Annotated in this window: 37 protein-coding genes, 1 pseudogene and 1 riboswitch; of the genes and pseudogenes, 11 read left to right on the forward strand and 27 right to left on the reverse strand. The window is 36.5% G+C overall.

Annotated features, from left to right (window positions below; genetic code table 11):
* Both ACFXN8_RS16005 and ACFXN8_RS16010 read left to right on the forward strand, forming a co-directional pair.
* The coding region (locus ACFXN8_RS16005) for an ABC transporter permease (protein ID WP_386846455.1) at nucleotides 1–224 on the forward strand (224 nt) is incomplete at its 5' end.
* A 75-nt stretch (nucleotides 225–299) separates the two neighbouring features.
* Complete coding sequence (locus ACFXN8_RS16010; protein ID WP_386846457.1) at nucleotides 300–1,274, forward strand: proline dehydrogenase family protein; 975 nt, start codon at nucleotides 300–302, stop codon at nucleotides 1,272–1,274.
* A gap of 236 nt (nucleotides 1,275–1,510) precedes the next feature.
* Here ACFXN8_RS16010 and ACFXN8_RS16015 read toward each other — a convergent pair whose 3' ends face one another.
* The 11 genes from ACFXN8_RS16015 to ACFXN8_RS16065 all read right to left on the reverse strand — a co-directional run bounded on the left by ACFXN8_RS16015 (nucleotide 1,511) and on the right by ACFXN8_RS16065 (nucleotide 17,769).
* Nucleotides 1,511–2,053, reverse strand: coding sequence for a methyltransferase (locus tag ACFXN8_RS16015; protein ID WP_386846459.1), 543 nt, complete (start codon nucleotides 2,051–2,053; stop codon nucleotides 1,511–1,513).
* Nucleotides 2,054–2,226: 173 nt separating this feature from the next.
* Nucleotides 2,227–2,838, reverse strand: a complete 612-nt coding sequence (locus tag ACFXN8_RS16020) for a response regulator transcription factor (RefSeq protein ID WP_323651140.1) — start codon at nucleotides 2,836–2,838, stop codon at nucleotides 2,227–2,229.
* Between the two features lie 16 nt (nucleotides 2,839–2,854).
* A complete protein-coding gene (locus tag ACFXN8_RS16025; protein WP_483869460.1) occupies nucleotides 2,855–4,003 on the reverse strand; it encodes a sensor histidine kinase in 1,149 nt (382 codons plus the stop codon).
* Nucleotides 4,004–4,142: 139 nt separating this feature from the next.
* Nucleotides 4,143–5,174, reverse strand: coding sequence for a Delta(5) desaturase DesA (gene desA, locus ACFXN8_RS16030; RefSeq protein WP_376075546.1), 1,032 nt, complete (start codon nucleotides 5,172–5,174; stop codon nucleotides 4,143–4,145).
* 470 nt (nucleotides 5,175–5,644) lie between these two features.
* Nucleotides 5,645–6,145 carry a GNAT family N-acetyltransferase gene (locus ACFXN8_RS16035; protein WP_386846523.1) on the reverse strand — a complete coding sequence of 167 codons (501 nt, stop codon included), beginning with the start codon at nucleotides 6,143–6,145 and terminating at the stop codon, nucleotides 5,645–5,647.
* 74 nt (nucleotides 6,146–6,219) lie between these two features.
* Nucleotides 6,220–9,651 (reverse strand): methionine synthase, encoded by a 3,432-nt coding sequence (gene metH, locus ACFXN8_RS16040; RefSeq protein ID WP_386846462.1) that lies wholly within the window; start codon nucleotides 9,649–9,651, stop codon nucleotides 6,220–6,222.
* Nucleotides 9,644–11,491, reverse strand: a complete 1,848-nt coding sequence (locus tag ACFXN8_RS16045) for a bifunctional homocysteine S-methyltransferase/methylenetetrahydrofolate reductase (RefSeq protein WP_386846464.1) — start codon at nucleotides 11,489–11,491, stop codon at nucleotides 9,644–9,646. The genes metH and ACFXN8_RS16045 overlap by 8 nt, the downstream gene beginning before the upstream one ends.
* A 93-nt stretch (nucleotides 11,492–11,584) precedes the next feature.
* A riboswitch (SAM riboswitch) is annotated at nucleotides 11,585–11,684 on the reverse strand.
* A gap of 125 nt (nucleotides 11,685–11,809) precedes the next feature.
* On the reverse strand, nucleotides 11,810–13,198 hold the full coding sequence (locus tag ACFXN8_RS16050) for a protoporphyrinogen oxidase (RefSeq protein ID WP_386846466.1): 1,389 nt from the start codon (nucleotides 13,196–13,198) through the stop codon (nucleotides 11,810–11,812).
* Between the two features lie 265 nt (nucleotides 13,199–13,463).
* Nucleotides 13,464–14,753 (reverse strand): protoglobin domain-containing protein, encoded by a 1,290-nt coding sequence (locus ACFXN8_RS16055; RefSeq protein WP_386846468.1) that lies wholly within the window; start codon nucleotides 14,751–14,753, stop codon nucleotides 13,464–13,466.
* A 620-nt stretch (nucleotides 14,754–15,373) separates the two neighbouring features.
* Nucleotides 15,374–16,660, reverse strand: coding sequence for an SEL1-like repeat protein (locus tag ACFXN8_RS16060; protein ID WP_386846470.1), 1,287 nt, complete (start codon nucleotides 16,658–16,660; stop codon nucleotides 15,374–15,376).
* Nucleotides 16,661–16,755: 95 nt separating this feature from the next.
* Entirely contained in the window at nucleotides 16,756–17,769 is a 1,014-nt protein-coding gene (locus ACFXN8_RS16065; protein WP_376075555.1) for a YdcF family protein, read from the reverse strand.
* Between the two features lie 300 nt (nucleotides 17,770–18,069).
* On the opposite strand from ACFXN8_RS16065, the gene ACFXN8_RS16070 reads away from it, so the two are divergent.
* The 3 genes from ACFXN8_RS16070 (at nucleotide 18,070) to ACFXN8_RS16080 (ending at nucleotide 19,157) form a co-directional block, all read left to right on the forward strand.
* Complete coding sequence (locus ACFXN8_RS16070; RefSeq protein ID WP_376075556.1) at nucleotides 18,070–18,528, forward strand: hypothetical protein; 459 nt, start codon at nucleotides 18,070–18,072, stop codon at nucleotides 18,526–18,528.
* Entirely contained in the window at nucleotides 18,516–18,803 is a 288-nt protein-coding gene (locus ACFXN8_RS16075; protein ID WP_370082988.1) for a DUF2653 family protein, read from the forward strand. The genes ACFXN8_RS16070 and ACFXN8_RS16075 overlap by 13 nt, the downstream gene beginning before the upstream one ends.
* Nucleotides 18,804–18,974: 171 nt before the next feature.
* Entirely contained in the window at nucleotides 18,975–19,157 is a 183-nt protein-coding gene (locus tag ACFXN8_RS16080; RefSeq protein WP_386846473.1) for a hypothetical protein, read from the forward strand.
* On the opposite strand, the pseudogene ACFXN8_RS16085 reads toward ACFXN8_RS16080, so the two are convergent.
* A pseudogene (locus ACFXN8_RS16085) lies at nucleotides 19,123–19,347 on the reverse strand (AAA family ATPase); the annotation flags it as partial. The gene ACFXN8_RS16080 and the pseudogene ACFXN8_RS16085 overlap by 35 nt on opposite strands.
* 601 nt (nucleotides 19,348–19,948) lie before the next feature.
* Nucleotides 19,949–20,317, reverse strand: a complete 369-nt coding sequence (locus ACFXN8_RS16090) for a matrixin family metalloprotease (RefSeq protein WP_386846525.1) — start codon at nucleotides 20,315–20,317, stop codon at nucleotides 19,949–19,951.
* A 74-nt stretch (nucleotides 20,318–20,391) separates the two neighbouring features.
* Between ACFXN8_RS16090 and ACFXN8_RS16095 the strand changes: the two genes are divergently transcribed.
* Together ACFXN8_RS16095 and ACFXN8_RS16100 are read left to right on the forward strand one after the other, a co-directional pair.
* Entirely contained in the window at nucleotides 20,392–20,736 is a 345-nt protein-coding gene (locus tag ACFXN8_RS16095; protein ID WP_386846475.1) for a hypothetical protein, read from the forward strand.
* 159 nt (nucleotides 20,737–20,895) lie between these two features.
* Nucleotides 20,896–21,585 carry a Pr6Pr family membrane protein gene (locus tag ACFXN8_RS16100; protein ID WP_386846477.1) on the forward strand — a complete coding sequence of 230 codons (690 nt, stop codon included), beginning with the start codon at nucleotides 20,896–20,898 and terminating at the stop codon, nucleotides 21,583–21,585.
* 212 nt (nucleotides 21,586–21,797) lie between these two features.
* Here the strand turns inward: ACFXN8_RS16100 and ACFXN8_RS16105 are convergent, their stop codons facing one another.
* The 5 genes from ACFXN8_RS16105 to ACFXN8_RS16125 form a co-directional block, all read right to left on the reverse strand.
* Nucleotides 21,798–21,944: a transposase gene (locus tag ACFXN8_RS16105; protein ID WP_386846479.1), complete on the reverse strand. Its 147-nt coding sequence runs from the start codon at nucleotides 21,942–21,944 to the stop codon at nucleotides 21,798–21,800.
* Between the two features lie 176 nt (nucleotides 21,945–22,120).
* Nucleotides 22,121–22,489 carry an ion channel gene (locus ACFXN8_RS16110; protein WP_386846481.1) on the reverse strand — a complete coding sequence of 123 codons (369 nt, stop codon included), beginning with the start codon at nucleotides 22,487–22,489 and terminating at the stop codon, nucleotides 22,121–22,123.
* Between the two features lie 336 nt (nucleotides 22,490–22,825).
* Nucleotides 22,826–24,448: an S-layer homology domain-containing protein gene (locus ACFXN8_RS16115; RefSeq protein ID WP_386846483.1), complete on the reverse strand. Its 1,623-nt coding sequence runs from the start codon at nucleotides 24,446–24,448 to the stop codon at nucleotides 22,826–22,828.
* 195 nt (nucleotides 24,449–24,643) lie between these two features.
* Nucleotides 24,644–25,810: an endonuclease Q family protein gene (locus ACFXN8_RS16120; RefSeq protein WP_386846527.1), complete on the reverse strand. Its 1,167-nt coding sequence runs from the start codon at nucleotides 25,808–25,810 to the stop codon at nucleotides 24,644–24,646.
* A gap of 63 nt (nucleotides 25,811–25,873) precedes the next feature.
* Nucleotides 25,874–26,041: a hypothetical protein gene (locus ACFXN8_RS16125; protein WP_386846485.1), complete on the reverse strand. Its 168-nt coding sequence runs from the start codon at nucleotides 26,039–26,041 to the stop codon at nucleotides 25,874–25,876.
* Between the two features lie 149 nt (nucleotides 26,042–26,190).
* Between ACFXN8_RS16125 and ACFXN8_RS16130 the strand changes: the two genes are divergently transcribed.
* From ACFXN8_RS16130 to ACFXN8_RS16145, 4 genes are all read left to right on the forward strand, one after another.
* Nucleotides 26,191–26,769: a TetR/AcrR family transcriptional regulator gene (locus tag ACFXN8_RS16130; RefSeq protein ID WP_376075568.1), complete on the forward strand. Its 579-nt coding sequence runs from the start codon at nucleotides 26,191–26,193 to the stop codon at nucleotides 26,767–26,769.
* 73 nt (nucleotides 26,770–26,842) lie between these two features.
* On the forward strand, nucleotides 26,843–27,196 hold the full coding sequence (locus ACFXN8_RS16135; protein ID WP_376075629.1) for a DMT family transporter: 354 nt from the start codon (nucleotides 26,843–26,845) through the stop codon (nucleotides 27,194–27,196).
* A complete protein-coding gene (locus tag ACFXN8_RS16140) occupies nucleotides 27,196–27,510 on the forward strand; it encodes a DMT family transporter (protein WP_376075569.1) in 315 nt (104 codons plus the stop codon). The genes ACFXN8_RS16135 and ACFXN8_RS16140 overlap by 1 nt, the downstream gene beginning before the upstream one ends.
* A gap of 386 nt (nucleotides 27,511–27,896) precedes the next feature.
* Nucleotides 27,897–28,493, forward strand: a complete 597-nt coding sequence (locus ACFXN8_RS16145) for a biotin transporter BioY (RefSeq protein ID WP_386846488.1) — start codon at nucleotides 27,897–27,899, stop codon at nucleotides 28,491–28,493.
* A 373-nt stretch (nucleotides 28,494–28,866) separates the two neighbouring features.
* On the opposite strand, the gene ACFXN8_RS16150 is transcribed toward ACFXN8_RS16145, so the two are convergent.
* The 9 genes from ACFXN8_RS16150 to ACFXN8_RS16190 all read right to left on the reverse strand — a co-directional run bounded on the left by ACFXN8_RS16150 (nucleotide 28,867) and on the right by ACFXN8_RS16190 (nucleotide 41,195).
* Complete coding sequence (locus ACFXN8_RS16150) at nucleotides 28,867–29,409, reverse strand: NADPH-dependent FMN reductase (RefSeq protein WP_376075572.1); 543 nt, start codon at nucleotides 29,407–29,409, stop codon at nucleotides 28,867–28,869.
* Nucleotides 29,410–29,472: 63 nt separating this feature from the next.
* Nucleotides 29,473–30,090, reverse strand: coding sequence for a nitroreductase family protein (locus ACFXN8_RS16155; RefSeq protein ID WP_376075573.1), 618 nt, complete (start codon nucleotides 30,088–30,090; stop codon nucleotides 29,473–29,475).
* 109 nt (nucleotides 30,091–30,199) lie between these two features.
* Nucleotides 30,200–31,177: a ring-cleaving dioxygenase gene (locus tag ACFXN8_RS16160; protein WP_386846491.1), complete on the reverse strand. Its 978-nt coding sequence runs from the start codon at nucleotides 31,175–31,177 to the stop codon at nucleotides 30,200–30,202.
* Between the two features lie 50 nt (nucleotides 31,178–31,227).
* On the reverse strand, nucleotides 31,228–31,662 hold the full coding sequence (locus ACFXN8_RS16165) for a MarR family winged helix-turn-helix transcriptional regulator (protein ID WP_386846493.1): 435 nt from the start codon (nucleotides 31,660–31,662) through the stop codon (nucleotides 31,228–31,230).
* Between the two features lie 226 nt (nucleotides 31,663–31,888).
* Nucleotides 31,889–34,120 carry a YcdB/YcdC domain-containing protein gene (locus tag ACFXN8_RS16170; RefSeq protein WP_386846495.1) on the reverse strand — a complete coding sequence of 744 codons (2,232 nt, stop codon included), beginning with the start codon at nucleotides 34,118–34,120 and terminating at the stop codon, nucleotides 31,889–31,891.
* Nucleotides 34,121–34,306: 186 nt separating this feature from the next.
* Nucleotides 34,307–36,541 carry a YcdB/YcdC domain-containing protein gene (locus ACFXN8_RS16175; protein ID WP_386846497.1) on the reverse strand — a complete coding sequence of 745 codons (2,235 nt, stop codon included), beginning with the start codon at nucleotides 36,539–36,541 and terminating at the stop codon, nucleotides 34,307–34,309.
* Nucleotides 36,542–36,677: 136 nt separating this feature from the next.
* A complete protein-coding gene (locus ACFXN8_RS16180) occupies nucleotides 36,678–37,967 on the reverse strand; it encodes a LysM peptidoglycan-binding domain-containing protein (protein ID WP_386846529.1) in 1,290 nt (429 codons plus the stop codon).
* A 1,166-nt stretch (nucleotides 37,968–39,133) separates the two neighbouring features.
* The gene (locus ACFXN8_RS16185; RefSeq protein ID WP_386846499.1) at nucleotides 39,134–39,865 is read right to left on the reverse strand and encodes a hypothetical protein; all 732 of its coding nucleotides are present in this window, start codon (nucleotides 39,863–39,865) and stop codon (nucleotides 39,134–39,136) included.
* The gene (locus ACFXN8_RS16190) at nucleotides 39,858–41,195 is read right to left on the reverse strand and encodes an AAA family ATPase (protein ID WP_386846501.1); all 1,338 of its coding nucleotides are present in this window, start codon (nucleotides 41,193–41,195) and stop codon (nucleotides 39,858–39,860) included. Before ACFXN8_RS16190 ends, ACFXN8_RS16185 begins: the two co-directional genes overlap by 8 nt.
* Nucleotides 41,196–41,585: the final 390 nt, after the last annotated feature.

The raw sequence follows: 41,585 nt of genomic DNA on the forward strand, positions 1-41,585 counted from the left end.
TGATTCCTACAATCGAAAGCCAAAAAACAATTGGTCTTGTTCAATTACCAGGTATGATGAGTGGTCAAATAATTGGCGGAGCAGATCCTATTCAAGCGGTGCAATTCCAACTATTAATCATTTTCGCCCTGCTAACAGCAGCGACATTATCAAGCATAATGATTGGTTTTTTAAGTTATCCTGCACTTTTTAATGAACGCATGCAAATTCTTGAAACGAAATAATCGTTATATTAAAAACAATATATATTTTCTAAATTATGTTATAATAAAAAGAAAATGCAGTGAGGAGAATGACCCATGTTATTACGCGATTTTTTCATCCATTTATCTGAAAACCAACTATTAAATAGTACTGCAAAAAAATACGGCCTAAAATTAGGAGCACAAAGTGTAGTAGCTGGTACAAATATTGAAGAAACGATTGCTAGTATCAAAGAGCTAAACGCGCATAAAATCTCTTGTACAGTAGATAATTTAGGGGAATTTGTTTCAACTGAAGAAGAAGCAACAAAAGCTAAAGAACAAATCCTTGCTGCTATTGAGGCTATTCACGAAAATAGCGTTGATGCGCATATTTCGTTAAAGCCATCTCAATTAGGTTTAGATATTGATGTTGATTTTTGCTACGATAATTTATATGAGATTGTAGAAAAAGCAGCAGCATATAATATATTCGTAAACTTTGACATGGAAGACTACGATCGTTTACAAACATCCTTTGATATGGTTGAAGAGCTATCTAAAACGTTTAATAATGTGGGCACTGTTATCCAATCTTACTTTTACCGTGCTAAGGACGATATCGAAAAATACCAAGACTATCGCCTTCGTATCGTAAAAGGTGCTTATAAGGAGCCTGTAGAAGTTGCTTTCCAAGATAAATTAGATATTGATTTAAATTTCATCGAGTTAATTGAATATCATTTACTACATGGTAAATTTACGTCCATCGCAACACATGACCATAATGTTATTGCACACGTAAAACGCTTTGTAGCGGACAATAATATTCCACTTGATAAATTCGAATTCCAAATGCTTTACGGCTTCCGTACAGATCTGCAAAAAGAGCTTGCAAAAGAAGGCTATAACTTCTGTGTATATGTACCATTCGGCGAAGATTGGTACGGCTACTTTATGCGCCGTTTAGCGGAGCGTCCTCAAAATCTTAATCTTGTTACAAAACAAGTATTTACGAAAAAAACGAACACAGTCCTAGCTGTAGCAGCAGGTGCATTCGTTCTTGGACGTTTAACAAAACGTAAAAAATAAGGTCTAACATAAAGAAGCCAGAAGCTTAATTGAATAAGCTTCTGGCTTTAGTCTTTCAAGAACGTACCTTCCACAGGCAAACACTAAACTGCTTCCCTCACTCTATGCTTTATTTCAGATTCTCAGTTTAACTGTTATTCCCGCAAGAGCAATTCCATTTATTAGAAGTCCATTAAAAGCGTGTAATAAAATAATCAGTGAGGGTAATAAAAAGCCCCACTGATTAAAGATTTATATTATTCAACATGTAAAGCAATGGTTGAAACAATGGATTCTGCTGCATACTCCCATTTACCATCAATAAGACTACCTAATTTTTGCCCAAGCTCTTGGATCATTTCTAGCGTAATCGGGATATCATTTTTTTGCGCTAATGTAGCAATAAATGGAGCAGATAAACTTGTCCATCCTCCTCGATCAATTTTGATCTCCACTTGTTTTACTTCTCCATTTTCTTTTTCAATGCGGTAGTATAATTGATCATCTGGACGCCAGCTTAAGTGATGGGAGATTTGCCCATTTACAACTGTTAGATGATCCTTTTTTGTAATAGAAACAGGTTTTATATTAAATTCATGACCTAGTACATTTAGTTTTTTGATTTCAGGTCCAACTAATGCTGCCTGAACAGCTTTATCCATACTACTTTCTAATGGGATAGATGACTCTGTCTCAACTATCTCGTTGCTTGCAGCCAAAACTGCTGAAGGATTTGCGCTTGTCACGACAAATGTTGTAGCTAAAAAAGCTATTGAAGTAATTTTCGTTATTTTATTCATAATTATTTCCATCCTTCCCATTAAAACGTTTTGCATTTACTAAATATTATCATTAGTAGTCAAAATATACAATACCAATTATTCTTTTATAATGACAAAAGGCACTGAATTTAAATTATTCAATGCCTTTTGTCTATTTTTTTCTTATTTTTTTCTTAGGTATAAGTGTATTATTACTTATTCCACCCTTTTTCCTTAAAACGTGCAATGGCTTCAATACGATTCCCAACATTTAATTTTTCTAAAATAGTGGAGATATAGTTGCGGACAGTCCCTGCCGATAAAAATAATTCTGCAGCAATTTCTTTTGTCGTCTTCCCCTCTGCAACAAGCGTCAGTACCTGGCTCTCACGGTCAGTTAAAGGATTTTCACTATCATCCTCATAGACAAAATCAACGAGCTCAGGCGCATATATTCTTTTGCCGTCCATAATTGTGCGAATGGCACTGGCCAATTCTTCTATCGGACTATCCTTTAGTAAATAGCCACGAACGCTAGCCTTTCTTGCACGCTCAAAATAACCTGGCCTTGCAAATGTCGTTAATATAATTACTTTACAATTAGAACCTGTGCCATGCAGTTCCTCGGCAGCATCCAATCCAGTTTTTACTGGCATTTCAATATCCATAATACAAATATCAGGCTGATGCTCTTCAACAAGCGCCAATGCTTCCTCACCATTTTTTGCTAAGCCGACGACCTCCATATCATCCTCCATACTAAGTAATGAACGGAGTGCGCCTAATAGCATACCCTGATCTTCAGCAATTACAATTCGTATCATGTCACAGTCCTCATTTCTATATGTTCTTCAGATTTTCTTTGACCTTCTGATGCGTAATCGCAACTGGAATCGACACTGTTAATGTAGTGCCCTCTTCACTTTCGATTTTAAAAGAACCGTTTATAAACTCTAACCGTTCTCGCATTCCCTTTAATCCGTTTCCGGTTTTCAAAGCTTGCTTTTTGGTGATTCCTTGCCCATTATCACGAACGATTAAATATACTTCCTTAAAATTTTGATGGAAGGCGATTTCGCATTTTGTAGCACCACTATGCTTAACGACATTATTGACTGCCTCTTTTAAGCACATGGATAATACATTTTCTACAAGCGGCGGAACTTGTAATGTATCTTTATCACCATCAAATACAAACTCCATTTCAGCGGCCTTTAGTATTTGAGCAATACGCATAAGTTCGTCCTCAAATCTAGCCGTTCTCATACCCGATACTAATTCTCGCACCTCTTTTAATGCGATACTCGCCGTTTGACGAATATCCTTAATTTCTGTTAGAGCCTGCTGTGGATCACGTTCAATTAATCTTGAAGCTAAGTCACTTTTTAAGCCGATCATCGACAACTTTTGACCGAGAGTATCATGTAAATCCCGAGCAATACGTTGGCGTTCTTCAAAAACAATTAACTCCGCTATTCGTTCATTAGCCGTCTCAAGCTGACCTTCTAAATTTTCACGTTTATTTTTTGAATAAATCGTTAGCGGGAGAAGTACAACCGCTAAAATCGTTAAAACAACAAATGGTAATTGTGATAAAAATAAGTTTAGCTCAACGAAGAAGCCAACACCTGTAGAAATAACCGTAAAACCAATATGTAGACCATATATAATATAGAAGCCAACCGGTTTACGAATATTCCCAATGAAGAAAGCTGTGAAAATTGATAAATACACATAGCCATATAATATGGTCATAACGATATTAATGACCATTTCAAAGCTAATCCACATATAAACAAGACCGTTTTTCGAATTCATGGAAAACCGATAGAAAATAAAATATAGCATTAAAAATGTAATACCCATTGATATTTCTATATAAGATGATTTTCTAAAAATGAAGAAAAACGGTAGGAAACAGAAAATAATCCACAAATATACACTGAGCATTGGACTATTTGGAATAATACTTTGCCATTTCCTCAACATAATCTCACGCTCTTTCCTACTTTTCCCTCATTATAACAAGAAAATTTATTTTATGCCTGCACATGGTTTTTACTGCGCTTGTTGTACAATGTTTACGTAAAACAGCCATCCCATAGAAGAGATGGCTGAAAAAATTCTACTAAGCAGCTAAACTGCCTCTTGCTTTTCGTTTGATGATTTCATTAACTTCTTTAAAGGTTATAAACTTGCCTTGATCTTCATCATATAACTTGTAGCGTAATGATTCTAGGCTTGTACGTAACGTAATAGTCGTTGCAGTGTGTAATGGCGGTATGTCATTATGCGCCTTTTCAAGATTATAGTTCGGTACACGTGGGGCTAAATGATGTACATGGTGGAAACCAATATTGCCTGTAACCCATTGTAATAGCTTTGGTAATTTATAATACGAGCTACCTTCAACAGCAGCCTTTACAAAATCCCACTCTGAGTCATGCTCAAAATAAGAATCTTCATACGTATGTTGGATAAAAAATAACCAAATGCCTAGAGAAGCAGCAACAAACAATGTTACTACATGCACTAATAAAAATGCTTGCCACCCCATAAAGTAAATTAGGGCAACACAGATTCCCGCGATGACTACATTTGTTAAATAAGTGTTAAAACGTTCTTTCTGTTTAGCGTCATTTCGATTACGACGGTTTAAAATCAACACCATAAACAGTGGTCCTAAGCCAAACATTACGAATGGATTACGGTAAAAACGATACCATAAACGTTGTCCTTTAGATGCTTGTATAAATTCTTCCACTGTCATCATATCAATATCACCGATACCACGCTTATCTAAGTTCGAGCTAGTTGCGTGGTGAATTGTATGTTCACGTTTCCATTTTTCATATGGGAATGATGTTAACACCCCAGTTACAAAACCAACCCAGTCGTTTGCTTTTTTACTTTTGAAAAATGAACCGTGTGTACAATCATGGAAAATAATAAAAGTTCGTACGACAAATCCAGCAGAAATTACACTTAACCCAGCTGTTAACCATGGTGAAACATCCACTAACATATAGCCAGCTACCCATAGAGCTATTAAAGGTATAATCGTATTCACCATTTGAAAAATACTTTTAGCTGTGTCAGACTTTGCAAATGGTGCTACGTCTTGGCGCAGTTTTTTTGTTTTTTCTTTATCTGTTGCCATTATTTTTACTCCCTCGTTTCATTTTTTCTTATGACCTCATCATAAAACAAGAGTACAATCATGCAACAGAAGCAAACATCATAAAAAGGGCATGACATTTGTCATACCCTTTTATCTTTTCGTCAAAAGTATCAATAAACAAAGGTTGATTTTCACTCCGAGTTGGCGCTTTCCGCGGGCTTGGCTTCAATCTCCTCGTCACTTGTTCCTGCGGGGCTTTCAGCGCAAGCTAATCCCGCAGGAGTCGCCACTCTCCGTGAAAAATCAATAACTCCTCATCATTAACATAAGTAGACAAGCTAATCCATATAACTATTTATTAAAATATCATAAAAATCCACTATAGAGGAAAATAATACTTTCGATACTCCTCTCAAAATGCTGCATGTCGGGGTCAATTATTATTCAGCTTTATGCAAATAAACTAGAGTTTGCCCTCAGTATGAAAGAATATGACATGTCATACCCTTCTATGCTTTTGGTCCGGTTAACTGTAGCTGATAAAATACAAGATCTAGCCACTGTCCAAATTTATATCCTGCATTCTTTATTGTACCCACGTATTCAAAGCCTAGTTTTTCATGTACTTTAATGCTTCCGATGTTTTCATCATCAATGCCCGCTACGAGTGTTTTCACATCTCGCTCTTTAGCAATTTGAATAAGCTCATGCATTAATTGTATAGCGATGCCCTTTTGATAATGATCCTTATGCACATATACAGAATGCTCCATTGTGTGCTTATAGCCTGGATATGGACGGAACTGACTATATGTTGCAAAGCCGGCTACTGTGTCATTTACATCAAAGACTAGCAGTGGATTTCCGATTGTTTGCTGCTCCGTGAACCATTGTCTTTTTTCTTCTAACGATTGTGTTTCATATCGATAAACGGCTTTGCTCGTTAAAATAATGTCATTGTAAATATCTAAAACACCAGGTAAATCTTTCTCTTCCATCAATCGAATCATCATGCTCACGTCCTACTTCAATTATGCCGAGGCTTTAACCTCATTACATAAAGTTATACCACTTTTTTCTAGCATTACACATTAAAATATCGAGCATCTGGATGTGCAAAGACAATTGCTGAAACAGAAGCTTCCGGCTCCATCATAAAGCCTTCCGTTAAGTGAACACCAATGTCCTCTGGTTTTAATAAGCCAAACAATTTCTCTTGATCCTCCAAGTTCGGACATGCAGGATAGCCAAATGAGAAGCGCTGTCCTTGATATTTTGCTGCGAAACGATCACGCATTGTAAAATCTGTTGCATCTGGGAAGCCCCATTGATCACGAATTTCTTGGTGCATACGCTCTGCAAAGCCTTCTGCAAGCTCAAGGGCTGTAGATTGTAATGCATGACTTTCAAGGAATTTCCCTTCCTCTTTTAGCTGACGAGCCTTCGTCATAACCCCTTGGCCAGCTGTTACCACCATTAAGGCAATATAGTCCATTTCACCGCTTTCAACTGTTTTCAGGAAATCTGCAAGACATAAAAACGGTTCAACTTGTTGACGCGGGAAGGTAAATCGTTCAATTTCTGTTTTGCTATCTGCTGGATCATAAACGACTACATCATCCCCATCGGCTTGTGCAGGGAAAAACTGATACATACCTGATGGTTTCAATAGGTCCCTTTGTAAATAATCGTCGACTAAATCCTTTAACTCCGTTGCTCTTGCATCGCCAGCATCAAGTAATTGCTGTACTTGACCTTTTAAGCCTAGGTGATGTCCTAGTAATGTCCGCATATTAACATATGGATATAAATGCGAAACAGCATATTCTCTCTTTACATGGCGTCGCACATCTGCTGGTAGAAAGACAGACGCTTCCTTTATTGTACGTACAGGCTTTATTGTTACCTCTTTAATAGGGCGAGCCGCTCTTTTTTCGTCTGCCTCTAAGCGTTTTTCACGTGATTCCTTAATTTCAGCTAAGAAATCTGCACGTGTATCTGTCCCCATTAATCGATTTGCCTGCTCTAATCCTTGCATCGCATCCTTTGAATAAATGACAGGTCCATTATATTCGCCGGCGATTTTTGTTTCCGTAAAGCGACGGGATAATGCCGCTCCCCCTACTAAAATAGGTACGTCAATACCTGCTTCCTTGAAATCTTGAGCTGTAATAACCATTTGTTGTGCTGACTTTACAAGTAAGCCTGAAAGCCCGATGAAATCTGGCTTTTCCTTGCGAATCGCTTCTATTAATTGGGAAGGTGTTACTTTGATGCCAAGATCAATCACCCTATAGCCATTATTACTTAAAATAATATCAACAAGGTTTTTCCCAATATCATGCACATCGCCTTTTACAGTTGCAAGAACCATCTTCCCCTTGCCAGCACTCTCTTCATCTTTCTCCATAAATTGCTCTAAATGTGCTACTGCTGCTTTCATAACCCCTGCTGATTGTAATACCTCTGCTACGATGAGCTGATTATCGTTAAATAAGCGGCCAACCTCTGCCATTCCATCCATTAAAGGTCCATTAATAATAGCAAGCGGTGTTTCGAAAATTTCACGAGCAGCCTCTAAATCCTCAATAAGCCCTTCCTTTGTACCTTCTAAAATATAGTAAGCTAAGCGACCTTCTACTGTTTTCGGAATATCTTCCTCTGTTTTTTCCTTCTTTTTATCGCGATAGAAATCCGTGAAGACGGCTAATGTCTCATCATTTGTATGAAAGAGTAAATCATTTGCTAGCTTAATCTCTGCCTCAGGAATAGATGCATAACGTTCTAGCTTCTCCGTATTCACAATTGCATAATCTAAACCAGCCTGTGTACAGTGATATAAATACACGGCATTCAATACTTCACGACCTACTGGTGGTAATCCGAATGAAATATTACTTACACCAAGCACCGTTAATGTACGTGGCATTTTCTCCTTAATAAGGCGAATACCTTCTACTGTTTCAAGTGCTGAGCCAATATATTGCTCATCTCCTGTACCTACTGGGAACATTAATGGGTCAAAGATAATATCTTCGGGAGCAATACCCCATTTTTCTGTTAACAATTTATAAGAACGCTCAGCAATCTCTAGCTTACGATGTCGATCAACCGCCATGCCTTGCTCATCAATTGTCCCCACTACTAAAGAGGCCCCATATTTTTTCACTAGCGGTAAAACTGCGTCAAAACGCTCCTCGCCATCCTCTAAGTTAATAGAATTAATGATGGCTTTCCCTTGAGAAAACTTAAGTGCTTCCTCAATTACTTTTTCATCTGTCGAGTCAATCACAAGAGGTACTTTTACTTTTTTTACAACTTCCTGCATAAAGCCACGAATATCCGCTAGTTCATCGCGATCAGGATTTGCTAAACAAATATCAATAACATGTGCTCCATTTTTCACCTGGGCACGTGCGATTTCTGCTGCTTCCTCAAACTTCCCATCAATAATTAAATTTTTAAACTTACGAGAGCCGATGACATTTGTCCGTTCTCCAATAAATAATGGACGCATAGAATCGTCATACACTAATGGCTCTATGCCTGATACTACATGACCATGTGTTGCATCTGGTAATTGGCGAGGCTTTTCGTACTTTAGCACCTCTCGAATAGCAGCAATATGTGCTGGCGTTGTACCACAGCATCCTCCAACTATATTCAGCCAACCCTTTTCTGCAAAGCCTTTTAGCTTCTGTGACAGCGATTCAGGTGACTCATGATAGCAGCCTTCCTCGTCAGGTAAGCCTGCATTCGGATAACAGCTAATATAGCCTGTTGAAAGCTCTGCTAGTGAACGGATATGATCAGTCATAAACTCTGGTCCAGTCGCACAGTTTAAGCCCACTGACAATGGTTTAATATGCTCGATAGAAATGTAAAAAGCATCAATTGTTTGACCAGCCAGTGTCGTTCCCATCGGTTCAATTGTTCCTGATATCATCACAGGTAGCTCTTTTCCCGTTGCTTCAAAGGCACGAGATACCCCCAATGTTCCTGCCTTAACATTTAGCATATCCTGACTGGTTTCTAGCAACAGAATGTCCGCCCCGGCTTCGATTAATGCCTTTGCCTGAACATAGAAGTTTTCCTCTAACTCATCAAATGTAATACCACCTGTAACCGACAAGGTTTTTGTAGTTGGTCCCATAGCCCCCGCTACAAAACGTGGCCAATCGGATGTTGAAAACTCATCCACTACTTTGCGTGCAATTTCTACAGCGCGTTTATTAATCTCTTCTGCTTTCGCACCAAGATCATATTCATTTAATACAAGTGGAGTACTTCCAAATGTATTTGTACAAATAATATCTGCTCCAGCCTCTAAATATTTCCCATGAATTTTTTCCAGCACATCTGGTCTAGTTAGCACGAGATTTTCATTACAGCCATCATATTCCTCGCCGCCAAAATCCTCTGCCGATAAATTTTCATTTTGTAGCATTGTTCCCATTGCGCCATCAAGAATTAAAATTCGTTTCTCTAGTTGTTCTTCAATCAAGTGCTTAGCCATTTATACTTACCCCTTTTTTCTGTTCATCCAATTGCTCAATAAATTTCATTAATTCTAGTGTCATATCGTAGCGTAAAAATGGTGTGATGAGGTAAATACCATTGAAATATTCCGTTGCTACTTCTACTAATTCCTTGGCAATTGCAATTCCTTCTAGTGTTGCGCGTTCCTTATCTTCGCCACAAGCCTTCATACGTGCTAACGCATCATCAGATAGTTTGATGCCTGGCACTTCATGGTGTAAGAACTCCGCACTTTTATAGCTCGTTACTGGCATAATGCCTATATAAATTGGTGTTTCTAAATGCTTTGTCGCCTCGTAAATTTCCACGATTTTTTCCTTTGAATAAACAGGCTGTGAAATAAAATAATCTGCCCCATATTCAATTTTCTTTTCTAATCGAGAGACAGCGCGATCGAGCACACGTACGTTAGGATTAAAGGCAGCCGCCACAGAGAAATTCGCCTTTTTACGAAGTGGTTTCCCTGAAAACGATACACCTTCATTTAACTGTTTTATTAATTGGATGAGCTCCATTGAAGAGACGTCATAAACGCTAGTAGCCCCTGGGAAATCACCTACCTTTGTCGGATCTCCAGTCACTGCTAAAATATCATGAATTCCTAGTGCATTTAATCCCATTAAATGTGATTGAAGACCAATTAAATTACGATCTCGGCATGTTATATGGGTTAACGGGCGTACCCCATGCGTTTCTTTCAGTAAGGCACCCATTGCGACATTACTAATCCTTGGTGAAGCAAGTGAATTATCTGCCATCATGACTACATCCGCGCCAGCCTCATATAATTTTTTTGCCCCTTCAATAAAGCCTTCGATTTCTAAATGTCTTGGTGTATCTAACTCCACAATAATCGAGCGTTCCCGTTTTACTTTTACATGTAATGGCTCATAATTTGCTGGCTCTGCCTCACGGACAACCTCTACTTTTTCTGGCTTTGCATACTTTTTCTCGACCGGGGATAGCTCCTCTAAGTACTTCTTCGCTGCAGCAATATGCTTTGGTGTCGTACCACAGCAGCCACCAATTAAACGTACCCCCTGATCACGAAGCTCTACAGCTGCTCGACCAAAATAATCTGCCTCCGACTCATATACGACACGGCCATCCTCCAAATCAAGGAGAGAGGCGTTCGGATATGCTGACATAAATGCCTTTTTAGGAAGCTCTACTCCTTCGAATGCTTGTATAGTATGGTGAGGACCTAAGCGACAGTTAACACCAACGATATCAGCACCTAGCGCTTCAAGTTTATGTAAGGCGTTATTTAAGCTCATTCCATTTTGCAAAATTCCGGGTTCGTGCATAGAAACTTGAGCAATAATCGGTAATTTCGTTTTAGCTCGTAGCATTGTTAAAGTCGCTGTTAGCTCTTCAAAATCATAATACGTTTCAAGTAAAAGACCATCTGGATTTCCTGCAAGTAAAACAGTTGCCTGCTCATCAACTGTTGCTAAAATTTCCTCTAACGTTGCGTCACTTTTACGAATACCACGGATTCCTCCAATAGTACCTAAGACAAATTGTCCACCATCTGCCGCTGCTCGTTTTGCAATCGTTATAGCAGCTTCATTAAACTGCTGCACACGAGATTCTAATCCATAACGGGCTAATTTTATGGCATTAGCTCCGTAAGTGTTCGTTTGAATAATATCGGCACCAGCTGCTATATATTCTCTATGAATCTTTTCAATTAATTCAGGTCTCTGTACATTCATTTCCTCATGGCAGTACTCCAAGCCATAGCCGTATAAAACCGTACCAATTGCGCCATCTGCTGTAAGAACATGCGTTTTTAACCTTTCAAGCAATCCCATAAAACTAGCCTCTCTTCCCTTATCTTTAAAATAAAAAAAAGCCTTCTTTCATAAAAAAAGAAGGCTTTTACGTCGTTTCGTAATTGTTTTTCCTTCTCATCTTCGACTCAACGGTCTTCTGGATTTAGCACCTGACAATAAGTTGGTTGCTGAAGCTTCATAGGGCCAGTCCCTCAGCTTCTCTTGATAAGAATGTAGTATGAATTTTTTAAATAATTAAAAGAATCATATCGTTTACGAACGATTGAGTCAAGACTATTTCACAGAACAGAGGATAATTTTTACGAAAAACATTATATTTTGATTTAATTCAGACAATTACGATAGTTTTCCAGCAAGTTCCTCACCAATTTTTTTACCATTTTGAATACATGCACCTATGCCTACTCCAAAATAAGAGCATCCCGCTATTGATAAATTTGGATAGTTTTCCTCAAGCTCTTGCAAGAGACCTTGCAACGCTTCACGATGTGCCAAGTCGTACTTCGGCATTTGATCAATCCATTTTGTCACGTCAACAATAGTTGGCGTTTCCTCAATCCCCAAGCTTTTTCTTACATCCTCTAGGGCAACAGTTGCTAACTCTTCATCTGTCATCACACGTAATCTCTCATACTCAGGGTTAATGCTCTTATAAAAAAGTCGTACAAGTAATTTTCCTTCTGCTGAGGTGTGTTTCCACTTGCGACTTGTCCACGTTGCTGCATTACAAATAACATCCGAATTATGTGACACAATATAGCCTGTTCCATCTGCTGGTAATCTATTATCGGGTACATCAAATCCTAAGTACATCGTAATGGCGGATGCAGTATTGAATCGTTCAAAATAGCAGTTCAAAGATTCATCCTGCAATAAACTTTGTACCGCTTCATTTGGCAGTGCCATTACAACATGATTTGCTTCAATCATTTTTCCGTTTGCTAATGTAACAGCGTATTGATTCTCCTGCTTTTTAACATTTGTAGTGGCAATCCCTTTTATAATTTCTACATCCGTTAATGTTTCTTCAAGTCGATCTATTAGTGAAGATAACCCATTTCTAAATGAAATAAATTTCTTATTGGCGGCTTTCACAAATTGTTCCCTGTTTGCATCGAAACCTTTAATAATACTACCGTAATCGTTTTTGTAATCGATTAAATACGGTAAAGTGGAAGCAATGGAAAGCTGATTTAAATCTCCTGAATATACACCTGCAAGTACGGGCGCTATTTGGTTTTGAACAAGCTCCTCACCTAAATAGTATGTTAAAAATTCCCCGATAGAGCTTTCTTTTGTAAACACTTCATTTGGCATGGTTAAATCTTTTAACGCTTCTTTTTTACCTTTCTCTGATACAAGCGTGCTTTCCTCAAGAGATTGTAAGCTCATAGGAATACCGAACGTTGAGTCTGCAGGGATGGCATGTAACTCATTATTCGTGTATATATACGAAATACCCGTTTCGTTATACGCAAGATTTTGTTCAAAATTAAGTTCTTCTACTAACTCCATGACACCTTTATGACGCGCTACAATAGAATCTGCTCCTGTTTCCATAATGAAGCCTTGTTCATATGCAGAGTGAAGCTTGCCACCAAGGTATGTATTCTTTTCAACGAGTACAAGCTTTACATTTAAGTTTTTCTCCTGAACTTGGCGTTGTAAATAATGCATTGTACACAATCCCGTAATTCCGCCACCTAATACAACAACTGTTTTCATATTAACCGCCCCTATTTTTAGTTCTTTATTTCAGTATAAACTTTTTTTATCAAAAATTACGTTAAACCCTTTACAAATTTAGCAAAAATGGAGCTATCCAGGCATTGGATAGCTCCATTTTTTTCTATGTTCAGTTAGCATATATTAAATTTAACAGCACATATTCGATACCTAGCTGATATTATATATTAAGAGTTGATATAGTGTTATTTATACACTACAATGTGAAGCACCTTCTTGTCTTTGTCTCTTGCTTCTCACTTCACTAATTTAAATTTTGTGCAAAGCTAGCTAGTTCTTCCGCAGAATTTTTTACTTCATTAAAGGCAATACCTAATTCACTTAGTACTTCTACTATTGCTTGTACTTCTTTTTCCATCTGACCATTTTGTTCTTTGGCTTCGGTCATAGCTTCCAATATGTTAGTAAATTGTCCTTCCGTTTGAACCATATTTTCCTCACCGGAAGCTACCTCTTCTTGAATATTACTAAGCGAATAAACAAGATTAACTGTCCGCTCATTCGTTTTATGTAGTAACGTGGCAACCGATGTGACAGATTCCTTTGTTTGAATCGATAGTTTTCTCACTTCATCTGCAACAACACTAAAGCCTTTACCTGCTTCTCCAGCACGAGCCGCTTCTATTGCCGCATTTAAAGCCAACAAGTTCGTTTGATTAGCAATATTTGTCACAACATTCATAATCGATTCCATTTCTTTTGACATATCTGCCAACTGTGTAATATTTTCCGCTATATCGTCAAGTGAGTAAATAATATTACTCATATTTTGCGATTGGTTCTTTAATTGTTCACGACCTTCTAATGCCTGACTCTCAGCCATAGTCGACACTTGAAGTGATTTTTTTGCTAGTTGTTTAATTTCATCTGATTGTTCACTTAAGCGATGAAACGAGTTGTTCGTTTCTTGTGATATTGTGGCAAGACATTCCGAAGACTCTACAATCTTTTTCTCTATTACTTCTTTTCTACGTTCTATTTTTTCATGAAGTTGATCAATGGTATGTTCAAACGCCTCTAAAACTAACTGTTGCTCAAAATTAGATATTTTTGAGATAGCCCTAATTGTATTGAGTTGATCCATTGGATGATGAACATGTTCTTCAACTAAGTCAATAAATGATGCTGTTAAATCTTGAAAAGCACAAATATACCATTGTGTTTTAAGCCCGATATGGACATGTACTTTAGCAATTTTAACGCGCCTTTGATAAAAATCATCATCAATCGTACCATTAAACATTTCAATAATATGACGTCGTAAAGTAATTTTCAGCCTCTCTACAGAACTATGTTTATTAATAATATCTACTAGAGTACGTTCAGTTACAATCATTTCATAAAATCGAATAACTATGTTATCAATATTGCCTTCTACAAAAGGTTGAAAGGCTTTTAAATATTGTAAATCCCGTTTTGTCAATTTAAGCAAATCAATTTGCTTTTTTATTGAATGGCGATTCGTTATATCCATTTTTACAATGTATTGCTCTAAATCTAACGCCGTTGTCTTTCTCTGTTTTTGAAAAATCACACATTTACCCTCTTTCATGCCGTGTACTTTTAAAAGCTGAGAAAAATTTAATTCCATTCACCAATAATATAAAAAAAGCATCACCATAACGTAGAGTTGATTTCCATTCCCTCTGGACGCATCCTGAAGAATTGTCATCCCTAACTTTTAGTGAGAACCCCCTCAGGATATTAAATCCATATACATTACTTATGACTCTTTCTTCTGTTACGGGTTATAATCAACTAAAAATGGTAACCTTATAATTAGCTATTGCTACTAACTGCCTTTCAAAATCCCTCATATACATTATACATTTTATAAATAGCTGTCAATTTTCACATATGCATTTTTTACCATAAATTGAACGAAAAGTACCTATTACCTTTCTTATTAATCAAAGCAGAAAAAAAGCTACCACAATACTTTTGGGTAGCCAATTGTCATCATCTCTGTTTTTTTTTTGCTTATTTTTTCCTTGTTTTAGTTTGAGGTAATACCACTTTATTATATTGATATTTTTACAACTAGTTACACCTGATAAAATATACCTAATAGATACTCCCAACCAAAACTTAATGCCTATATACAAAAAGGTGATAATTGAATCTAAAAACCTATTATTTTTTAATAAAAAATGCTTAGATTCCTTTCAATTGTTCCAGTAAAAGTGCAGCCTCTTCCACTCCAGCATCTGCTGCAAGTCCATACCATTTTATAGCCTCTTTAATATTTCTAGTTATTCCTTCCCCTTTATTGTATATGTGCCCTAGTTGTAATTTTGCTTCCGAATCACCTTGAAGGGCGGCCTGTTTAAACCAATGAATTCCTTTTTCAATATTCCGTATACCCGTTAACCCTTGACTCCAAATAAAGCCCAAATCATAAAAGGCATCGACATGATATTGCTTTGCTGCTCTTTCATACCAATATAATCCACGGTTCACATCTTTAGGTTGCCCTAACCGACCCTCTAGATAGATCCCTCCAAGCCTATACTGTGCCTCAACATAGCCTACTTCAGCAGATTTTTTATAATAGCTACATGCTTGCTCCTCGTCTTTGTCGACTCCTAGTCCCTGCTCGTAAATTATACCGAGTGTAAACATGGCCTCTGCCACACCTTGTTGTGCGGCAAAGTCGAACCACTTCTTCGCAAGTACCAAATTTTCTGGTACTCCCTCTCCGTTAAAATACATATCCGCCAAATTATTCGCGGCATCTGGATGCCCTTGCTTTGCTGCAGCCTCATACAACGAAAAAGCCTTATTATAGCTTTCTTGTACGCCTATACCTTCAAAATAAAAATTACCAAGTGCATATTGTGCATCGGCATTACCTTGTGATGCTGCTAACTCAAACCACTTCACTGACTTTTCTGGTTGGAAGTATGAGCCGTCAATTGCACTATAATATTCACCAAGTTGAAATTGTGCATCCGCGTCCTGTTCCTCGATGGCATCTTTGTATAAATCAATGATTACCTCATGATCTAGATCTTCTTCGTCAAATGCTTCAACCTGCTCATTTTGATGAATAAAATACCATTCCAATATATCAAGTACATCATCAACAACTTCAACGCAATTAGCTAACTTCTCCAGTGAAGAAATTTGCCAAATGAAAATATAGATAGGGAGTGGAATTGCTTCACGCAATAAATCATCATATTCAGCTAAAAGCGTTAGCACATTCTCCTGTACTGACTGTGTCTGTTCTGGATGTATAATTTGTAAATGTCGTTGTTGTTTTTTTTTCAATAGTCCCTGCACAACTTGATATACTATTTTGTGCAAGGCTGCTAACTGTACTTCTTTGACTGTTATCAAATCAATGTTTTGCGCAAAACATGTATCTTGTGTTTGCGCGAGCTTTTGTAGGGATCCTATTCGCTCTTTATTTTTTTTTGCTAAAAATTGCCCATACATTCGTTTCCCTCCTCGCACACTACTATCAATTCGCCTTGGCGTAATTGCGTCAAATGCGCCTTGCCACTATTATATGGAAGACAGTTCTAAATTGGTTACACATATGCTCTCAATATTAATCCAATAAACAATGTAATAAACAAAAAGACAGTGACATGAATCCATTTATACATTTCTAATAAACCAATAAATTCACGAGTAAACGCATTAGGTACATAATAAAAGGCTGTCTTTGAACCAACACCTTGTGCATCAAGCTTCGCCTTTTTGGCATAAATACTTGCACGAAAAACGTGAAAATTATTCGTTACGAATAAGGAGCGATATTTTTTCCCTTGAGCATGCTTATCCATAATTTCTTTAGAGAATGCCATATTCTGTTCAGTATTCGTCGATTGATCTTCCATAAATACTTTTTGAGACGGTATTTGATGTTCGTCAACTATATATTTTTTCATGGCATATGCTTCTGATACTTCTTCATCACTTCCCTGTCCACCTGAGACGATAATGTAAGGTCGTTCATCATATTTTTGAAACTGCTTTACTGCCTCATCTAAACGGCTAGCTAAAAGCGGTGGTACTTTATCTCCGATTAGCCCTGACCCTAACACAATAATATAGCTAGGCTCATAAAGGATAGGCGTAAAATGATATAGAGTAGCGTAGGCCATTATACTTGTATATAAAAACATTGTATAACCAAAAACCAAGAACCCATAGAAGAAAAGAATATGCCAAATATCATTTTCGATATTCATAAAAATCACAAATACATACCAAATCATCATGATAAAAAAACTCAAACCAAAAACAGCCAACAATAAATTTCGTACCTTACGTCCTTCTTTTTCAAGTAAAACTTTACTATTAAAAAACGTAGCTATCGATAAAATAAACATAATACTCGGGAAACTACCAAGTATAATGACTATCCCCATCTTCGACATGATCCCTTGCTCATTCGGGAGAAATACAGGATGACTAAGTATTGTGCTTAAAATAAACAGCCCTAAAAGACCAAGAACTACTGCATTGAAAAAACGTCTTTTTTCTGTTATATAAAGCATTAAAAAAATTAAAGTTAATAGTAATAATGTTGAAATCATCGTTTCACTCCTTTCTTTTTATATACCCTTTTTAAGGCTTATCCTCTTAACGCGGGGTTGATTTCCGTTCCGACTGGGTGCGGCGTCCAACTCTATTACAATTAACGATATACGTGGCATGCGTTATAAGTAATGCTTGTCCAACATTTGGTAGGTTAGCACTGTCACTAGTTGTTCAAATTTGTGGATATACCTAAATTGATGGAAGCGTTTATTTTATTTTTCGTGATGGTTCATGTAAAATTACTATTAAGATTAGTTTATGACAAAACTAAAAATTATATTGGAGGAATGTAAGTAATGAAAAAAATTCTTGCCGCTCTTTTTGCAGCGACACTTATGTTTGCATCTGTAGGTGCAACATTGTTCATCTCAGATACACCAACTGCAGAAGCTAAATCCTATAAGTCCGGTAAAAAAGGCTTCTCGAACAATAATAATAATAGCTCAAATTTCCAAAAATCTCAGGATAAATCTAAAGACCAAAATAATACAACAACAAATAAAAGCACAAACAAAACGGATTCAACAGCTAAGAAAGGCGGCTTCTTCTCAGGCGGCCTTATGAAAGGCTTAATGCTTGGTGGCTTAGCTGGTTTATTATTCGGAGGTCTTTTCGGTGGTATGGGTATGCTTGGTAATATTTTAGGCTTATTAATTAACGTTGCAGCCATCATGGTTATCATAATGCTAGTTGTAAAAATTGTTAATATGTTTAAAGATAAAAAACGTAAAGAGGAAGCACAATGGCACAAATAATTAATGAGCAAGATATTATTAATGCAATTTGCTTATCTCAGGCCTACTATAAAAACATTCGCCCTGAGGATGTACTTGTAGAACTAACATACGATGATGACACAGGCTTCGGTGCAGAAGTTGAAACTAATGGTCAAATCGAGATATTCGATACAGCAGCAATGATTGGCGCACTACGTGTATGGATTAAAGATGTCCTACATGGTGATCCATTTTCAACAGGCATCGAACTCGTCCTAGATGATGAAGAAGGCATTATTGCTAGACTATCGTAAATAAGTAAAGAATGAGGCTGGGACATAACTAGCTTCAAACAATAAAAAAAGTGAAATTGAGTGCGCTCAATTAATATGGTACCTGTAGTTAGGACACTTGAAAAGGAGTGTTTTATCTACAGGTATTTTTTTATATACTTGAAATTCAAGATACAGGGATAAGGGAACAATATGAGTAAGATAACATTTTCAACGAAAGAGATAAAAATTCTTCAAAAGAATCCTAATGTACAACGTGTTTGCGAAAGAGCTATTACATATACTGACGCCTTTAAAAATAAATTTATGGATGAGTCTATGGCTGGTAAACTTCCTCTTCAATCGAATCTTGGAAAATCCTTTTTCCATTATTAATGATCCCTATTTGTGTGGCCATTTGATCTATTTCACTTAACAAATGACTGGATACAAGGACACTCATACCAGACTTAGGTAATTCTTTAATCAACTCTCTGATTTCTTGGATACTAGAAGGGTCTAATCCATTAGTTAGCTCATCTAAAATTAATAAATCTGGATTACTAAGTAGGGCAACAGCAATACCGAAAAAAAAATCGGCTTTCTTTATGTCGAAATTTGCTTAGCGTATGTTTTTCGCTTTTTGTTGGTAGGACCCCCTATAGAAGTGATTATCAATGAATTCCTGAGTTCAAAGGAAATTCAAAGTAAGATTGGTGGAAAACGATATAAAATTATCATTAGAGGCAAAGATAAACAAAAAATAAATAGAATGTGTTAATTTTGAGGATGATTTAAATTAAAAAAAGCCGATGTTTTTTAAAGTGTATCCTTTGTAAAGGGTACACTTTAGGGATCATCGGCTTTTATTTTTATTGGCAAGCGTGCATGGAAAGGTTGTATTATAAACTAACTATGTTTTCTCCCATATCCCAATTCTCCACAAATTTCTCGTAATGACAAGTAACGATATAATCAGAATTGGAAACAAGAGCTTTGATATCGCCATTTACTTCATAATCAGGAGAAAATTCAACCTCGTAAGTCTTGGAATTAGCTGATTGAACTTTCTTTCTGTTATAAACTGTGACTTTGAAAGAATTAAAAAGATGACACTGAGAGCAATACATGACGTTAAGATTGGTATTAATTTACCTGTTGATTTTTTAACCCAATAATATTCTTCCCTAAAATGGATATTTAGTATTTATTCCTTTAATATCATCTGTTTGTAGAATATAAGTTATTGTTCTGTCTCTGGATGAGTTCATAACCGCATTAACTGGTGGCTTTTCATGACTGAGACCAAGACCATGTCCTAATTCATGGACTGCTGTACTTCTACGGATAGTAGCATTACTTACAATTTTTAGGTTATCAATATTGATTGTGACATTAAAATAGAGCGAAGAACCATTAAGGGCGAAAGTTGTACCATAAAGAGGTGGATCATCTACATTTTGAGTTCCAACTAAATTTGGTGAAGTAATGTTTTTATGTTTAAAAACTCCATCATGGATGCCTTTTTGAATATCCTTATCTGTAGAGCATCTAATTGTAAATCAAGATTTTGAATGTCTGTTGAAACACGAGCATATCCTATGTTGTAGATTTATATGGAGAGGGTTCAATGTCTATCCAAGGCATAAGTAGTTTCTTAAATCGAATTAGTAAAGGTATAAATGTATCTACAGGAAGCGTATATAGCTTTTTACAGGATTTTGGTAGAAAAGCAGAGACATACATAGCATCCATAAGTAAAGAACTATTGAATTCACAGGTTCTTTATACAGATGCCATAGTAGTAAGAAACGACGGAAAGAATGCATACATAAGAAATCAAAGTACAGAAGATGCAGTAATGTATATGGCTATGAAGAAGAAGGATATTGATAGACTGAAAGAAATGGATGTTCTTAATAAATATGCAGGGAAACTGGTGCATGACCCCAACTATAGACTGGTCTATTTATAGTTTTTATTTAATCATTAAGGCTGAATAGTAACAATTAACCTAAAAATCCAAATAAATACAAATGAAAGTAAAGGTAAATATTTGACAAAACTCCGATAAAATGATATAAATTTAAAAATTTAAGATGAAATAATAGTAATATAAATTAGGAGGAATCGTATGATACGTAATAGAGTTATAGCATTATTATTTAGAATTGGTAGCCTTATTTTTGTATTATATGGTCTATTATCACGTCTGGGCATCCTATCGGGCAATATGGATTTTAAGACATTTATGTACTATACTATCCAAAGTAATTTTTTAGCACTGATCTTGTTTAGTATACTTACTATACGTACAGTTAAGGGATTGATAAATGATGGTAAGACGGGAAGTGCTGGCTATTTTCCACGCTTTGAAATGATATGTGTAATTGATTTACTTTTAACACTTATCGTTTATTGGGTGCTTCTTGCTCCTACTACCTTTACAATGGGTGGAAGTTTTTATCTTTGGAAATTTGATAATCTTGCAGTACATTTGATTGCACCTATTCTTTGCCTTGTGGATTATTTTCTATTTACAGAATCTAATCATTTAAAATACCGAGATGTATATTATGTTTTGATATACCCGCTCTCATATGTGGCATTTGCTTCTATCGCAGGTCTAATGGGATATGTGTACAGTATATCGTCAATTGATGGGAAACCAGTACATTATGCTTACTTTTTCTTTGACTATGACAGAATAGGAGCAAAATCCGTTGTCTACATCGGTGGCCTTATATTATTTTTCTTGGTACTTAGCCATATTATGTATTTGTTTGACAAGAAAGTTTATAAACCTTTAGTTGTAAGCAAATAATGTTATCCATTGCAATGATCTTTTGGTTGGTTATTATGTTTTTGTACTGATTACATCATAACTATAAAAAAAGGTCATTGCTTTTTTATTGGGTTCTTTCACATCTAGTGTGGGTGAACTTAAATCCGACGAATAGAAGTTACGTTGCAGGAGAGAATATAAACTCTCCTGCTTTCTTCTTTTCTGCTTTCTTCTTCAGACTTGGATCATTGCTAGAATGATCGATACCCAAATGCAATCCCTTTTATCACTTTAATTAAATTGTTTTTCCCTTCTAATCCACCATTCGTATAAGAATATTGAAAGGTATGCTTTATGAATGGCTCATATTCTCTTAATGTGGAAAGTGAAGTTTTCATATAGGAGGTAGCGTCAGGAAAATGCGAATTTACAACGCTAAGCCCATTTTCAAGATGATTCCCCCATTTTTAACAACGTTAAGAAAGTTTCAATGGTCTTAAAGAATCTAACGAGATCATTTTCTCTGTTTCAACGGCTTATTAGTTTTCAGGGGAGGGTTTTGCCCCAGCCTTTTTTATTTTGTAAGACGTTTTTTTGCTTGTTCTTTCTTTTCTTCCTCAATTGTAAAATCGACTATTGATCGGCCGAGCATTAATAGCGTAATAAACATGACGCCTGTTCCAACAATTAAATAAATCATCGTAAATATCTTTGAAAAATCACTAGTAGGATACAGTCCCGTCTCAACACCTGTGGGAATTAAACTCACTACTGCAAAATACATGGCATCAAGCCAATACCAGCCTTCCGTCCCTTTATAAAACATTGTCCCTGAAAGAACGATAAAAAATAATGTTGTGAACAAAGATAGAAACTGTGGACGCTTGAATGACTTCCACATGCCTACTAACAATCTTTTTGCAGATAAAATAAATGACAGCATCCCATTCTCCTTTTGATCCATTTCTTTTCAACATTATTACAATTCTAATTTGGTTCATCGCCATAATGTGGGGTTGATTTCCGTTCCGGCTGGGCTGCTATCGCTACGCTTTCGCGCAGAGCTTCCTGGGGGCGTCCGATGAGCCGCTTATCCCCGAGGAGTCACCCAGCCTCCACTCCAATCAACTTATCCACATGGTATATATTTTAACAATTGTCATCTCCAACTTTTGATGATGAACCCCTAAATTGTACTAGATATTCATCGCAATAAAAATAACATATGTAAACGTCAAAAGGTAGAGATTTCTATTTACAATCTCTACCTCGAATGATTTCATTTCTTTAATAGACTATTAAAATTTATAAATATTTTCGCTGCATGGCCACGCTTTGTAGGAGCCTCGGGTGCAAATCCCCCTTCACTACCTATAATAATACCTTGTTCATACAACATAGTGATTGCATGTTTTGTTTCTTCATCGTAAGAGGCAATATCTGAGAATGGAGCTTTCCCTTTCACCACATAAGGTTGCTTTTGCTGATATTCGTAAGCACGATTAATCATTACTGCTAGTTGAGCGCGAGTAACTGGCAGCCCTGCGTTAAACGTCCCATCCATCCCCTTAGTTAGCCCATATGCATAAGCTGCTGCAATTTCTGACTGAGTTCCGACATCATAGCTTGCAATGTCTGTAAATGGTGCCTGTTCCTTCGTCGTTAAACCGAGACTTCTAACAAGCATCGAAACGGCCTCTGCACGAGTTAAAAATTGCTCAGGCTTAAACGTACCATCTGGATACCCGTTCATAATACCCAATTCAGCTGCCTTCAATATAAACTCCTTTGCCCAATTCTTTTCTATATCAGGAAAGCTTAAAGCTCTTCCCGTAGTAAAAGTAACTGTTGGACTTTGAACACTTTCATTCCCAGCCGCATCAACCGCTTTAACAGCTACTGTGTATGCTGTATTCTCAGTTAAATTATCCAAAGTTATCGTCGGTGTCTCAGCATTTTGTGTAAATGTTAGCTTACCATTTACATACACTTTGTAACTAGTGACACCTACATTATCCTTTGCTTCCTGCCAGCTTATTTTTACCGTTGTACTATCCATCATGTTTGCTTGGATCGTTTTTGATACATCCCATAACGTACTTGTTTTAATCGCTGGTAAAAACGCCTCGTTCGCTACTGCTAAATAGCCTGCTTCACTTAAATGAATATTATCAGGGTTTGGTAAATAGCTTGGAAAATCTTTTGCTACAATATCGTATGTCGGTACAAAAACTGCACCCGCTTTTTCAACAGTTGTTTTTATCGTTGCATTCATAACTTTTAATAACATTTTAAATTGGTTCTGTAAATCCTCACTATAGTACGGAAAAGAATTATAATAACCCATCACATAAATTTGAGCATTCGGATTAAGTTTCTTAATTTCTTCTAAAATAGCAGCAATATTTTTTATTGCCCCCTGGGAAGCTTTTAGCATCATTGCTGCATTAATGCCTGTTGCCTGAGACTCTTCTAAAATAGGTATTAAATCATTGGCACCAACGGTTAGTGTAATAATTTCAGCCTCTTTAATGGATGTGTGAAGCTTTACCTTCTCACTTTGATAACCGAATCCTACCACTGGCTTTTCCACATTATTTTGTAGATCCTCTAATACATCTTTCGTTGTATAGCCTGAATAAGCAAATCCCTTATTATAAGAAGTGATGAAACCATCTTGCTGTAAAGCTTGTGCAACAAAATCCGTGTAACCTAACCCGATCATACCAACCTCATTCATACCATGTGCTAAGGAATCACCCAGTGCTACATAATCTGCTTGAACTACCCAACTTGGCGCTATGTAGTCTTTTTGTTCTTCTGCATTTACACCTATTGGTACTACTAATTGACATGCCAGAATGCTAGCCGCTAAAAATCGAAATTTCTTTGATAATTGCATACACCCATCCCTCCAATTTTTACTAATTACTATTTTAATATACAGGAGATGGAAATGGGCTAAAAAAGCGTAATTATTTTTAATGTTCATCACCAAAAGTTATGATGACGTTTGTTAAAATCTACGCCATGTCTTCGTTCCGGCTGGGCGACTCCTTGGGGATCAGTGAAATGCGCCTATGGTGATGAACCTTTTCTATTCCAGCTGAACCTTCCCATAAATGCCGCCACCCCCTACTTCGATTGCCAATTGTCCCGTTCTTGCTAAATCGATCATCTTAGCAATTTTGTGAGGCACGATTTGTTCGAGTTGCTCTAGCGTAACTCGATGCAAGATGTTCATCTCTGTACCAAATGCTTGTACTAATCGTTCCATCATTTTCGGCCCTAATCCTGGAATAAAGTCTAGTGGTACTTGGTGAATATATGGTGGTCGTGCACGTTTATCTGTCACTTGCTCTGAAAGCTCCTTTATACGTGTTACAACACCTTTAATAATTTGCGTGCTTTCACAGTTTGTACAAATTGTTGCCAAATTGCTAAGCTGCTCACCACATTTTGCACAGACAGTCTTATGATATTTACCAAGCAAAGGATTTAAGCCATAATTAGCTGTTACAGCTCGACCTTGTTGCTCATGAAGCGCCATCTTTAATTCTGTAAAATTTGCATTAGATAGTCTCAATTTTTGATACTCACGTGCAATTTTTCCAAGTGAATGTGCATCAGAATTGCTGACAAATGTATACGCCTGCAGCTCTCTAATGTTACTCACCATATCCGTATCGGAACTTAAACCAAGCTCTATCGCATCTATAAGCTGAGGGTCAAAAACTTCTGTTAAACTACGATACACACCTTTACCAAAGAGACTTTTAAATGGTGTAAAAACATGGGCAGGAATAAAAAGCCCACCTAATTCATGAACCTTTAGCTGCAATGTTCGCCCATCACAATAAATTCGCTGAGAGCTTAAATGGATATTTTTCATATGTTTAGACATCCAATTTGAAAATTCCCTCATAAGCGAAAGTGTTGGAAAATAGGCAAGCACATGGATTGGTCCTAGGCAATGCTGATCATAAATCTCAATTTCAGAACCTGGTATAAGTGTAGTTTCTTGAAAACGAAGCCCTCCCTGTTCCAACTCCTTCAGTTCGCCCTGTTCGATCATCTTTGCCATTTCATCCATTACTTCTGGTGACTGACAATCAATAATCCCAATAATCTCTAGTCCCTTTCTTGCGCTTGAAGTCTCTAAAATTCTTGCTAATGTTAACGTTTTGCTGCCAGTAATTTTAACAGCACGTCCACTTGAGGTACGTCCAATATGAATATGTAAATCTCCATAGAAATCCTGCATCATTGTAACCCCCTATTTTTAGATAAAAAAACCTCACATTGCTGCAAGGTATTTTATTCTTAATTATGATGGATGATTTTGAGTACTATTATTTGACTCAAAGGCACCCGAGCCCTGTGATGGCATTGTCGAAGAATCATATGCCACTAATGTCACTCCAATGTTCTTTTCTAAGTCATTAATTTTTTCAAGCTGTTGCGGATCTAGTTGTGCAATCTTTATCTCTTCCATTTTCATCAAATCCTTTCACGCATAAAGTTCCCCAAATAACAAACATATATACGCAAAAACAAAATGACTGACTGTCAGTCATTTTTCATTGACTTTATTTCAGCTATTTTGTAACATAATAAATAAGCAGGCTAAAAGCGAGGGATTCCATGTCAAAAGAAGAGAAAATTATTCAAGCTGCAATTGAAGTTTTTCGTGAAAAAGGAATTGAAAAGACAAAGGTTTCAGATATCGTAAAAGCTGCAGGTATAGCGCAAGGGACATTTTATCTTTATTTCCCATCACGGCTTTCAGTTATGCCAGCCATTGCAAAAGTTATGGTTGAGAAAATTATTGCTGCTATAAACGATGGTATTTCAAAACAGGAGCCTTTTGCAAAGCAGCTTGAAAAATTAGTAGATATTGTTTTTTCACTAACAGAGGAATATCGAGATGTATTTGCACTTATCTATGCCGGTATTACACAAACTGAACATATGAAAGAATGGGAAAATATATATGCTCCCTATTACGAGTGGATGAATAATTTCTTAGATGAGGCTCAATATGAAGGAACGATACGCGAATCTCTAAACACTACACGTTCTTCTAAACTGATCATCGGTCTAGTAGAATCTGCTGCTGAACAAATTTATTTGTATGATGACAGTGAAGAAGAAACAATTAGACTTCAAAAGCTTGAGCTCCTCGACTTTTTACATCATGCACTCGGTTTACGTCACGCCTAAGTGACGTTCTCTTTTACACCAAAAAATGACTGAATGTCAGTCATAATCATGGATGAATGAAAGGAAATTAATTATGCAAAAAGATTGGATTTATGTTGGATTAACTAGTTTGTTTGAATTGTTTTGGATATTTGGTTTTAATGTTGCAAGTGCTTGGTGGCATTGGATTATTATTGTGTCCTTAATTGCGTTGGATTTTCATTTCTTATCGAAGGCTTGTGAAAACCTACCTACAGGCACAGTTTATGCGACTTTTGCAGGGGTCGGTACAATTGGTACTACGTTAATGGACATTTTTATTTTTGATGGTGAGTTTAATGCTATTAAAGGAATTTTCATGTTTATTTTAGTACTTGGTGTTATTGGTCTTAATTTAGCCGATAACCCTTCAAAAGATTATGATGAAAAGAAAGGTGCTAATGCATAATGGGTTGGTTACTTGTTTTATTAGCTGCAATTTCGGAAATTATCGGGGTTGTAGGCTTACGTTTTTATAGCCAGAAAAAAACTATACGTAATTTATTAATATATGTAGGCGGGTTCGGAATGTCCTTTGCACTTTTATATGCATCCTTTAACTATTTACAGTTAAGCATCGCCTATGTCGTTTGGGTTGGGATTGGTACAGTTGGGGCTGTTCTCGTGAATATTATATTCTTCGGTGAATCTAAAAACCTGACTCGAATTATTAGTATCATCGCCATTATCATTGGTGTGGCAGGATTAAAAGCAGTATCTTAATTTATTCTATTTTAATTCGTGCTAAAGCCTAGTATGGATCTTTGGCAAAGCGAGAGGTTGATCTCCGTTCCGACTGAGTGCTTTCCTTGGAGGTGTTTCAGAACGATGGCTAAATCATCATACTCCTCGTTACAGTTCGAGACAGCGTCGGCTTTGCATCGACTTCCCTTTTAAAGGACACATCATACAAGATATCATACCATCAGCATCTGTTTTTAATTATGACGTTTCTATCATATATTTTAATCGATAGTCTATAACTAACAATCAGTGATCAGATTAAACAGGATAAACATTTTGTGTTAACTATTTATTTTTGTGTAGTTGACACAAAATGTTTATTTTTTTACACTATTGTTATCAACATTACTTTTAGGGGTGAAATAATGACAACAGTTGTGGAACACACACATCATAAATTAAGAACAGTCGATCTTGCATACATTGGACTATTTTCAACATTGATGATGATAGGAGCTAATATCACGTCCATTGTACCTTTCATGGTTGTTGGTGGCGTACCTATCACATTGCAAACATTTTTTGCTATTTTAGCAGGACTTATTCTTGGAAGTAGAAAAGGGGCACTCGCTTGTACGGTTTATATGTGCATAGGTTTAGCAGGTGCACCTGTATTTGCTCGTTTCAACGGAGGCTTTGGACAAATTTTAAGCCCTACTTTTGGTTTCATTGTTTCTTTCATATTAGCTGCATTTGTCGCGGGGCTTATTGTAGAACGTATTGGAACGAAGAAAAGCTATGTAGTCGCTGCAATAGTTGCAACAGCTATTAATTACTTACTAGGGACAAATTGGATGTACTTTGCCTATAAGCTATGGGCTAGCGCTCCTGATGCTTTCACTTATAAAGTAGCGTGGTTTTGGATGATGCCTCCTTTGCCAAAGGATATTATTTTAGCTATATTTGCAGGTATTTTTGCATACCGTCTCCAAAAGGTTTTAAAAATAATTCCGATTAAATAAAAGCCTATCACCATTACGAGGGGTTGATTTCCGTTCCGGCTGGGCGCTTTGTTGCTGTCGCTTCGCTTTCGCACAGATAAAACATTTGTAGCTGCCGCTTTGCTTTCGCACAGATAAAACATTGTTGCTGTCGCTTCGCTTTCGCACAGATAAAACATTGTTGCTGTCGCTTCGCTTTCGCACAGATAAAACATTGTTGCTGTCGCTTCGCTTTCGCACAGATAAAACATTGTCGCTGTCACGCAGAGCAAAGCTTCCTGGGGGCTTCCGATGAGCCGCTTCTCTTACGCTCCATTAACCTCTATCTTAAATCCAATAAACCCAAAAATGTCCCATAAGTATATTGTTATACTTATGGGACATTTTTTAATGTTTAAACGTATTTTTTCACCCAGTTTAAGAAGTTATCAATAACTACATCTAGGAATTTGATAGTACCTTCATCTGTTAAATTGCCTTCTGTATCAAATTTAGTGTGTACTGCGCCAATATAAACATCATTACCACTAAGTAATGGTGAATTTACTCCAGGTGAGAATAAAATATCTCGTAAGTGTAATTGTGCTTTAACAGTACCTAAATTACCCATTGATGCGCCCATCATGAATGATGGCTTGCCAATCATTACTTTATCAACGCGAGATAACCAATCGATGGCGTTAACCATAACACCTGGCACTGTACCATTATATTCTGGAGTCAACCAAAGAACTGCATTTGCCTCTTTTACTTTTGCTTTAAAATCTAATACTGTTTGCGGTGCTTCATTTTCGATATCTTGGTTATACATTGGTAGGTCTTTTAAGCTTAATACTTCAAGATCTAATTTCTCCGCATAACGCTTTTGAATAAATTTCGCTAATTGCAAATTATAAGATTCATTACGGATACTACCTACGATTGCTACTACTTTCACAATATTTCCTCCTAAATGTGCATTAAATTTATTTTTTGTAAAGCACTTTTATTTTATACCGACCTAATAATAGGTTGCAAATTCCTCAACTGGTTTACGATAACCACGTAAACGGCGACTATCTTCTTTTTCCTTACCTATTGTAATCATTAGTGCAATTTCTTGTGTTTCTGGCACATTGAAAAGGCCTCTCATTTGTTGCTGATCAAAGCCGATCATTGGACATGTATCCCATCCACGATTTTTGGCTGCTAGCATAAATAACATAGCTGAAAGTGAAGCGTTACGAATGGCTTCTTCCTTCATAAATTCCTCGCCACGTTCTTCATAAAATTTAGCGTTTTCATTCACGATATTTTCTAATTCACAAGCATTAATAATGCCTAAGTCTACCATCCCTTGATTAAGGTTAGCAGTATTTTTATAGGCTTCTTTATCTCCTAAAACAAGTATAACCGCTGAGGCTGAGTGCACTTTATATTGCCCGTATGCTGCTTCTCTTACTTTTTCTTTTTTTGCTTCATCTAAGACAACAATGTAATTGGCATGCTGTAAATTAAAGGCAGATGGAGCAAGCTTAACATCCTCCAAAATGGGACGTATATCTTCTTCGCTCATCTTGATGCCCTCTATAAAATTATTCGCAGAACGACGCTTATCTATTACCTTTGCAAATTCCATCCAACTGACCTCCAATCATTTTTTAGAAATCGTATTATTGTTAAGAGTATGTAATCCAATTCAGTAGAGGCTTGTGTTTCTCTACTGAATGGAATGAAAAGCATTACTCCTATTCTTTATCGAACGTAATCGTACTTCTTACAGTGTCAATAGGACGAACAAGCTCTTCAATTTGTGCACGCTTTGGTTCTAAGAACGGTGGTAACGACAATTTTTCACCTAAAGTTTCATAAGGCTCATCCCCCATAAATCCTGGGCCATCAGTAGCTAGCTCAAATAAAATTTGTGGTGCAACTCGTGCATAAAGGGATTCAAAGAAGTGACGGTTTACATAACCAGAAGTATGGAAGCCAAAGCTTTCAAATCGTTCAGTCCATTCATTTAATACAGCGCGATCCTCTACGCGAAATGCAGCATGATGTACTGTACCGAAGCCTTGACGAGCTACTGGTAAAACTGTATTAAGTTCTACAATAATTTGTGCACCGTTTCCACCTTCACTCACCTCAAATAGATGGAAATCCCCTTCTTCCGCAATTTCTGTAAAGAGCATCACTTTCTCTAGCATTTCTTTGAAATATTTAAAATTAGCAACTCTTATAAAAATTGGACCTAGGCCTGTAATTGCATATTCAAGAGGAATCGGTCCATCTTGCCATGGAGTGCCTGATGCAACGCCTGTATTGTTTTCATCAGAAATAAGTTGATATTGTTGATCATCAAAATCAATGAATGATAAAGTTTTCTTGCCAAACTGCTCTTGTATACCTGTATGTTTAACATTTAATCGATCAAAACGTTTTATCCAATAGTCCAATGCCGCATCGGTAGGCACACGGAATGAAGTTTTGGAAATTTCATTTGTTCCATGCACACCTTTTGGAATGTTTGGAAAATCAAAAAATGTCATATCAGTACCAGCGCTACCTTTATCATCTGCAAAGAATAAATGATATGTTTGGATATCATCCTGATTAACTGTTTTTTTCACTAATCGCATCCCTAACACATAAGTAAAGAATTTATAATTCTCTTCCGCACTACTTGTAATAGCAGTAACGTGGTGAATTCCTTTTAAATGATTCATTTTATATTCCTCCTATTTATCTCGATTTCGAGATAAATATGTAAAATTTTTTATTTTTTAACTGCGTTTAAACCAACCTTTTTTAGAGACAGGATCATTGTGTCCATCTCCTGTTGATCTAATACTTCAAAAATCTCATTAATTTTTTGTTCATGCTTTGGAAATATTTCTTCCATCAACGTTTGTCCTTCAGTTGTTAATAAAACATATGTGACACGACGATCCTTTGGGCAAGCATGTCGATACACAAAACCTTTTTGTTCGAGCTTATCAATAACGTACGTAATACTACTGCTAGCAATTAAAATTTTCTTTCCAATCACTTGAATTGGTTGCTCACCATGGTGATATAAAAACTCAAGTACTGAAAATTCGGTTGGATTTAAATCATATTGAAGCAAATCTCTCTTTGTTGCATCCTGAATCGTTTGATACGCCCGGAACAAGACCGTAAAAGCTTTTAAATTACGATTGTTTTCCTTCATACGACTCCCTCTTCTCATTTACTTCGAATCCATTTATCTTTAATTCGAGATAATAATAACATATAAAATAATTAACGGCAATCCTTTTGTTTTACTGTAATCATCAATTATGCCTCGTCATATTTGTAACTGCCGTTTCACTTTCGGTACAGAAAACAACTGCTGAAAGAAGTTAAAAAGGGCATCCCCTAAAATAGGAGATACCCTTTCATGTATAAATTATCGATTAATAATAGAAATCGCGACCTCTGTTTTCCTCATAAGCAGCCTTTGCTAGACGAACTGTAGATACAGCCAAATCTGCATACGTCACTTTCCCAGTAGCATTAAATTTATTTTGCTGTCCATCCATTAGCCCCATTGCACTCGCTAAAGCAACATAACCTGCGTACGCTGAGTCAATAGAGCTTGCATCAGTATAGTTTAATTTGTAAATGTCACTATGCTTAGCAGCACTCTCTAAATTTAGTACACGTACTAACCATTCTGCAAGCTCTTGACGAGTCAATTCTTTATCTACTGCAAATTGATCCGCCGGTTGTATAATACCGATTTTTACAGCTTGTTCAACGGTTCCGTATAATGGATGCTTTTTGTCAATATTATTAAAGGATTGCTTATCATTGTCTCTTCCATTCGGACCGAAATCATATCCGTATGATAAGGATTTAACTAAAATTTTCAAAGCTTCTCCCTTGGTTACAGCTGCATCAGCATTAAAGTTTGCTGGGTCTTTAACCTCTAATACATTTTGGTGTAGTAAATAAGTTAATTCTCCCCCAGCTTTCGGATGTGAAATAGCTGGTTTTTCTTTGGCAACATCAACATTTTGAAGCCATTTACCAGTTGTTGCATCAATACCATTAAACATGCTTCCATTATAAACTGGAGAGTACACTAAATCATAGTGGTGATTATCCTCACCATCCTGTTTTGCATACTGGAGCTCTAATTTTAACCCCTCACTGAACGTTGCTTTTGCCTTATCAGCAGGAATAGCTTTGTTTACAGACGGCCAATTATCGATTTTACGATTATTAACATGTAAAGCATTTAATTTCCCATCTGCACTAATACCAACAGAAATTTCATCCCCTACTACGGCAATGCCATTGACAATACGTGGGAAGGAGAAGTAATACTGTTTGCTGTATTTGGCATATGCTGTATCTTCTATTGGTTTTGAATAGTTATGAATATAGGACGGAGCCCACTCTTTTAAGTAGTCGATCGCTTTTGCTAATGCAGCATCTTTTGAAATTGGCTCTACTTTATCATCTGTCTCCATGAAATCTCTACGTATATCCCAGTAGTTTGTAATCTCACCTGTTGCCTTGTTCACTTCAAATGATGTGCCCGAGCCTTCATTTCCAAAATAATACATATAATTCACTTCGTAAATTGTTTCACCATTTTCGTTTTCTCTTTCATCAACCGAATCAATTTGTAGCTTTACTTTGTCTGAATCAACTTTTAAGAGAGATTTAGCTAACTCTTCAACTTCTGCTACTGTAATGTCCTTCTTTCTAGGTTCCAGTGGTTGCGATGCCAGTTTTTCTACACCTTTTTCCTTCGGTACTTGAGAAGTGAAACCATACATTGTTTGCCACTGCCCATTTATTGCATGTACACCATTGAAGCCTGTTGACGGCATATACACAAGCTTAGCACTAGCTTCACCTGTTTGGTAATTATAGTCAGCCATATAACGTAAATCTACTGACAAATTTTCGCGAACTTGTGCAAGTATATCTGACTCATTCTTTTTCTGTTCTAAGTTATCAAATGTAGCCTTACTAGTTAACTCAGTATCACGATACATACTTGTAACTTCACCATTCGCTAGAACTACAATATTGATAGACTCATCACTAATTAGTACACCATTATGTGTTGGTGAATAAGTGAATGAATACCTAATTGGTTCAGTTAAAGGTCTACTATAACTTAAATCAAAATCACCAAAAATACTGTCTTCACGAAGCTTGTAATTCGTAGTATTCGGCAATTTCTTTAGGAAGTCTTGGGCAATTTTCTTTGCCTCCACCTCTGAATACTTCACTGGGTACAATGCATCCGCTATATTGGCAGGTTGGTAGTAGAAATTTTCTAATTCTAAATCTTCGCCTTTAAAAGTAAAATTGCCAAAAACGTCTTTGCCATTAATTCTCTTATGGAAGCCTAAATCATAGCGTATCGCTTTGTCATCATTATAATAATGCCCTTGCCCCATTGAAAAATCTTTATCTGTTACAAAATTAAACTTGCCTGGGAATAGTGTATTCAATTGCTTAATAAGCATATTTTTCGTTACTTTTGTTTCTGTTGAAGCAACTTGTATCGCAACTCTTTCTTGCGATTCTTTTACATTTGCTGAAGCTTGTGCCATTGGCGAAAGTACACTAACAGAAAATGCAGTAGATGTTAGTATGATACCTAACTTTTTGAATTTTACCAAAATACCCCTCCTAGATTATCATTTATCATTATTATAGTATATATTACCATGAATAGAAATAATATTTCGGATTGTTTATTTTTACCATAAAATAGAATGGACATAGAGCTATTTTAGCTTCATTCAAAGAAGTTAAAAGGGCATCCCCTAAAATTAGGAGATACCCTTTCATATATCGATTACTGATTAATAATAGTAATGGCGGCCGTTGTTTTCCTCATAAACAGCCTTCGCTAGACGAACTGTAGATATTGCCAAATCTGCATACGTCACTTTCCCAGTAGCATTGAATTTATTTTGCTGACCATCCATTAGTCCCATCGCACTTGCTAAAGCAATATAACCTGCGTATTCCGGTTTAATTGAGCTTGCATCAGCAAAGTTTAATTTGTAAATGTCACTATGCTTAGCAGCATTTTCTAAATTCAATACACGTACTAACCATTCTGCAAGCTCTTGACGAGTCAATTCTGTATCTAATGCAAATTGATTACCCGGTTGTATAATACCCATTCTTACAGCTTGTTCAACAACTCCGTATAATGGATGCTTTTTGTCAATATTATTAAAGGATTGCTTCTCGTCGCCTCTTCCATAAGGACTAAAATCATAATGTCCGTATGATAATGATTTAACTAAGATTTTCAAAGCTTCTCCCTTGTTTACAGCTGTATCAGCATTAAAGTTTGCTGGGTCTTTAACTTCCAATACATTTTGTTGTAGTAAATAAGTTAATTCTTCTCCAGCTTTTGGATGAGAAATAGCTGGTTTTCCTTTAGCATCATCAGCAGCATGAAGCCACTTACCAGTTGTTGCATCAATACCATTGAATATACTTCCATTATAAACCGGAGAATATACTAAATCATAGTGGTGCTTATCCTCGCCATCTTGTTTCGCATACTGTAGCTCCAATTTTAACCCTTCATTGAACGTTGCTTTTGCTTTATCAGCAGGAATAGCTTTGTTTACAGACGGCCAGTTATCAATCTTGTGATTATTAATATTTAAAGAACTTAATCTACCATCTGCACTAATACCAACAGAAATTGCATCCCCTACTACGGCAATGCCATTGACAACACGCGGGAAGGAGAAGTAATAGCGTTCGCTATCTTTATCATAGATTACATCTTCTAGTGGCTTCGAATAGTTATGAATATAAGACGGAGCCCACTCTTTTAAGTAGCCTATCGCTTTTGCTAAAGCAGCATCTTTTGCAATTGGTTGTACTTTAACATCTGTCTCTATGAAATCTCTACGTATATCCCAGTATTCTGTAATCTCACCTGTTGCTTTGTTCACTTCAAATGATGTACCATAACCACCAGTTTTTATATGATACATATAATTTACTGAATAAATTGTCTCACCATTTTCATTTTCTCTTTCATTAATCGAATCAATTTTCAGCTCCGATTTGCCTGAATCATCTTTTAAGAAAGACTTAGCTAACTCTTCAACTTCTTCTACTGTAACGTTCTTCTTTCTAGGTTCAAGTGGTTGGGATGCCAGTTTTTCTACTTCTTTTTCCTTTGGTACTTCGGAAGTGAAACCATTCATTGTCTTCCACTGCCCATTTAATGCATGTACACCAGCGAAACTTGATGGGGGCATATACGCAAGCTTAGCAATAGATTCACCTGTTTGGTAGTTAGTGTCAATGACATAACGTAAATCAACTGATAAATTTTCTCGAACCTGTGTAAGTATATCTGATTCATTCTTTTTCTGATCTAAGTTATCAAATGTTGCCTTACTAGTTGACTCAGTACTACGATACATATCTGTAACTTCACCATTTGCTAGAACTGTAATATTGAGATTCTCATTAATTAGTGGTACACCATCATGTGTTGGCGAATAAGTGAATGAATACGTAATTGGTTCAGATAAAGGTCTACTAAAACTAAAACCAAAATCACCATACCAATTGTCTTCACGAAGCTTGTAGTTCGCAGTATTCGGCAATTTCTTTAGGAAGTCTTGGGCAATTTTCTTTGCCTCAGTCTCTGAATACTTCACTGGATACAATGCATCCGCTATATTAGCAGGCTGATAGTGGAAATATTCTAATTCTAAATCTTCGCCTTTAAAAGTAAAATCACCATAAACGTCTTTGCCATCGATTGTCTTGTGGAAGCTTAATTCATAGCGTATTGTTTTGTCATCATTAAAGTAATGCGCTTCCCCCATTGAGAAATCTTTCTCTGTTACAAATTTGAACTTGTTAGGGAATAATGTATTCAATTGCTTAATAAGCACACTTTTTGATACCTTTGTTTCTGTTGAAGCAACTTGGATCGCCACTCTCTCTTGCGATTCTTTTACATTTGCTGAAGCTTGTGCCATTGGCGAAAGTACACCCACTGAAAATGCAGTAGACGTTAGAATGATACCTAATTTTTTAAATTTACCCAAAATATACCTCCTAAAATATCATTTACCATAATTATAATATAGATTACCAGAAATGGAAATCTAATTTTACAGATTATTTATATTTATAAGAAAATAGAACTGACCTGGAGCTATCTTATATTGCTCCTTAAGATTCTCATTTCTTTACTACATCAAAGTTTGACCCGATCAATAACCAATTTTGTGGGAATGGGAGGCCTAACTTCCAATAGCCTACTCCGCGAAGTTTGTACTGTTTGATTAAATTAAACTTCGCTTGAATGGATCTTGCGTCCTCGAACCACACCACATGTGCTCTACCTTGCTCATCATAATATTCAAAGAACGGAGCTTGAGATCTCAAATCAAACTGAATAGCAGCATTATATTTCTTAGCAATTTCGATCGCTCTTTGTGGACTAACTGCTTCTGCATTAGGCCCCCCCTGGACAAAAGGCAGTGTCCAGTTATACCCATATAAATTCTGTCCAAGTATAATTTTGTTCCGAGGTATCTCACTTACTGCATATTTAACAACCGCTTCTACTTCTGGAAGTGGCGATACTGCCATGGGCGGACCTGCAGAATACCCCCATTCATAAGTCATTAACATAACAAAATCCACTATTTCTCCATGTGCTTTATAATCATGCCCCTCCGTCCACGGACCTCGCTCACTAGCACTTGTTTTTGGAGCTAGCGCTGTCGATACGGTATATCCCTGTGGATGGAATCGACTCACCGCTCTCCTTAAAAAATTGTTATACGCTTCTCGTTGATCGCCCGGCAAATTCTCAAAATCGAAATGAATATCTCTAACGGTTCCTAAACGTTTTGCTTCTTCAAGAATATTATTGAAGAGCAAATCCTGTACGGCTGTACTTTGAAAAATATCTCTCGCTAAATCACCGCTAAAACTAAAATTCTCCAAATTTGAGACAACCATTGCTAGAGAAGCACCTGTATCATTTGCAATTTGCGCCACACCTTGACTTGGTGGTACCTTAAGCGTTCCATCTCGCCTTGCCTCATAGCTAAATAGAGCGAGATACGTTAAAAATGGACCCGCTTCTCTTGCTTGACTTAGTAATGCCTCACTAACGAATGTCCCTCTCGGCTCTAAATATGCCAATGTTTCAGCTCTTGTTTTTGGTTGAGGTGGAATATACAGTCGCATACCAATCGATAAAGGCTGACTCGGACTAATATTGTTGACTTGAGCAAGTGTTAAATAATTCATACCAAAGCGTTGGCCGATTGAATATAGACTATCTCCTGACTGCACATAATAAAAATTTCCGACAATCGGTATCACAAGAGCTTGCCCTATAACTAATCGATTTGGTTCAGGAATTTGATTGGCATCTACAATACTTTGAACTGTTGTCCCATACGCCTGCGAAATACCCCATATGGACTCTCCTGCCCGTACAACATGTATTTGAATGTCAGTGCCCCCTTCTAGCTTGATAAAATCATACCTATAAAGCTTATGAATTAGGAAAGGAAAAAATGTAAACTGCTCAAAGATTCTTCGCTTGGTTATAAGATACTCGGTGAAATCGGGATACAGTTTATGCAATTTTTATTCATCGTCTTTATGGATCGGGGTTTTCAATTATTATTACACATTTATAATAATAAACCTCTTGAAGCTAAAACATTTAAAACGTACCAGAAATTCATGGCATTTATGCATTGCGGCTTTGTCATACAGGCATTTTCAATAAACTTTGATGCGAGTATACGGAGAAATGTTCATTTTATAATTATTAATAGTCTCTATTGATAGCTAATTCATCAATTCCTCATTCAAAATATTCCGAATTTTTTCCGAAGCACTTGCATTGAAAATTATTGCGAGTATTACTGTGAAAATTGCTGATATAAAGTTTTTTGAAGGAGGTATTTTAAGAAAAAGATATTGCTATTTTTAGTTTGAGTATTGCATTTGTTGGGCATTCCATTTCAATGTGTTCAATATAAAGGGAAAGCTCTTGCTTTTACCCGGGTATGATAATAGCATATCATTAGCAATAAATATTTAAAAATCAGAAAGTAAAAACTTCTTTCTAATATGCAAATGTTCGAAATTGCAATAAGGAACTGTTGCTAGAACAACACTTAAGGTGTTTAGAGAACCCTATACCACTAGTCTATTAAAGTTTCAAAATCAATTTTTGTCATATATTGAACAAAAATTGATAAAACTATCTACTGTTGTCGATATAAGACAAAGTTGTATTGTTTAAAATAAAGTCGCACCGTTTTTTAGGCTATAAAAATCTAGGAAATAATGTTATATCAACATTTGTATTAATAAGGTTTTTGAAACAAAGCCCCCCTCTTTGAGAAATGGGAGCAGTAAGTCCTTTAGGAATAATCATATGCAAGATTTTATACACGCTTTTATTTCGTAAAGCAGCCAAAAAACGCTGACAAACCAACGATGTTTAACACTGGCATGTTGCTCTAATTTATATTTTGTCTTCTACACAATAAAATACCCTCCAACGATTAATGGAGGGCATAGACATTAACTGCCCGTTAAAGCCTTTTGGTGAAGATTAAAAATCAGCGGGAGCTGTGGCCCCCACTGATTAAAGTTACACTCTATTGTACATCTGATTTAATCATTTCAAATAATAACGGCACATTCGTTCCACGCTGTAACGAATTGCAGCCCTCCATTAAAAATGACCAACTCATTTTCATTTTTTCTTTATACGGAAGCTCTGCGTTAACTGGAAGATAGACTTTTAAAAACTCTTCTATGGAACTCGATAAACTGTCCATAAATTCATCAGCCTTTTGCACCTTTTCCGTTGCTACTTCATTGCGCTCATTCCATAGTACATGCTCTAAGTTTGTAGAAAAATAGAATAGCTGATACGGTATTCTTAATCGTTGAATGCTAAAATGATCATTCGCCACTAGGATTTTGGCATTATTCGCCTTCATTTCATTTCGTTGCTCGATTTGCTCCTTACGCTTCTCAGACTTCACCAATATCGCATCTTCTGTATAATATAAATTTTGCTCAATATCTTCTTTCACTTTGACAAATTCTGGAGCAACAAAACAACCGTCTGCATCAGTAATATGAACGACAGCAGTTAAATCCTTCGCTAAAAACTTATACTTCTCCAAATAGTTCTGAATCACTCGCGCAACACTATTTTTAATATTAGGTATCCTCTTATGAGCATCCCATTTCGTTAAAATATCCTCCCGTTGTACATCGAAGCGAACCGTAGAACTTGCAAAATGTTCTTCTAGATAATCCTCTAAAACAATTTGCTCCGTCTGTCCCTCTACAATGATTAAAAGAACCTTTTTAGTCACGCTGGACACCCGCTTTTCTAAAGGCACGCTTAATTTTAAATATCTTCGTTTCTTTATAAACCTCTTCATCCTGTCCGCCCAACTGAATTGCACGTAAATAAACATCCCGAGCATTATTTACCTCTTTAATACCCTTTAGCTGCATATAACGACGTTCCTCATTCGTTGTCGTAAACCATAAATTTTTAATAGCAAGCACCTCTAACACGCGTAAATTATGAGACGTAAAAATAAGCTGGCCTTTTCCGTCCTCATCAATCACTGTTAACAACTCACCTAATAAATATTCAAAAACACCAGAATCTAATTCATCAATCACTACACAAGCATTCGGGTTATTATAAACGGCAATGAGCACACTGAGTACAGAGATAATTTTCAAAATCCCTTCTGACTCTGTCCGTAGTGGTAATTCGCGCTCCCCTCGCTGTGATAAAAATTCGAAACGGATTCCTTTTTCCCCATTATCCATAGTTTGTTTTGTAATTACATTAATCTTTATAGTCAGACCTGGAATAATCGCTGATAATACACGATTACTTTGCTCTATTACTTCACATAACACATTAAACGTATCCTCTGGCAATAACGCTGGCCCTTTCAAATTGTAAGGGATAGAACCACGAGTTTTTTCTAGATGGATACTAAATGGCATGATGCGCTCCTCAAATAATGGTGCGATATTTTGATTATTAACAACATGTAAATCTCGATTAAAATCTATTGCTAAATTATGAAGTAATTGCATTTCTAGCTCTGATAGCCTGTCTTGTAATATTGGCTTTAAATCTTTATGAAAGGCAAAGGACGTATATTGTTTTTTAGATAGTTGATGAATGACTAGTAATTGGATCCGCGTTTTTTCATTCATATCAGAAAGATTTGCTTTACGTAGTTGTATGTCTTCCTCTGTCACATTAATTAGAATCTTTGAACGCTTTCCTTTCTCATTCTCTCTGTAGGCTATACGTTCAACCGTTGTGTACAGTCTGTTTTGATCTTCTTTTAACTCTACATAATAATTGAGGGAAAATGCGCCAAATTGATTTTCTACAAGAAACTCGAACTCAATACTTGCCGTATCCTCCCCTGCCATAATTAATCTCTTTTCCTGAGACGGTAATTTTATTTCAGTAATCCAGCCGGAGATAAGTGCCTTTAGCAAGCCAAATGCATCAACAATAGTTGTTTTCCCTGAACCGTTTTGTCCGTATAAACCTACAACATTAGCCTTAAAAAATGTCTCAAAATTCACCGTTAAAACAATTTCACCATGTCGTACATTACGTAAATTTTGTATCTTAATTTTCTTGATTTTTATAATGGCCATTTATCTAAAACATCCTTTAATAATATTTCCTTTTATTATAATTAAATTTGATATATTTTATAACATTTTATATTTTAATGAATTATACAAGTATTGCTCTTTCACCGAGTTTAATGCCTACGACAATCATAATAGTGGGCATATGTTAGAAAAGAAAAACGAAGAAAGGTGTGTTTCATTGGTCAATCCTAGATTAAATCCCGAAGATGTTGATGTTACTATTCCGTTTCACCCTAGCATGCCTTCTGGTAGTCCATATCCATCATTAAACCCATTACCGTATCCGACACGACCTTCGCAGCCATATCCACCACAACCATATCCACCACGTCCTCCACAGCCATATCCGCCGCAACCATATCCACCACGTCCTCCACAACCATATCCGCC

The organism is Lysinibacillus sp. NPDC059133, assembly GCF_042755925.1.
In the GTDB taxonomy this organism is placed as follows: Bacteria; Bacillota; Bacilli; order Bacillales_A; family Planococcaceae; genus Lysinibacillus.

Coding starts and splice junctions, on each gene's coding strand:
- ACFXN8_RS16010 (WP_386846457.1), top strand. CDS start 300: ATGTTATTACGCGATTTTTTCATCCATTTATCTGAAAACCAACTATTA.
- ACFXN8_RS16075 (WP_370082988.1), top strand. CDS start 18,516: ATGGCACAAATAATTAATGAGCAAGATATTATTAATGCAATTTGCTTA.
- ACFXN8_RS16025 (WP_483869460.1), bottom strand. CDS start 4,003: ATGTTGAGGAAATGGCAAAGTATTATTCCAAATAGTCCAATGCTCAGT.
- ACFXN8_RS16070 (WP_376075556.1), top strand. CDS start 18,070: ATGAAAAAAATTCTTGCCGCTCTTTTTGCAGCGACACTTATGTTTGCA.
- ACFXN8_RS16190 (WP_386846501.1), bottom strand. CDS start 41,195: ATGGCCATTATAAAAATCAAGAAAATTAAGATACAAAATTTACGTAAT.
- ACFXN8_RS16015 (WP_386846459.1), bottom strand. CDS start 2,053: ATGAATAAAATAACGAAAATTACTTCAATAGCTTTTTTAGCTACAACA.
- ACFXN8_RS16120 (WP_386846527.1), bottom strand. CDS start 25,810: ATGCAGGATTTCTATGGAGATTTACATATTCATATTGGACGTACCTCA.
- ACFXN8_RS16115 (WP_386846483.1), bottom strand. CDS start 24,448: ATGCAATTATCAAAGAAATTTCGATTTTTAGCGGCTAGCATTCTGGCA.
- ACFXN8_RS16095 (WP_386846475.1), top strand. CDS start 20,392: ATGTCTATCCAAGGCATAAGTAGTTTCTTAAATCGAATTAGTAAAGGT.
- desA (WP_376075546.1), bottom strand. CDS start 5,174: ATGGCAACAGATAAAGAAAAAACAAAAAAACTGCGCCAAGACGTAGCA.
- ACFXN8_RS16100 (WP_386846477.1), top strand. CDS start 20,896: ATGATACGTAATAGAGTTATAGCATTATTATTTAGAATTGGTAGCCTT.
- ACFXN8_RS16155 (WP_376075573.1), bottom strand. CDS start 30,090: ATGGAATTTGCAAAGGTAATAGATAAGCGTCGTTCTGCGAATAATTTT.
- ACFXN8_RS16080 (WP_386846473.1), top strand. CDS start 18,975: ATGAGTAAGATAACATTTTCAACGAAAGAGATAAAAATTCTTCAAAAG.
- ACFXN8_RS16140 (WP_376075569.1), top strand. CDS start 27,196: ATGGGTTGGTTACTTGTTTTATTAGCTGCAATTTCGGAAATTATCGGG.
- ACFXN8_RS16060 (WP_386846470.1), bottom strand. CDS start 16,660: ATGTATGGGCAATTTTTAGCAAAAAAAAATAAAGAGCGAATAGGATCC.
- ACFXN8_RS16035 (WP_386846523.1), bottom strand. CDS start 6,145: ATGATTCGATTGATGGAAGAGAAAGATTTACCTGGTGTTTTAGATATT.
- ACFXN8_RS16160 (WP_386846491.1), bottom strand. CDS start 31,177: ATGAATCATTTAAAAGGAATTCACCACGTTACTGCTATTACAAGTAGT.
- ACFXN8_RS16135 (WP_376075629.1), top strand. CDS start 26,843: ATGCAAAAAGATTGGATTTATGTTGGATTAACTAGTTTGTTTGAATTG.
- ACFXN8_RS16045 (WP_386846464.1), bottom strand. CDS start 11,491: ATGGGATTGCTTGAAAGGTTAAAAACGCATGTTCTTACAGCAGATGGC.
- ACFXN8_RS16050 (WP_386846466.1), bottom strand. CDS start 13,198: ATGAAAACAGTTGTTGTATTAGGTGGCGGAATTACGGGATTGTGTACA.
- ACFXN8_RS16110 (WP_386846481.1), bottom strand. CDS start 22,489: ATGCTGTCATTTATTTTATCTGCAAAAAGATTGTTAGTAGGCATGTGG.
- metH (WP_386846462.1), bottom strand. CDS start 9,651: ATGGCTAAGCACTTGATTGAAGAACAACTAGAGAAACGAATTTTAATT.
- ACFXN8_RS16165 (WP_386846493.1), bottom strand. CDS start 31,662: ATGAAGGAAAACAATCGTAATTTAAAAGCTTTTACGGTCTTGTTCCGG.
- ACFXN8_RS16125 (WP_386846485.1), bottom strand. CDS start 26,041: ATGGAAGAGATAAAGATTGCACAACTAGATCCGCAACAGCTTGAAAAA.
- ACFXN8_RS16145 (WP_386846488.1), top strand. CDS start 27,897: ATGACAACAGTTGTGGAACACACACATCATAAATTAAGAACAGTCGAT.
- ACFXN8_RS16130 (WP_376075568.1), top strand. CDS start 26,191: ATGTCAAAAGAAGAGAAAATTATTCAAGCTGCAATTGAAGTTTTTCGT.
- ACFXN8_RS16065 (WP_376075555.1), bottom strand. CDS start 17,769: ATGATTTCAACATTATTACTATTAACTTTAATTTTTTTAATGCTTTAT.
- ACFXN8_RS16105 (WP_386846479.1), bottom strand. CDS start 21,944: ATGAAAACTTCACTTTCCACATTAAGAGAATATGAGCCATTCATAAAG.
- ACFXN8_RS16020 (WP_323651140.1), bottom strand. CDS start 2,838: ATGATACGAATTGTAATTGCTGAAGATCAGGGTATGCTATTAGGCGCA.